At 60.8% G+C, this 40,427-nt stretch carries 38 protein-coding genes and 3 pseudogenes; 18 read left to right on the plus strand and 23 right to left on the minus strand.

What is annotated here, in order from left to right; genetic code table 11:
* From VNX23_RS00400 to VNX23_RS30935, 10 genes and pseudogenes are all read right to left on the minus strand, one after another.
* Positions 1–1,013: 2-oxoacid:acceptor oxidoreductase family protein (locus tag VNX23_RS00400; RefSeq protein WP_325626849.1), on the minus strand; the 1,013-nt coding region annotated here is incomplete at its 3' end.
* A 3-nt stretch (positions 1,014–1,016) separates the two neighbouring features.
* Positions 1,017–1,541 carry a flavodoxin domain-containing protein gene (locus tag VNX23_RS00405; protein WP_325626851.1) on the minus strand — a complete coding sequence of 175 codons (525 nt, stop codon included), beginning with the start codon at positions 1,539–1,541 and terminating at the stop codon, positions 1,017–1,019.
* A 70-nt stretch (positions 1,542–1,611) separates the two neighbouring features.
* Positions 1,612–2,409: an enoyl-CoA hydratase gene (locus VNX23_RS00410; RefSeq protein WP_325626853.1), complete on the minus strand. Its 798-nt coding sequence runs from the start codon at positions 2,407–2,409 to the stop codon at positions 1,612–1,614.
* Between the two features lie 70 nt (positions 2,410–2,479).
* Positions 2,480–3,706 (minus strand): CoA transferase, encoded by a 1,227-nt coding sequence (locus tag VNX23_RS00415; protein WP_325626855.1) that lies wholly within the window; start codon positions 3,704–3,706, stop codon positions 2,480–2,482.
* Positions 3,707–3,743: 37 nt separating this feature from the next.
* Positions 3,744–4,523, minus strand: a complete 780-nt coding sequence (locus VNX23_RS00420; protein WP_325626857.1) for an enoyl-CoA hydratase-related protein — start codon at positions 4,521–4,523, stop codon at positions 3,744–3,746.
* Positions 4,524–4,651: 128 nt separating this feature from the next.
* Positions 4,652–5,869 carry an acyl-CoA dehydrogenase family protein gene (locus VNX23_RS00425; protein WP_325626859.1) on the minus strand — a complete coding sequence of 406 codons (1,218 nt, stop codon included), beginning with the start codon at positions 5,867–5,869 and terminating at the stop codon, positions 4,652–4,654.
* 54 nt (positions 5,870–5,923) lie between these two features.
* Positions 5,924–6,901, minus strand: coding sequence for a 3-hydroxyacyl-CoA dehydrogenase NAD-binding domain-containing protein (locus VNX23_RS00430; RefSeq protein WP_325626861.1), 978 nt, complete (start codon positions 6,899–6,901; stop codon positions 5,924–5,926).
* 1 nt (position 6,902) lies between these two features.
* Entirely contained in the window at positions 6,903–7,832 is a 930-nt protein-coding gene (locus VNX23_RS00435) for a 3-hydroxyacyl-CoA dehydrogenase (protein WP_325626863.1), read from the minus strand.
* 237 nt (positions 7,833–8,069) lie between these two features.
* Positions 8,070–10,127 carry a PAS domain S-box protein gene (locus tag VNX23_RS30930; RefSeq protein ID WP_414642923.1) on the minus strand — a complete coding sequence of 686 codons (2,058 nt, stop codon included), beginning with the start codon at positions 10,125–10,127 and terminating at the stop codon, positions 8,070–8,072.
* Between the two features lie 12 nt (positions 10,128–10,139).
* Positions 10,140–10,265 (minus strand): annotated as a pseudogene (locus VNX23_RS30935) (hypothetical protein); the annotation flags it as partial.
* Positions 10,266–10,746: 481 nt separating this feature from the next.
* On the opposite strand from VNX23_RS30935, the gene VNX23_RS00450 reads away from it, so the two are divergent.
* Positions 10,747–11,181, plus strand: coding sequence for a transcriptional regulator (locus VNX23_RS00450; RefSeq protein ID WP_325626911.1), 435 nt, complete (start codon positions 10,747–10,749; stop codon positions 11,179–11,181).
* Between the two features lie 140 nt (positions 11,182–11,321).
* On the opposite strand, the gene VNX23_RS00455 is transcribed toward VNX23_RS00450, so the two are convergent.
* Both VNX23_RS00455 and VNX23_RS00460 read right to left on the minus strand, forming a co-directional pair.
* Positions 11,322–11,882 carry a hypothetical protein gene (locus VNX23_RS00455; RefSeq protein WP_325626865.1) on the minus strand — a complete coding sequence of 187 codons (561 nt, stop codon included), beginning with the start codon at positions 11,880–11,882 and terminating at the stop codon, positions 11,322–11,324.
* 10 nt (positions 11,883–11,892) lie between these two features.
* Entirely contained in the window at positions 11,893–12,309 is a 417-nt protein-coding gene (locus VNX23_RS00460) for a hypothetical protein (RefSeq protein WP_325626867.1), read from the minus strand.
* A 266-nt stretch (positions 12,310–12,575) separates the two neighbouring features.
* On the opposite strand from VNX23_RS00460, the gene VNX23_RS00465 reads away from it, so the two are divergent.
* The 3 genes from VNX23_RS00465 to VNX23_RS00475 all read left to right on the plus strand — a co-directional run bounded on the left by VNX23_RS00465 (position 12,576) and on the right by VNX23_RS00475 (position 15,474).
* Positions 12,576–12,968: a PRC-barrel domain-containing protein gene (locus VNX23_RS00465; protein ID WP_325626869.1), complete on the plus strand. Its 393-nt coding sequence runs from the start codon at positions 12,576–12,578 to the stop codon at positions 12,966–12,968.
* 71 nt (positions 12,969–13,039) lie between these two features.
* On the plus strand, positions 13,040–13,633 hold the full coding sequence (locus tag VNX23_RS00470) for an HdeD family acid-resistance protein (protein ID WP_325626871.1): 594 nt from the start codon (positions 13,040–13,042) through the stop codon (positions 13,631–13,633).
* Positions 13,634–14,613: 980 nt separating this feature from the next.
* Entirely contained in the window at positions 14,614–15,474 is an 861-nt protein-coding gene (locus tag VNX23_RS00475) for a hypothetical protein (protein ID WP_325626913.1), read from the plus strand.
* Between the two features lie 665 nt (positions 15,475–16,139).
* Here the strand turns inward: VNX23_RS00475 and VNX23_RS30940 are convergent.
* The 3 genes and pseudogenes from VNX23_RS30940 to bioB all read right to left on the minus strand — a co-directional run bounded on the left by VNX23_RS30940 (position 16,140) and on the right by bioB (position 18,987).
* The gene (locus VNX23_RS30940; protein ID WP_414642925.1) at positions 16,140–16,763 is read right to left on the minus strand and encodes a methyl-accepting chemotaxis protein; all 624 of its coding nucleotides are present in this window, start codon (positions 16,761–16,763) and stop codon (positions 16,140–16,142) included.
* Between the two features lie 256 nt (positions 16,764–17,019).
* A pseudogene (locus VNX23_RS30945) lies at positions 17,020–17,775 on the minus strand (cache domain-containing protein); the annotation flags it as partial.
* A gap of 189 nt (positions 17,776–17,964) precedes the next feature.
* Positions 17,965–18,987, minus strand: coding sequence for a biotin synthase BioB (gene bioB / locus VNX23_RS00485; protein WP_325626875.1), 1,023 nt, complete (start codon positions 18,985–18,987; stop codon positions 17,965–17,967).
* Between the two features lie 114 nt (positions 18,988–19,101).
* On the opposite strand from bioB, the pseudogene VNX23_RS00490 reads away from it, so the two are divergent.
* From VNX23_RS00490 to VNX23_RS00530, 9 genes and pseudogenes are all read left to right on the plus strand, one after another.
* Positions 19,102–19,206: pseudogene (locus VNX23_RS00490) on the plus strand (GntR family transcriptional regulator); the annotation flags it as partial.
* Between the two features lie 399 nt (positions 19,207–19,605).
* Positions 19,606–20,580 (plus strand): GTP-binding protein, encoded by a 975-nt coding sequence (locus VNX23_RS00495; protein ID WP_325626876.1) that lies wholly within the window; start codon positions 19,606–19,608, stop codon positions 20,578–20,580.
* 31 nt (positions 20,581–20,611) lie between these two features.
* On the plus strand, positions 20,612–21,112 hold the full coding sequence (locus VNX23_RS00500; protein WP_325626878.1) for a DUF1097 domain-containing protein: 501 nt from the start codon (positions 20,612–20,614) through the stop codon (positions 21,110–21,112).
* Between the two features lie 29 nt (positions 21,113–21,141).
* A complete protein-coding gene (nthB, locus tag VNX23_RS00505) occupies positions 21,142–21,882 on the plus strand; it encodes a nitrile hydratase subunit beta (protein ID WP_325626880.1) in 741 nt (246 codons plus the stop codon).
* Between the two features lie 24 nt (positions 21,883–21,906).
* Positions 21,907–22,524 carry a nitrile hydratase subunit alpha gene (gene nthA / locus VNX23_RS00510; RefSeq protein ID WP_325626882.1) on the plus strand — a complete coding sequence of 206 codons (618 nt, stop codon included), beginning with the start codon at positions 21,907–21,909 and terminating at the stop codon, positions 22,522–22,524.
* A 13-nt stretch (positions 22,525–22,537) separates the two neighbouring features.
* On the plus strand, positions 22,538–22,915 hold the full coding sequence (locus VNX23_RS00515) for a nitrile hydratase accessory protein (protein ID WP_325626884.1): 378 nt from the start codon (positions 22,538–22,540) through the stop codon (positions 22,913–22,915).
* A gap of 20 nt (positions 22,916–22,935) precedes the next feature.
* The gene (locus VNX23_RS00520) at positions 22,936–23,613 is read left to right on the plus strand and encodes an energy-coupling factor ABC transporter permease (protein WP_325626886.1); all 678 of its coding nucleotides are present in this window, start codon (positions 22,936–22,938) and stop codon (positions 23,611–23,613) included.
* An 89-nt stretch (positions 23,614–23,702) separates the two neighbouring features.
* Complete coding sequence (locus tag VNX23_RS00525) at positions 23,703–24,755, plus strand: GlxA family transcriptional regulator (protein WP_325626915.1); 1,053 nt, start codon at positions 23,703–23,705, stop codon at positions 24,753–24,755.
* Positions 24,756–24,908: 153 nt separating this feature from the next.
* Positions 24,909–25,544, plus strand: coding sequence for a GntR family transcriptional regulator (locus VNX23_RS00530; protein ID WP_325626917.1), 636 nt, complete (start codon positions 24,909–24,911; stop codon positions 25,542–25,544).
* 10 nt (positions 25,545–25,554) lie between these two features.
* Here the strand turns inward: VNX23_RS00530 and VNX23_RS00535 are convergent, their stop codons facing one another.
* The gene (locus VNX23_RS00535) at positions 25,555–25,767 is read right to left on the minus strand and encodes a hypothetical protein (RefSeq protein ID WP_325626887.1); all 213 of its coding nucleotides are present in this window, start codon (positions 25,765–25,767) and stop codon (positions 25,555–25,557) included.
* Positions 25,768–26,465: 698 nt separating this feature from the next.
* Between VNX23_RS00535 and VNX23_RS00540 the strand changes: the two genes are divergently transcribed.
* Entirely contained in the window at positions 26,466–27,509 is a 1,044-nt protein-coding gene (locus VNX23_RS00540; RefSeq protein ID WP_325626888.1) for a DUF2778 domain-containing protein, read from the plus strand.
* Between the two features lie 139 nt (positions 27,510–27,648).
* On the opposite strand, the gene VNX23_RS00545 is transcribed toward VNX23_RS00540, so the two are convergent.
* The 4 genes from VNX23_RS00545 to VNX23_RS00560 all read right to left on the minus strand — a co-directional run bounded on the left by VNX23_RS00545 (position 27,649) and on the right by VNX23_RS00560 (position 31,827).
* Positions 27,649–28,689: a hypothetical protein gene (locus tag VNX23_RS00545; RefSeq protein WP_325626890.1), complete on the minus strand. Its 1,041-nt coding sequence runs from the start codon at positions 28,687–28,689 to the stop codon at positions 27,649–27,651.
* Positions 28,690–28,692: 3 nt separating this feature from the next.
* Positions 28,693–29,085 carry a cytochrome C gene (locus VNX23_RS00550; protein ID WP_414642924.1) on the minus strand — a complete coding sequence of 131 codons (393 nt, stop codon included), beginning with the start codon at positions 29,083–29,085 and terminating at the stop codon, positions 28,693–28,695.
* A 469-nt stretch (positions 29,086–29,554) separates the two neighbouring features.
* Positions 29,555–30,604 carry a hydroxyacid dehydrogenase gene (locus VNX23_RS00555; protein ID WP_325626919.1) on the minus strand — a complete coding sequence of 350 codons (1,050 nt, stop codon included), beginning with the start codon at positions 30,602–30,604 and terminating at the stop codon, positions 29,555–29,557.
* Between the two features lie 227 nt (positions 30,605–30,831).
* Entirely contained in the window at positions 30,832–31,827 is a 996-nt protein-coding gene (locus VNX23_RS00560; RefSeq protein WP_325626893.1) for a tripartite tricarboxylate transporter substrate binding protein, read from the minus strand.
* A gap of 214 nt (positions 31,828–32,041) precedes the next feature.
* Between VNX23_RS00560 and VNX23_RS00565 the strand changes: the two genes are divergently transcribed.
* Both VNX23_RS00565 and VNX23_RS00570 read left to right on the plus strand, forming a co-directional pair.
* Positions 32,042–32,599 (plus strand): decarboxylase, encoded by a 558-nt coding sequence (locus tag VNX23_RS00565; RefSeq protein WP_325626895.1) that lies wholly within the window; start codon positions 32,042–32,044, stop codon positions 32,597–32,599.
* A gap of 8 nt (positions 32,600–32,607) precedes the next feature.
* Complete coding sequence (locus VNX23_RS00570; protein WP_325626897.1) at positions 32,608–33,216, plus strand: thiamine pyrophosphate-dependent enzyme; 609 nt, start codon at positions 32,608–32,610, stop codon at positions 33,214–33,216.
* A 242-nt stretch (positions 33,217–33,458) separates the two neighbouring features.
* Here VNX23_RS00570 and gcl read toward each other — a convergent pair whose 3' ends face one another.
* A complete protein-coding gene (gene gcl, locus VNX23_RS00575) occupies positions 33,459–35,255 on the minus strand; it encodes a glyoxylate carboligase (protein ID WP_325626899.1) in 1,797 nt (598 codons plus the stop codon).
* A 63-nt stretch (positions 35,256–35,318) separates the two neighbouring features.
* Here gcl and VNX23_RS00580 point away from each other — a divergent pair, with 63 nt between their 5' ends.
* Positions 35,319–35,819, plus strand: a complete 501-nt coding sequence (locus VNX23_RS00580; protein ID WP_325626901.1) for a DUF3291 domain-containing protein — start codon at positions 35,319–35,321, stop codon at positions 35,817–35,819.
* A 30-nt stretch (positions 35,820–35,849) separates the two neighbouring features.
* On the opposite strand, the gene VNX23_RS00585 is transcribed toward VNX23_RS00580, so the two are convergent.
* Positions 35,850–37,652 carry an adenine deaminase gene (locus VNX23_RS00585; RefSeq protein WP_325626903.1) on the minus strand — a complete coding sequence of 601 codons (1,803 nt, stop codon included), beginning with the start codon at positions 37,650–37,652 and terminating at the stop codon, positions 35,850–35,852.
* Positions 37,649–37,915, minus strand: coding sequence for a hypothetical protein (locus VNX23_RS00590; protein ID WP_325626905.1), 267 nt, complete (start codon positions 37,913–37,915; stop codon positions 37,649–37,651). The genes VNX23_RS00585 and VNX23_RS00590 overlap by 4 nt, the downstream gene beginning before the upstream one ends.
* Before the next feature lie 161 nt (positions 37,916–38,076).
* Here VNX23_RS00590 and VNX23_RS00595 point away from each other — a divergent pair.
* Positions 38,077–40,427, plus strand: a 2,351-nt coding sequence (locus VNX23_RS00595; protein WP_325626907.1) for an autotransporter outer membrane beta-barrel domain-containing protein, incomplete at its 3' end; no start/stop codon positions are given.

Consider the following 40,427-nt stretch of genomic DNA (forward strand, 5'->3'; position numbering starts at 1 on the left):
GCGATTACGCAGCGCGCGAATTCGCCGGCAGAGCAACTCGCGGCCTGTAAGAGACCGCCTTGGGCCGTCCAGGTCGGCAGGCCCGTCGCCGGACCGGGGCGTTGCGCCAGCACAAACACCGTCGGGTTCTCGATCATGGCATTCAGAGACAGTGTCTCGCTCATAAGATCAAATCCGACACCGGAGGTGGCGGTGAGCGCGCGGGTTCCCATGTACATTGCCCCGCTCACGATCTGCGCGGCGGTGATTTCGTCTTCCGCCTGCTTGACCACCATGTGAGTCTTGTTTTCGAGCTCGGCAATGAATGACAAAAGCGGGCTGGAAGGCGTCATCGGGTATCCGGCGTAGAGCCGCACCCCCGCGTGAACCGCGCCGAGTCCCATCGCTTGACTGCCGGTAATTAAAAGATGGCTGGCGAAGCCCTTGTCAGGCGGCGGCAACGCGACGGAGATCGTCCCTTGCTCTGGATTGAAGGAATATCCCTCATCGATGCATCGCATGTTGAGTTCAAGCAGAGCTTTCTTCTTCGCAAACTTCTCGCCGACGAGGGATTTGATGACATCGATATCCTGGTCCAGCATGGACCAGACAAAGGCGGTCAGCAGCACGTTCGACAGAATTGCCTTTGCGCCGAGGCGATTAAGAATGTCATCAACCGGGAAATAGATGACGCGAAGGCTTCGCTCCGCGATCAGCTTCCGATGGTGCTCCGGAAACTGCCATGCGGGCGTGACGTGCAGCACAATCCCTCCCTGCTTCAATTCATCCATGTTCAGCTCGAGACCGTGATGGTTGAGCGCAACAAGCACGTTCACCTTCGTTTCGGTGCTGCAAATGCGTTCATTCGAGGCGTCCAGTTGATAGCTCGCGTGCCCGCCTTTTATGAGGGAGGGATACTCGCGGTAGCCGAACACGCAATATCCGGATCGCTTGAGACCTTTGGCGATAATCGCGCCAATGGAGTTTATTCCCTGTCCGGAAGCGCCAACGATTTTGAGAGAGATGCGGAACATCGCCTAACCCTCATCTGCCGGCTTCGAAGCATCCACCAACTGCTTGCCCCAAACCCTTACTGCCTCCTCCTGGCCGTAGGGCTCGTCTATGATTTTTAGCGTTGGAACAATCAGACGACCGTGATGGGCCTTGACGTAGCGCTGCAAATGATCCGCCGCTCGCGCCGTGTAGAAATACCGATGGTCCCCGAGCCCGATGCACGCACACGGTTTGCCGGCCAGGTCCAGAGTCTTCGCCTTGTCATGAAGCAGCACCGACATGTGTGGATTCAATTGTCCCTCGGTGCCTCCTGTATTCCAGGTCGCGGAGGCGAGCAGGAGGACATCTCCGCTCAGCAAATCCTGTGGCTGGGCCTTCTCGGCCATCGTTTCCTCGATCTCCCAGCCTGGGGTAATGCTCTTCAAAGAATCGACCAGTGCATCCACCACGTACTCCGTGTGACCGCTAGTCGAGGCAAAGACGATATGGAGGGCTCGACGTTGATTGAAGTGCGGGCCAGCCCCGGCGGCATTGGCGATGTTGTTCACGAGTCACCTCCACCAGTGAAGGTTCCCGGCCGGCCTACCTTGACGTGTCGGCGGAAACGTATGTTCGTCCCTATGCCGTCGCCCGGGACTTGACGGTCCTTGTGAAATCAGGCTTGCGCTTTTCCAAGAACGCCGTCAGCGCCTCTTTGGCATCTTCGGAGCGGACTTGCACACTGAACTCTTCGTTCTCGGCCTTCATCGCAGCCTTGATCTGCTCGCGAAATGACTGCTTCACGAGCTTCTTGCTGGCTTGCAGGGCGCCTGCCGGCTTGGCTGCCAACTTCCTGGCCGTTTCGGTTGCTTTCGCCAGAACGTCCTTGTCGGATATGACTTGAGTGACCAGCCCCAATTCGGCAGCGCGCCTGGCGTCGAAAGGAATTCCCAGCAAAATCAGCTCTGCCGCACGGAGGTAACCAATCCGCGCAGGTATGGAGCAACTCGATCCGAATTCCGGCACGACGGCAAGATTGACGAAGGGCATCTGAAATTGCGCACTCTCGCCCGCGTAGACAAAGTCACAGTGCGTCAGCATGGTGGTGCCACCGCCGATCGCAGCACCATGGACCGCCGCGACCAATGGCTTATCAAAATTGACAAATGCATTCATCAGGCGCGACTGCGGCGATTCGCCCGGCCCCGGCGGATTTTTCAGAAAATCCTCGATATCATTGCCGGCGCAGAACGAATCCCCCGCGCCGTGCCAGATGACGACCCGTGTGTTCTCGTCTTTCGCCGCCTCGTTGAAAATGTCCGCGAGCGCCACGTACATCGCTGACGTCATCGCGTTCCGCTTTGCAGGACGGTTCAATTGGACGCGCAGCATACTTCCAGTTCGTTCGGTAACAATGTCATCCGTCATCGATGTCATGTCCTTTGCTGGATTTCGGCACAAATCGAGGTTCGGGATGGCTCCCGGAGCCCGCGGCAGTATCGTTATGCTAGGCTACTTTTTCCAATGCTTTGGGAATGGCACCGCTTTCACGCAAACCGTCGATTTCGGCGGCGCTAAATCCGAGCTGCTGGAGAACCTCCTCGTTGTGTTCTCCAAGCTTTGGGGCGCGCTTCGCGGATACCTTGGCGACGCCATGCACCTGCATCGGACTGCTGATCGTCGATGTCAGCTTGCCGCCGGCGCCTTCGAGCGGAACGATAATGTCATTCGCTCGCAGTTGGGGATCATTGATCACTTCCTGCGGCCCGCGCACTGCTCCAAACGTCACATGAATGCCGTTGAACACTTTGTACCAATGCGCCATCGGCTCGGAGCAGAAGACCTCGTCCAAGATTGCCGTGAGCTGCGGCATATTCGCCGCCAGCTTAGCTGGATCCGAGAAGCGCGGGTCGGTCAGAATATCCGGGCGGCCGATTGCTTTGGCGACGGCCACCAGCTTATCGGGCGTCACGATGAGAACAAACCAGGTGTTGTCTTTGGCGCGATACACATTCATTGCCGCGTTTGCGGGGTGCGTTCGATCGTGCAGGCCGAAGAATTTCGCCTCACACAGCGCGGCCTGGACGGAAACGCTGGCGGACCATACGCCTTCTGCAAGAAGCGAAGTCGTGACGTGCGCGCCCTCACCGGTACGCTCGCGGCGATAAAGCGCCGTGACAATCGCCGAATAGAGGCCGACGGCGGTGGCATTGTCGCCGCTACCGGCAACTGGCCAGGTGGGCGGCGCGCCGGCATCGCGTGTCATTGACAGCAATCCGCTCCGTGCCCAGTACGACGTGATGTCAAAGCCGGGGAGATTCGCATCGGGTCCCTTGTCGCCGAAACCCGTGATGTCCGCATAGATGAGCCGCGGATTCCATCCCACCACATCGTCGTACTCGAGCTTCAATTTCTTGCGCGCAGGGTGCGGCGTGTTGACGACCAGGACGTCGGCCCATTTTACCAGCTTTTCGAGAACTTGCTGGGCGCCCGGAGTTTTCAGATCAAGAGCCATACCGCGTTTGTTGCGATTGGCGAGGTGCCAGGGATAAGCATCCTCCGAGGCCGGCTGCGGCGGAATTTGGTGTCCGTGCCGCCATAATTCGCCGGTCGGCGGTTCCACCTTGATGACGTCAGCGCCGAAGTCGGACAAGATCACAGCGGCGCTGGGGCCTGCGATGAAGCTCGCCAAATCCACCACTTTCAGTCCGGAGAAAACGTTGTTGCTTGCCATGGCTGTCCTTTCTGAATCCCTGTGTACCGCGATCAATTCAGCGACCTCGGAATTGCGGTGTACGTTTCTCGAGAAAGGCCATGGTGCCTTCCTTTTTGTCTTCGGTGGCGGCGCAAATGCCGAAGAATGAAGCCTCCAGGGCGAGGCCCTGGCTTTGGCTGGTCTCCAGCCCCTTGTTCGCGGCCTCCAGCGAGAACTTCACAGCGATCGGTGCGTTGGCCGCGATCTGCTTCAGGATGGCTTCGGCACGGTCGATCAGGCTGGCTGCAGGGACGACTTCGTTGACCAGGCCAATGCGACAGGCTTCCTGCGCGGAGATCGTCTCGCCCGTGAGGATCAACTGCAGCGCGCGCCCTTTTCCCACCAGACGTGGCAAACGCTGCGTTCCACCACCTCCGGGTAATAAGCCGAGCTTCACTTCGGGTTGGCCGAATTTGGCATGCTCCGTCGCAATCCTCATTGTGCAAGCCATGGCGGTCTCACAACCTCCGCCCAGAGCAAAGCCGTTCACCGCCGCGATCACGGGCTTGCCGAGGTTTTCGATGAGATCCAGTACCCCCTGTCCGAACCGGCTGGACTCCTCCGCCCCGTAGGCATCGACATGGGCGAGCTCGCTGATGTCCGCACCGGCGATGAAGGCCTTTTCGCCCGCGCCGGTAAGAATCACGCCCAGCACGGATGCATCGGCCTTGGCATCCTGGAATGCTGTCTCCAGGTCGGCCCACGTCGGTGTATTGAGCGCGTTAAGCACCTTGGGCCGATTGACCGTTACGTAGGCTATCGAATTTTTCTTCTCGTACAGGACGTTCGCAAGCACTAACGCCGCCTTGGGTAAAGAGCTGGGCGCAGTTGCAGGCGAAGAGATGGATGGTGCAACTCCGGAAGCCATAATCGTATCTCCTGCATGGGGGGGCGCCGGCGTCGGAGCGCCGGCGCGATCGGATGTCACACGAAGGCGCCGTGACCGGTAATGGCTTTCCCGACGATGAGATTTTGCATCTGATAAGTACCTTCGTAGGAGTAGAGAGCTTCCGCGTCGGCGAAGAAGCGCCCGACGTTGTAGTCAGCAATGATTCCGTTGCCGCCCAGAAGCTCACGTCCCCACGCGACCGTCTCGCGCGACTTGGCCGTGCAAAACGCCTTCGCCAGCGCTGCGTGGTGATCCCCGAGCTTCCCTTCGTCATCGAGCTGGGCCAGCCGGAGCATCAAACACTGGCAGGCAGTCACGTTGGCGAGCATCTTGGCAAGAAGGTCCTGCACCATCTGGAATGAAGCGATCGGCCTGCCGAACTGCTGCCGCTCCTGGGTGTATTTGAGCGTCGCCTCGAACGCGCCCATCTGGATGCCGGTGGAGGCCCAACCCACCATGTACCGCGTCATCCTCAGCACCCGCGCAGTATCGCGGAACGAGTTGCCGCCCTGCAGACGATTTGCCTCCGGAACGCGCACGTCCTTCAGCGTGATCTGGCCGTTCTGGACGACTTTCAGCGCGATCTTGTGCTCCATCTTCTCGACGCTGAAACCGGGGGTCGATTTGTTCTCGACGATGAATCCCTTGACTTGATTGTCAGCCAGATCCCGCGCCCAGATGATCGAAAGGTCGCACCATGGCGAGTTGCCGATCCACCGCTTCTGGCCATTGAGGATCCAGCTATCCCCTTCGCGCTTGGCGGTCGTGGTCAGGCCACCGCTCGTTCCCGAACCGACCAGCGGCTCGGTCAACCCGAAACACCCGATCTTTTCCCAACGGGCCATCTGCGGCAGCCACTTCTGTCGCTGCTCTTCGGAGCCGTCGAGATAAATCGAGCCCATAGCCAGGCCGCTGTGCACGCCGAAGAATGTACAAACCGATGCATCGACGCGCGCCAGCTCCATCGCAACGAATCCGAATAGCTTCTGGCTGCCTCCCGCGCAGCCATAGCCCTCAAAACCAAGCCCGCCGATGCCCAACTCCTTGAACGAAGGCAGCAGTTCGAACGGAAACGCGTCATCGGCCCAATACTTGTTGATGATCGGCTGGACCTTGGTCTCCATGTAGGTCCGCACCTTCTTGACGACCGCTCTCTCGTCAGGCGAAAGAAGGTCGATCAGTTGATAGAAGTCGCCGTTCGGTACTGGCACCGGCTTCGGCGTGATCTTGCTTACTGTGGCTGCAGTGGGCATTTGGGACTCCTGCTGGCGTGAATTGGGGTCATAGGATGATGGTGGCGCTTCGTCTCACGCCACGGCTGCCTTCGATTTCGGTTGGCTCGGCTTGGCAACCTTATTGCGTATCTCAAGCAGCCCGAGCAGGACCTGGTCTCGCTCTGCCTCCAGTTCCTCCACCGTGCGCGAGCCGACTTCGGCATGGACGCTGTCGATCAGCTTCTTTTGCACATCCGCCGTCAGCACGGGCGAGCCGAGGGTCTTCCACCAGGCCGTCATCGGGCCGGAGAACTGCTGGAAGAAGTGCTCGATGCCGCCCTTACCGCCGCCGAGATGGTTGAGCATCATATTTCCCATGATGCCCCAGCGCAGGCCTGGACCCCAGCAGAGGGCAGTGTCGACGTCGGCAGCACTCACCACGCCCTCTGCGACAAGGTAGTAAACTTCGCGTGCCAGCGCCGCCTGCAGACGATTGGCGACATGGCCCGGCATTTCCTTGTTGACGCGTACCGTCCGCTGCCCAATCGACGTGTAAAATTCCGCAGCGCGCTGAATCGTCGCTTCCGAGGTCTTTGCCCCGCCGACGATTTCGACCAACGGCACCAGATGCGGCGGATTGAACGGATGGCCGATCACGCAGCGTTCGGGATGCATTTTGCACGCCGACTGGATTTCGCTCATGGTCAAACCCGACGAGCTCGAGGCGATGATGACGTTGGGATGCAGCAGCTCGTCCAGCTGACGATAGAGTGTCTTCTTGAACTCGATCTTCTCCGGTCCGTTCTCCTGAACCAGATCGGCATCCTTGACTGCGTCCGTAAGAACCGGAGTAAATGACAACCGGTCTTGGGAAGCACCGGGTGCGAGGCCGAGTCGTTGCAGCGCAGGCCACGCCGTCGCGACAAAGCGCTTCAACGCCGCGTCCGCGCCTGGCGCAACGTCGGTTGCCACCACATCGAGGCCGTGGGCAAGGAACAACGAGGTCCAGCTTGCGCCGATGACGCCCGTGCCGATAATGGCTACCCGGCGGATGGGCTTGCTTTGCGACATATCATTTCTCCTTCGGGATTTCGGCGTATGCGATGCCGGTGAGATTGCCCTGTGCGTAAAGGAAATTTCGTTCGCCGGAACCATCAAGCCGTGCAGAGTAAATTGAGCCGGCGAAATCGGTCACGAACATGCGATCGTTTGGAACGTCGAGCGCGATACCGATCCCCTCCATGAGATGGGTCACCACGATCTCTGGCTCATCAGGCTTGTTGTCGATCGAGGCGCGGTTCACCGTGTTGCCTCGCGGAGGATCACCGCGGTCGGTCCAGTAGAGAACGCGGTTCTTGTGGTCGAGCTCAAGATCGATCGGCTCCGGCAGAGCGCCAAAGAAAATCTCGATGTCGTTTCTGGCCGCGGCGGTTTGACCCTTGGGAATTTCAATATTGGCGCGGAAGATGCGGCCGAGCCCGGCGTTATCTGGGCCCTTTTGCGACCAGTAGATCTTTTTTGATTTCGGATCGATCGCAAGTCCAACGCACCATAGCGTCTGATCTCGGCTATCGGCTTCGCCGTGGCCGGCTTCGATGAGTGTCTCCAGATGCGAGCCGTCGAGATTGCAGCGCATGACTCGCATGCCCTCGCGGTCGCACCAATAGAGTTTATCGCCCTCCTTATCGAGAATGATCTGCTTTGGAGTGTGAGTTTGTCCCTGTGCTACGATTGTCTTGCGGTTCTTGCCGTCGAGATCGGCACGCTCGATCGATCCGTCGTTCAGGTTCGGGATACCCATATTGGTCCAATAGATATGACTGGCATCCACATCGACGACGATGCCGTCAGGCAAGTGGCACTCCGTTACGATGGTCTTGCGATCGGAGCCGTCCGTATTCATGGAGTGAATAAGACCGGCGTTCAACTCAAGCACAAAAAGGCGAGAAACGAAGGCGCTGGCACCAGCGTTTCGTTTCTTGGTCAAGACGGCTTCAGACATGCGGCACCTGTGTTGCAATTGGTCAGCCCGTGACCGCAACAATGCCGCACATACCTGCCGCAATATTGGATGAGAGTGTCGTCGCTGGGATGATTATGCTTCTTGACGATGTGCCTGGTGATCACATGTCATGTCTGCAAGGCGTTGAGATTTTTCCTCTCGCCGTGCCTAAAAGCAGACCTGGGCTCTCGTCTTTGCTCCCTGTACCGCTTTCTCATGCCGCCAGCACTGGCCGGCCTAATCAGCGGAACCGGTCTCGCTGCGCTCTGGAGGTATGCTGAATTGAAAGACCGCGCCCCGAGGCTCATTCGCGCCCGCCCATATTCGCCCCCCATGCGCTTCGATGATCGAACGACAAATTGATAGTCCCATGCCCATGCCGCCGGATTTGACGGCGTAGAATGAGTGAAAAAGCTGTTCAAGAGTTGCTGGATCCAGTCCCGGACCCGAATCCCGCAGACTGACGAGCACGCCGTTCAGGCTATCCCTGCCAGTGCTGATCAGCAACTCACGCGACCCCTCGCCGTCGCCGCTCATCGCTTCGACGGCGTTGATGATCAGATTGAGCACAACTTGTCGCAATTGGACTCGATCCGCTTGAATGAGGGGCAAGCCTTCCGCGAGCTGCGTCCGCACCGAGACGCCGTTCTTCGCCACTTCGCCATGGGTCAAAGCTATGACCTCAAGGACCGCTTCGTTGATCTCCATTGCTTCCCGCCGCGGAGGCTCCTTCTTGATAAGGGCCCGGATCCAGTTGATGACATCGCCGGCTCGCTTGCCGTCATTGACGATCTCGCCGAGCGTCTGCCGGACCTCCTCCAGGTCCGGCGGTCGGGTGCCAAGCCAGTTCAACGCGGCTCGTGCATTGTTGACAATCGCGGCAATCGGCTGGGCGATTTCATGGGCAATAGAGGCCGTCAGTTGCCCCATCGACGCGACGCGGCTCGCGTGCGCCAGCTGCCCCTGCACTTCCCGATAGCGCGCCTCGCTGTCTCGTGCCTCGGCTTCCGTCCGCTTGCGCTCGGTGATGTCGTTGAAAAGGATTCCGACACGTCTGCGCCTGGGGTCTTCTACCCGGAAGGCGTAAACGTCATACCGGCGTCCGAGTTGTTTGGCTTCATTTTCAAAGCGCATCGGCTCGCCCGTCAGCGCGATTCTGCCGTAAATCTCGAACCAATGTTCTTCATGCTGTGGCGCGATTTCGCGCATCCGTCTGCCAACGGCATCCTTGATTCCCGTCTGCCGCTCAAACGACGGGCTGACTTGCAAAAAACGGTAATCAAGCGGCTTTTCGTTCTGGTCAAACAACACTTCAATCGTGCAAAACCCCTCGTCAATCGATTCAAATAACGTGCGGTAATTCTGTTCCGAATCGCGCAATTCCGCCTCGGCGCGCTTGCGTTCGATGAACTGACCGATCTGACTGCCGATGGTAGCCAGCATGTTGAGCAGCTCCTGATCGGGTCGCCTGATCTCACGGCTGAAGAACTCGATAACGCCCAAGGCTTCGCTCCCGAGCAGGATGGGAAAGCCGAAGGCCGTGTGCAATCCTTCGCGTTCGGCGGTGGGTCCGCGCGGGAAGTTTCCATCAGAAACGACATCGGCAATGTATTCGGCCTCAAGACTGGACCACACCCGGCCCGGCAGTCCCAAGCCTGTAACGAAGGTGGACTCCCGGCTGACTCGTTCAAATTCAGGGACCTCAATAGAGGCTTTATGCCAAAGCTCGACACAGCGCAGCGCCTCGGCCTGCCGGTCCACGCGCCAGAGCGCGCCCGCGTCCCATTCCAGGCACTCGCCAATAGCCCGCAGTATTCTCGGAGTGACCTCTTCGATCGTGGCCGCTTCCGCCAGGATCTGCGCGACCGTGTGCTGCACGCGCAGCCGTTCCTCTGCGCGCTTGCGCTCGGTTATGTCCGTGGCTGAGCCGATGTAGCCCAGGAAAGTGCCGTCGGAAGCGAAGCGGGGAGCGCCCTTGTCGAGCAGCCAGCGATACTCACCGTCGTGCCGTCGCACGCGATACTCGACTGTAAAGGGGCTGCGTCGGTCGAAACGATCCGCGTAAGCCTCAAGTCGCACGCCGCGGTCACTCGGGTGAATGTCGTCGACCCAGCCGCAACCCAACTCCTCTTCGAACATTCTCCCCGTCAAATCGAGCCAAGTCTGACTCACATAGGTGCAAAGCTTATCGGCGTCCGTAGTCCAGATCAGCACCGGCGCGGTGTCCGCCATCGTACGGAAGCGCTCTTCGCTTTCCCGCACCGATTCCTGTTTCTTGCGGTGCTCCTCGGTCATGGCGACGAAAAATCAACTGCCCGGGCTTGTCAGTAACGTGAACTGAAAAATCGTATCCCGATCCGCTCTTGCGGTCGCCCACAAGCGGCAGCCATGCGACTGAAGAATGCGGCGACTAATGGACAACCCCATGCCCGTGCCTTGCGCTTTCGTTCATCCGCAGCCCGATCACTGACTGAGCGTGCGGCCTCCGGCAAGTGACTATAGCAGGTTTTACGGTGAGTGGAGGCCCCAGTGGCGGTTCTTGAGGCGGTTGATCGTTCATCGGGCAATCCGCTGAGAACGAACGCTATGCGCTTGAGTTCGTCGCGTCTCGCTTGAAGCGGCCACCGAAACAACCGCAAAGGCGTTCTAATTCAGACAGGATTGAACAATCCTTCTTGTCGGGTCTTTGCTAGTTTCAAGTGTGAACTCCCCATTTTCCAAGTAGTGCAATCAGCGGAAGAGAGACAGGTGTTGCCGCGCATCTAAAGGTCGTTTCATCATGAATCCCGACCGAATCAATAGCGCGTTGGTGCGGACCTTCTCATTTGGCCCGTTCCACTTGATTCCCGTCCAACGGTTGCTGCTTGAAGCCGAACGGCCCGTCCGCCTTGGCAGTCGTGCCCTTGAGATCCTCATCGCGCTTGTCGAACGTCATGGTGAGCTCGTAACCAAAGAGGAGCTCATGGCTCGCGTATGGCCCAGCGTGTTCGTTGAACCGAGCAATCTGACTGTACACATTACTGCGCTACGCAGAGTCCTTGGCGATGGACTTAAGGGCAATCGTTATTTGATCAATATTCCGGGGCGCGGCTACAGGTTCGTCGCCCCGGTCTCCACGGCGGACAATGAGATGCCCTGGTCCGGACAGCGATCCGGGCCCGCGATCAACAAGGACACTTGCGGCGTCCACGGGCTTTCGGCGCGCGCTAGCCGCAGCTTGCAATTGCTTGCGGTTCATCAGGAAGCCGAGGATCCGAGGAAGGTCGCGCACACCCGCGGCTTCGATCGCAACCGATGCGCTCGTTGCTCGCTTGCGACGATGTGCGAACCGCGCTTTTTTTACAATTGACGGCGTGTCGCCGCGATCAACCGGCTGCTTGCGGCCCTGCTTGTCCCGAACGCCGCCGCATACGCCTTCGCGTCGCCGCAGCACTCTCTCCCGAACGCCGTTAAGCTGCGTTCGGGAGAGGATAACGGATTCAGAAATCGTCAAAAAGCATAGGCGGGAGGAACGTACTCATACGGATAGAGATAGTAGCCGTATGGATATGCCGGTGAGTACCAGGCGTCGTCCCGGATATCGCTCCTGGGCCGTCGGTAGACCTTTCCGCCGAGCTTCCGGATGCAGGTGTCGATCGGCGTCGTCCAATCCTCGCTCACATCGGCAATGACCGCTGATTGTTTGAAACCCAAAACGAAGCCAGTTTCGTCAGCCGCTTCCTGGCGAGTATCTGCGCGATCCAGGTCCGCGATCATTCCGACCGCACCGCCGGTCGCCGCACCGATCCCGGCTCCTCCGGCCGCACCGACTGCGGCGCCAGCAGGTCCAGCCAGAGCACCCAACAACGCGCCGACGCCGACGCCGATTGCCGTCCCCAGGGCGGGATGAGTTTCCTTGGTGTCGACCTGGATGAAACCGAGCTCGTCACGGTGGACCACTCCCGTTCCGTGAACGGCGATGTCCCCTCTTCCATCAAGGTCCCATAGTTGGCGCAGGGCCTCGTAGGCCTTGCGAGAGTCGTCAAACACAGCTGCAATATAGTTACGCATGATGGTCTCCTTAGCTTTTTTTGGCTGAGTTGGCCGCTCGCTTTTCGGCAACAGCTTCGCTTAGCTTTTGTACAGAAGCGCGCGCCTCCACGAGAACCTTCTTGACCGACGCATCAAGGTCGGCGCCGGTCGCTTTCAGACTGTCGGACAAATTGGCTTGTGTGGCCTCAAGATGCGTTATCGCATCGGTCAAATGCTTGGCCACGTTGCCTTGCTGTGTGTCGATAGAAGCTTTTACGGACTTCGCAAGGCTCTTGGCTTTTTCAGTCAGAGCCGCGAGGTCGGCCTTTGTGGCGCCGCTCTTCCTGGCGGCGGCGTCGGTAATCTGCCTATGCAGATCCTGTGCAGCCGATCGCAGATTGTCGATTGCGTCTTTCACTTTTGCTTCCGCGCCAGATTTGGCCGAAGCGGTGGCTAGTTGTGCCATAACAGTCTCTCCTTTTCTGGATTGAACGATGAGAGCCTAACGCCGCTTCTCAATTGCTGGCGAATGAAGCTTTACGAATCCTGCCTAATTGCGCGTAACCGCACATTCGCACGTAGTTCGTGACCCAGGTCAGGACAGCTCATGCGATCAAAGACCGACCTTCTGCGCCGCGCCGATTCGCCACGATTCGCAGCTTTTAATTGGGAGCGAGTGCTCCGTGAGCTTAGGACTTCACAGTTCACCCAACCTTGCAAATGGAGGTTCTCATGAAGTCGCTATCCACAATCGCAATTACCGTACTCTTGATCGGTACGTCTGCTTGCCTTGCCCAGCAGGTAGTCGGCTCAACCCAACTTGGGGTGGCCTATGCCGAACTGCGCGACGTCACAACAGGCTGGAGCACCAAGAAACAGGTTCTCGGAAAAAAAGTCTTCAACGATGGTGGCGAGACTGTCGGAAAGATCGACGACATCATCGTGTCACCTGACAAGTCAGTCTCCTACGCCATTATCGGCGCAGGTGGCTTCTTGGGCGTCGGCCGTCACGACGTGGCAATTCCGGTGAACCAGTTAAAGGAGAATGATGGAAAATTCGTTCTTGCGGGCGCTACGAAGGCCGCGATCAAGGCCATGCCTGAATTCGAATACGCAACCCACTGATCCCCAACCCCAGGCGCCCAGGTAGCGAAGGCCAATCCTATCGGGTCGCCCTCACCAATTGGAGAACTTCAATGAACTCGGAGCTAAGTGACTTTCAGAATGCTCTCAGAGCCGCCATCCGCGAAAACTGGAAGTGGTTTGTATTTCAGGGCGTCGTCATGCTTGTCTTGGGATGCCTGGCTGTAGCGGAGCCGGTCATCGCTTCCGTCGCCGTGGACATATATATCGGGTGGCTTTTTATGTTCAGTGGCCTCTTCGGCCTCGTGGCCATGTTCTCGGCGCGCGACGCATCGGCGTTCTTCTGGATGCTGCTCACTGCGGCTCTGTCGCTGGCCGTGGGCATCATGCTGGTCTGGAAACCGGCAGAAGGGACCGTTTCTCTCACGATGGTACTGACGGCGTTCTTCATCGCAGAAGGCGCTTTCCAGATCGCAGCGTCATTTTCCTATCGCGATGTCATGCCTGGTTCCTGGGGCTGGCTGCTCGTGAGCGGAATCTCGGATCTCCTTCTTGCGGGGATTATCATCTACTCTTGGCCGGCGAGTGCGGGCTGGACGCTCGGTCTTATCGTGGGCATCAACCTGATCACGACAGGACTGGCAATCGTCATGACAGCGATGGAAGTCCGCAATGTCGCGAAATCCTTTAGACAGTCCACCGCATAAACTGACTTGTCCAGGGAGGGGTCGGGACACAAGCATTCCGACTCCCCCCTGCAATCAAAAATCAAGAATCGCTGGGAGAGCGGATTATGATGATGTCCGAGGCTATCCTGCCTCACTGACTGGCTTCGCCTCGACCGCGAGGCTGACGGAACAGATTCATCGCTCATTTGAAGAGGCAGTAATGGATTGGGTCTCATGACCGCTCTGGATCATTTGGACCCGGTCAGCCCGCGTTGCCAGCCATTGGATGTTCGCTTTGCACCAAGAGCGACCCAATGCTGCGCGGCAGCGAAATGACGCGACCGGCCGCAAGCGTCATTCGCGACAAATCAGATTTTGTCAAAGGCTGATCGACCGATGTCGCTCGGCGACCTTGCCGTCAGTCGCAAGGCTCAAGTGGGCAGATCCTAAACCTAGGTATGCTCCTCTCAGCCAAATGTAAGTACGGATCAGCCTGTTGTGCAATGGTTTGGTCCATTTCTCTGTGACTACGCTTGGACGTAACCCACCGATATCGAGTGGCAAGACAACAGGAGGAGTTCAGCGATGAGATTATTGGATGCAACCGCATTGTCAGGTTTTGCTCGCAAGGCGGCTGAGTCAGTGTCCGGCTTCGCTAGCGTCGTTCACAATCTGATCCTGGACGTGTGCGACGGCTACCGGCCTGAGCTGCACTACATGCGTGGCCCCGGCCCGAAATGGCACGCCAAGCATCAGCCATGGCTAAGATTCGATTCTGAGGGTGTACCACAGGCCGGGTGCCAGCAGCTGTCGCCTGTGTATGTGCGCAGTCGCTGACGCGGCTGACCCGCCCGATAGCCGGCAGAGGTTACGGAATCATGGTGGTGATAGGGGTGTTCCTGTTTGCCGTGTTGTTCTCGATCTATCTTGCGACAATCTCGCGGGCCGGATCCTCGCCGTGCACCGGAAGCTCCGATCTCGCCTCTGCTCGCGCGCGTCGGGCGGAAATCCGGGGTTGGATGCTGCTCAAGGGCGCCGCCCTTTGCATGGTGTTGGCGGCCATGTTGAACGCTTCGGCACATGCCGGCGCTGCCCTTGAAGAACGCAAATTGCCGATGAAGTTCAGCTGGGTCGGGTGCGAGCCGAATTGCCACGGCTGGGTCAGCGCGGTCGGCATAGTGACCAACGATAGTCCAAGGGATTTCGATGAATTTGCGCGCGGCCGCCAGCTCGGCGGTGCAACCATCGTGCTGGACTCCAGCGGCGGTTCGGTCAACGACTCGATCGCGCTCGGACGGCGGTTCCGCGAGCTCGGGATGCTGACGACTGTCGGAGCAAGCGTGCTCACCCAACGCGGCGAGCGCGCCAAGGTCTCGCCGGAGGCTTACTGCGAATCCATGTGCGTCTTTCTGCTGCTGTCGGGCAAGTCGCGCTACGTGCCGGAGCAGGCGCATGTCCGTGTGCACCAGATCTGGATGGGCGACCGCACCGACCAACCGCGGGCCGCAACCTACAGCGCAGATGATCTGATGATAGTGGAGCGCGATATCGGGCGTCTCGCCAAATACACCTTCGACATGGGCGGCGCAGGCGATCTATTGTCGCTGTCGCTGAACGTACCGCCGTGGGAAGATCTGCATGAACTGTCTCGGGAAGAATTGCGACTGACCAATCTCGTCACCGCCGACATGATTGCTCAGTCGGGCAGCCCCAATGCGGCGGTGGTCGAGCTGACGCCCAAACCGGTGCAGGATCGCCTTGTAAGCAGTGCGGTTGCGACTGAGACAAATCCAGAGCCGGCGAGGTCAACCAAGAAGGTTGAGGTTATGGGGCGGACGGGCGGCTTGAGGGCAGCGGCGGCCCCGCCTGGGGAAGAGTAGCAGGAGCCCTCCCCGAGGAATTGTTGAGGCCTTTCTACCAAGAATAATGGAGAAACGGCTCACCGCAATTTACTGTCTGCGTGCGCATTCTCTTAGTCAAACGAAAGCACCCCGACCACAGCTGCGCCCAGTATCAGCAATGCAGGATTGATCTTGGTTTGCAGCAGGATCAACAGGACGCCAACGGCGAGGCAGCGTGCGCTCGTATCTGCCTATATCGTTGATATGCGAGCGGCTTTGAAAGAGGTCTCGCGTGTATTGGCGCCGGGCGGACGTGCCATATACGTCGTTGGTGAGAATGTGGTGCGCGGCATATAGGTTCGAAATTCCAAGTTACTGCGTCTGCTTGCCGAAAGCCTCGGATTGCGTTTCGAGAAATCGGTCCGTCGTGCGCTACCGCCGAATAGACGGTACATGCCACCTCCTACCAATGGGCGACAAAGTCTAGACTCTCGTATGCGCTCTGAAATAGTGCTTCAATTCAGGAAGACCCGCTAAGGTTTTCCATTTTGCGGATGCGTGAGCTTTCTTGCGGGCAGCGCATATGGCGCTTCCTCGATCGCCGCTCGTCGCGATCATCTTCCCTGACGCAGTAAGGCGGCATCACATAGATCGTGTTGCCGAGCGGGCCGCAGTAGGCAGCTGCAGCGATCAGCCGTTTTTCGTCACGCCGCACGAATATTGGCGAGGAAGCGATCGACGTCGGTGCGCAAGTTTGCGGCCTGGCCGCTCAGTTGTTCGGCCGACGACACCACCTGGGCCGCCGCCGATCCGGTCTTGACGGCCGCCTGGTTGACGGAAGCGATATTGCTCGACACCCGGCCGGTTCCTTGCGCGGCTTCCTGCACGTTGCGGGCGATCTCTGCCGTCGCCGACCCCTGCTGTTCGATGGCCCCCGAAATCGCCGCCGCGGTTTCGTTGATGGCCCCGATCGTGCGGGTGATGCCTTCGATGGCCTGCACCGCTTCCGCGGTCGCGCCCTGCATCGCCCCGACCTGCGCCGAAATCTCGTCGGTCGCCTTCGCGGTCTGGTTCGCCAGCGATTTCACCTCGTTGGCGACCACCGCAAAGCCCCTGCCGGCCTCGCCGGCGCGTGCAGCCTCGATCGTGGCGTTGAGCGCCAGCAGATTGGTTTGGCTTGCGATGTCGCTGATGAGCTTGACGACGGTTGGTGCGGTTGGCCTCGGCGACTGCCTGGCCTGCGATCTCCGTGGATTGGGTGACTTGGCGTGCGATTTCCGAAACCGAGGACGACAATTCTTCGGTGGCGGCAGCGACCGTCTGCACATTGGTCGACGCCTGCTCGGCAACCGCGGCCACGCCGCTCGCCTGATGGCTCGCCTCGCCGGCGGTGCCGGACATGCTCTTCGAGGTTGCCTGCATATCCGACGCAGCGCCGGCCAATGTGTCGAGGGACGAGCGGACGCCGCGTTCGAACTCGTCGGCCATTCTGCTCAGAAGCAGTTTTCGGTCGGCGTCGGCTTGCGCCTTGAGCACGTCCTGCTCGCCACGAAGCCGCGTCGTCTCGATCATGTTGTCCTTGAATATCTTTACCGATTGCGCCATGGCGCCGACTTCATCGCCGCGCCCGAGTGCCGCGATAGAAGTTGACATGTCGCCCTCGGCGATCCTGCGCATCGCCGCCGTCATTGCGTTGATCGGATTGGCGATGCTGCGGCACAAGAGCCAGAACAAGCCGCCGACCAGCACCAGCGCCAGTCCCGCCATCATCCCCATCTGGCGCACTTGCGCCCAAAAGATCGTGGAGATGTCGTCGAGATAAACCCCGCCGCCGATTACCCAGCCGTAAGTCTTGAATTCAGCGGCATAGGACAATTTGGGAATTGGCTCTCCGCCTGTCGCGCGGGGAAAACGATAGTAGACAAAGCCTCCGCCGCTGGTGCCGGCTTCAATCTGCTTGCGCGCAAAAAACACGCCATCGGAGTCCGGCGCATCGTATAAATTCTTGCCGTCTACATTTGGGTTGGGGTGAGCCACGACCAACCCTTGCGGGTTAAACGCATAGAAGTAATCGTCCTTGCCGAAGCGGAGTTTGCGCAGCAGTGCTTTGCCGCGTTCCAAAGCCTCCACTTCGGAAAGTCCTGCCTGGCGGGAAGCCAGATAGTTGAGGTCGAGCGCCTGTCGCGTCAGCAGAACGACATCCTGAAGCTTGGCCTTGCGGTCCTCCAGCAGATTGCTCCACAGCTCCGACAGACCGACCGCGGCCACGGCGGCGATGCCAAAAATCGAAACGCCGATCATCATCAACAGCTTGTAGGATATCCGTAGATTGCCGAGCATAGCGTGCCTTGTTCCTGAGAAGACGTTGCGAGGACGGACGGGGCGGCCCGAGAATCAGGCTAGTTCCAATTGATGAAATAGCCCCTAATGCGCAACCATAGGTCGATCCGCGAAAGCGGTGGAGGTCAGCGGCCATCTGCAACTTATGCGAGCAGCGCGTCCACAGCTTGGTCCGCTTTCAACCCTGCATCAGGGAAGTTGCGGCGCGGGCGACTTGCGGCTTTCGCCGAGGCGGGATCTGATGCCGAGCCGATCCAGCAAATCTGCGTCGCGCGCGGTTTGCGGGTTCTTCGTGGTCAGCAGCACGTCGCCGATGAAGATCGAATTCGCGCCGGCCAGAAAGCAAAGCGCCTGCAGCTCGTCGGTCATGTATTGCCGGCCGGCCGAGAGCCGCACCACGCTCTTCGGCATCATGATGCGGGCGAGCGCGACCAGCCGCACCAACGCGATGGGATCGGGACGCTCCGCCGTATCGTTGACGGGCACGCCCCTCACCTCGTTCCACAGATTGATCGGCACGCTTTCCGGATGCTCTTGCATGTTGGCGAGCAACACCAGCATGCCGAGCCGGTCCTCGACCTGTTCTCCCATGCCGATGATCCCGCCGCAGCAGACCTTGATGCCGGCCTGGCGCACATGCGCCAGCGTATCGATACGGTCGGCCAACGTGCGCGTGGTGATGATCTTGTCGTAGAACTCGGGCGAGGTATCGACATTATGATTGTAGAAGTCGAGCCCGGCCTCGCGCAGCCGCGCCGCCTGTGCCGCGGTCAGCATGCCGAGCGTCGCGCAGGTTTCCATGCCGAGTTCCTTGACCGCGCGCACCATGCCGCAGACCACATCGAGGTCGCGGTCTTTGGGGTTGCGCCAGGCCGCGGCCATGCAGAAACGGCTCGCGCCGGCATCCTTCGCGCGCTGCGCGGTGTCGACCACGTCCGCCTGCGCCATCAGCCTCGTCGCCTTCACCCCGGTGTCGTAATGCGCGCTCTGCGAGCAATAGCCGCAATCCTCGGGACAGCCGCCGGTCTTGATGCTGAGCAGGCTCGCCGTCTCAACATGGTTCGCATCTAAGTTGGCGCGGTGAATGCTCTGCGCCCGAAACATCAAATCCGCGAAAGGGAGTTCATAGAGAGCCTCGGCTTCCTCACGGTCCCAGTCGTGCCGCAGCAGCCCGATGTCCTGGTTGGTCTTCACCTTGGCCACATCGTCCATATGAAATCTCCGACTTTTCATAGATAATCTGTTTGATTATCTATGAGTTGTACCTTCATGGCCATGCTATCCGAGGACATGAAGGCGCGCACCCGATTTTGTGATAGATAATCTATGAGGGACACGGACGGAAACGTCACGGCTGCGGTGCGGATCGCCTCCGCCATCGGAGAGCGAATTATCAGCGGTGCGCTACCGCCCGATGCGCCGTTGCGACAGGGCCGGCGAAACGGGAACGGTCATCCGGAATTTTCTGCGATGTGCGTCAGTCGCGTTGCGAACCGGTTTGTCAAACAGATCAGACTGGCCGTCCGGGTCCGTCAGCATTCAATCACGCGCAATACGAACGACCAATACTTGGGCTGACTCAGACTAAATTTTCATCTTATCGTACAATTATTGGGCGACTCAATAACGGTCGAAGATGTTGTCCGTTTTTGATACGTGTTTGGCAGGATCTGTAACGCCCGCTCCATTGCAGGTCTGAACTCGTTCAAATTTAATCTAGCCATATCGGCCACCGCACACGGCACGGCTGAACAGCACATAAACCAACGTTGGCGTCGATCGCCGGCCTGAAAGGGCTGGGCCGAGCACGCTTGCCTGGTCGGAGGAAGAATGCGAAAGCTCAAGGCGACGATCCTGACCGGCTTCCTCGGCGCGGGGAAGACGACGCTCCTCAATCATCTTCTCTCGCAGTCGGACGCGGAACGCGTTGCCGTGATCGTGAACGAGTATGGAGAAGTCGGAATCGACGGCAAGCTCGTTCTCGAAACCAACGACGAGATCGTCGAGCTCAACAATGGGTGCGTCTGCTGCACTGTCAGAAGCGATCTCATCACCGCGATTCATCGCCTGCTCAACTCCACTCGCCAAATCGACCGCATCCTCGTCGAGACGTCGGGCCTCGCCGATCCCGCCCCGGTGATCCAGTCGTTCATGCTCGACGAGATCCTGTCGAACCGTCTCGCGCTCGATGCCATCATCACGGTCGTCGATGCCAGGCATGTGTCCGGACAACTCGACATGAACGAGGCGCGGGAACAGATCAGCTTCGCGGACGTGCTCCTGCTCAACAAGGTCGACCTTGAATCAGAGGGTGCGCTGCGACAAACGGAGAGCCGTCTGCGCGAGCTGAACCCTCTGGCCGCGATCGTCCGGGCTCGCTCATGCGCTGTCGACCGCGGCAAGGTGCTAGACATCGGCGCGTTCGATCTCGCCAACATCCTGTCGATCGATCCCGACATTCTTGCCGATCATGAACACGAGCACGACCAGAGCATCGGTTGTGTTGCCATCCGTCAGCCGGGCGAACTCGATCCGGTCGCGTTCAACACTTGGCTCAATCGGCTTGTGCAGGCGACGGGCAAGGACCTGTTCCGGACAAAAGGCGTGCTGAACTTCCGCGACGAGGCCCGCCGATACGTCTTCCACGGCGTCCACATGACGCTCGAGGGCCGTCCGGGGAAGCCATGGAAACCGTCGGAGCCGCGGCTGAACGAGATCGTATTCATCGGCCGAAACCTCGACGAGCGCGCTCTCCGGACAGGCTTTGCATCATGCCTGCTGGAGGAATCTGCGCTCGTCTCCTGAATCACCGTGCAAACAACGTTGGGGAACTGACATGCCATCCATCGTCGCCGCCATGATCTCCCTGGGTGTCCTGGGCGCCATCGATACCTATATCACCGCAACAATCATTCCGATCCCGGTATGGGTGACATTCATCGCCTGGGCCTCGTTCTTTGCCTGCGGCGGTGGTCAGAAGGGCCTGCTCAAGTCGCTCGTCTCGAACTGGACAGGCATTGTCATCGCCTCGCTCACCCTGCTGATCATCCAGTATGGCCCGGCACAGCCCGCGTTCGCGGCCCTGCTGGTCGGCCTTGGCACCTCCGCCATGATCTTCGTTTCGGCGCTGCCGCTGCTGAATTTCCCGCCGGCCATCGTGTTCGGCTTTGCGTCTCTTGTCGGCACCACGGCAGCGACGAATACGACCGTCACGACAGCCGGCATCAACCACCCGACGCTCGTCGCCATGGCCGCGATGCTCCTCGGTGGGCTGTTTGGCCTCATGTCCGAATTCGGCACCCAATTGTTGTCGGCCAGACAGTCGGCGGCCGCGTAATCGATCTGCAAACTGGAAGGATTCCTTCGATGAAACTGCAGCACTATCTCGGCGGGCTTGAGGGTCTGGGCCCGGTCAGTACCGAAACCCGCGTCTTCGTGGAATCGTGGGAGACGCGCATCTTCGGCATCCACGCCGCGATGATGGCATTGTCCTCCCAGCTCCCGCTGCCGCGGACATCCTCCACCTTCCACACGGTCTGGACCTGGGCAGACCTACGCAAGGGCGCGGAGTCGCTCAATCCTTTCGACTACTTCAAATACCGCTACTACGAAAAGTGGCTCGGCGGCATCTCGGGGTACTTCATTGACAAAGGCTACATCAGCGCCGACGAGCTCGATAGGCTGACCGAGGACTACTACAAGGATCCGGGCAAGCCGCTGCCCGCCGGCGGTGAGGCCGCGATCGACGACCGGGTCGTGCAGTATCTCGTCGAGGGCGACAGTCCGAAGCGCGACGTTCCCGTCGCCTACCGCTTCGCCGTCGGCGACACCGTCGTGGTGAAAAACATCCCGACGGTGGAGCACACCCGCCTGCCCGGCTTCCTGCGCAACAAGACCGGCACGGTCGAGACCGTCTATGACGGCGCCTACACCTATCTGTGCGACACCGGCAGCGACGGCATCGGCGCGGCCATGCCGGTCTACTGCGTCCGGTTCGACCCGGCCGAGCTCTGGCCGGACAATGCCGAGCCTAACTTCTCGATCTATGCCGACCTCTATGCCCACTATGTCGAAGCGCCGGCGAGCGCCGCCGCGAAGGCGGCCTAACTTTTAAAGCGGGGAGCATGATCCATGGACGACCGTTTCGAATACCGCAACGACCGCGAGGCCTACAGCGCCGCGCGCGTCCGCGCCCTCGAGGCCCTTCTGATCAAAAAAGGCATCATCACCGACAAGACCGTCGATACCGTCCTCGAATTCTTCCAGACCAAGATGGGCCCGTTCAACGGCGCCAAGATCGTCGCGAGGGCCTGGCTCGACCCCACCTTCAAGGCGCGCCTGGTCGCCGACACGCCGAAGGCGATCGCCGAACTCGCGCTTCCGGCGGGCATGGCGGGCGCCGAAGGCGAGCACATGCGCGCCGCCGCCAACGAACCGGGCGTGCACAACCTGATCATCTGCACCCTGTGCTCCTGCTATCCCTGGCCGGTGCTCGGCCTGCCGCCCTACTGGTACAAGGACCCGACCTTCCGCAGCCGGGCCGCGCGCGAGCCGCGTGCGGTGTTGAAGGAGTTCGGCCTCGACATCCCGCAATCGATCGAGGTGAAGGTGTGGGATTCGAGCGCACAGATCCGATGGTTCGTGGTCCCTGAACGTCCAGCCGGCACCGAGGGTCTCTCGGAAGCACAACTCGAAGCGCTGGTGACGCCGGAGTCGATGATGGGCGTCGCCATCGCCAAGGCGGCGTGAGGCATGGTGTCCGATGCTGACGCGGTTCGAACACTTTGCCATCACTGAAATGATGGGCGCTCCCGACACGCCGCCGCGCGCAAACGGCTCGCTGTGTTTCGGCCATGACTGGGAACGGACGGCCTTTGGGGTCGCCCTCGCTCTTGCCAGACAAGGCCATTTCGAATGGGACGACTTCCGGGACGAGTTGATTTCCGAGATCAAGGCCTGGGAGGACGCCCATCCTGTCGATCGGTCATCATGGAATTACTACGAGTGCTGGCTCGCCGCGCTGGAGAAGGCCGTGACGAAGACCGGCATCATCAATCTTCGAGACCTCGCGGACGTCATCTCGAGCATCAGACCGGACGGACGATCAGAGCCGCCAGCGCAATCTCCTGCAACCACATGATCCTATTTCGGAGGTGATCCATGCATATCGAACCCGGCCTTGTGGCCGACAACAAGATCTGGCTCAGCTATGTGACGGCCGCGGGCGCCTGTGGCTACACACTCAAAAGCGCCTATCAGGCGGCGCGCCAGCGCGGCCTCGACTCCACCCTCACCCGCAGCGCGGTCGTGACTGGACTGGTTCTGTCCTTCTTCGAAGTGCTGCCGCACTATCCGGTCGGCGTGTCCGAAGTGCACCTGATCTTCGGCTCCACGCTGTTTCTGGTCTTCGGAGCCGCGCCGGCCGGCATCGGCCTCGCCCTGGGCCTGATGATCCAGGGGCTGTTCTTCGCTCCGTTCGACCTGCCTCAGTATGGCATGAATGTCACGACCCTGCTGGTGCCTTTGTTCGCATTGGAAGCGATCGCCCGCCACATCATCGCGCCGGACACGCCCTATGTGGAGCTGAAATATCGGCAGGCCGTTGCCCTTTCGACCGCGTATCAGGCCGGCATCATCTCATGGGTGGCGTTCTGGGCCTTCTATGGCCAGGGCTTCACGGCCGCGAATGCGGGATCTATTGTCCTGTTCGGCGGTGCCTACGCGCTTGTGATTTTCGTCGAGCCGTTGATCGACCTTGCAGTCCTGTTTGCGGCGAAGTCGTTCCGCGCCCTGAACGACAGTGGCCTCGTCGAGACGCGGCTCTATCAAGCGACCTGATAGCCCTTTCGCAATCGCATGCATTGCCGTCGAAACGTTCGAGGGTGTGTCTGAGCAGCGCCGACGAGGAGAGGTTGGGAGAGGACGTCATGCGCATAGCGATACTTGCTCCGCCGGGCGTTCAATCTCTCGACATCGTCGGCCCGGCGGAAGTCTTCTGGGAGGCCGCCCGGCGTCTGGGGAAGATGGACGCGTATGACATCCAGATCATATCCAGCGGCGCCGCATCGATCGGCGGAACGGGCCAGCTGAAATTCGTTGCCGATCGAACCATCTTCGATCCGGACGAGCCGATCGATACACTTCTTGTTGCAGGGGATCCTTCGTTTCAGGACATCGATCCCGCCATCATCGACTGGTTGCGACGCCGGGCGCCCACAGCGCGGCGCTACGGCTCCATCTGCACCGGGGTCTTCCTCCTTGCCGCGGCCGGGCTGCTCGACGGCAAGCGCGTGACCACCCATTGGGAGTGCGCGCAGAAGTTCAGCACGAATTTTCCGCTTATCGATCTGGACGCCGACGCGATCTATGTCCGCGACGGCGCGTTGATAACCGCTGCCGGCGTCACAGCCGGGATCGATCTCGCTCTTGCTCTCGTGGAGGAGGATCACGGGCGCGACATCGCGATGATCGTCGCGCGCTATATGGTAGTTTTCCTCCGGCGGCCGGGTGGACAGTCGCAGTTCAGCGCACACCTCGTCGGGCAGATGTCGGACATCACGATGGTTCAGAAAGCGCAGGCCTATGTTCTCGCGAACCTGGCCGCTTCCCTGTCAATCGAGCACATCGCGCGCGAGATCGGGATGAGCCCGCGCAACTTCGCGCGCGTCTTCCGCCGTGAACTCGCCATGACTCCGGCCGATTTCATCGCCGCCGCGCGCGTGGACGCCGCCCGCCGGCTCCTGGAGGATACGTCTCAACCGCTGCAGCGAATCGCCAGCACCTGCGGGTTCGGCGATGTGAACACGATGCGCCGGACTTTCGCCAAGAGCATCGGCGTTTCGCCGAATGAATATCGAAAGCGGTTTCAGCACCCAAGCCCAGTTCGGCGACTGACGATCGGATCGGCGTACCAGAATCCGTCACCACTTCAAGCGAGCGCGAGCGTTTCGCGGCACACGGCTTTGAACAAGGCCCCATAGTGTCACCGCGACGCGCATCCCATCGCATCGACCATATGAATCTTCCAATTTTTTATAGATAATCTTCCCCATTATCCATAAGTTGCGCGGTGAGGGCTACACTACCCAAACGGCCTCACGGAGCGCATCCGAATTTTTGATAGATAATCTATGATGGACACGGACGGAAACGTCACGACTGCGGCGCGGATCGCCTCCTCGATCGGAGAGCGAATTATCAGCGGTGCGCTACCGCCCGATGCGCCGTTGCGACAGGACCACCTCGCGCGGGAGTTCAAGTCGAGCCACGTCCCGGTTCGGGAGGCATTTCGACAGCTCGAGGCCCAGTATCTCGTGGTCAGCGTACCGCGCCGTGGCGTGCGGGTTGCGCCGCTCGATGCCAATTCGGTGCGAGAAATCGCCGAGATGCGCGCAGCGCTTGAGGTGGTCGCATTGCGCAATGCCGCGCCGAGGTTGACGCCGACCCAATTTGCCAGAATCGAACTGGCGTTGATCGAAGCCGACAATGCGGAGACGCTTTCCGAATTCGAGACCGCCAACCGCGCTTTTCACGGCGCGCTGGTGGCGTCCTGCGGCATGCCGCGGCTGCTTGCCAGTCTCGACGGATTGCAGCTTGCCAATTCCCGGCTCGTATTCGCGATGGCGCGCAGTGCGGGCTGGCGGCCGCGGTCCAACCCGGACCACCGCCTGATCCTTCAGGCATTACGCGCGCGCAATATCGATCAAGCCTGCAGCCTGCTCGCCCGCCACATCCAGACTATCGAACGACTTGCTGTGCCTGCCGCCTGACTTGGGTCCCTCAGGACGGAAAATCAGCCGGCCTGATCCGGATCCGATCAGCGTGGAGCGACCAGTCGCACAGCGACTGCGTCTCGCAGAACTTTTTCTTGGCGAGCTCCCTGGCATCACCTTCGCTTGCGGCGTCGATTTCAATCGTACTCTGACAAACTTCGGCCTCCCGGCCGTTGCCGCCAAGCACATCCTTCATGAAGAGCACGACAAACCGCGACATGGGACCTCCTGCTGGCTGCGATGGTCTCATGTGGTTTCATATCATCAAACCGGTTTTGACCGATATCAAAACCTGCGCGATGGCCGCGATCGCGCCAGCTGGGTCAATGCGTCACAGCAAACCATCGCATCCAACCGAACGCCGAGAAGATGGGTCACTAATCCATACCCGAAACCTTTCGATTGGAATCGCCATCGAATGGCGGAGGCCACTTCCCGTCCTCGATAACCCGAACGCAGCCCACCTGACTGGAAGACCTGTTGCCGGGCCGCCCTCAGCGTCAAAGGCCTTATCGCGGACTTGCGTATGTTTCCTCCCGGCGGGGCGTACAGGCGATGCCCTACCATGATACGCCGCGCCGAAGCAGATGTCCCCAAAGCCGCAGCCCGCGGGATCGGGCCCTGTCACCAAAGCCGCGGCGAACCGTTGGATTGCGTGGAAAAGTCCGCCGCCGCCACAGCGGCATCACGAAGCCTTGTTTCCTTGCGGGCGCGGGTCGTAGGCCATTCTTTCCAGCGCGGTGAGTGGTCGGGCGGCGCACTTGCTGCGAAAGTGCGCGCCCGGCCGCTTGGCCGGAAGCCGGGCCCGCCCGCACAGAGGCGGCAATTTTGGTCTCGATTATGCCTCAGTTTTAGCTTCCAATGGCTTGGACGAATCCATGGGGGATTGGTCGTCGTGGGGTTGGAAGCGGGGGGTTGATGGCTTTCGACGCAGCTCATGCTGCCGGGCTGTCGCCGCGTCGGTGGTCCGAGACCATCGCGATTGTGTTTGGCTCGGTCATCCTGTCGCTGGGCGCTGCGGCCTGGATTTCCAGTCCGGATCAGACGGCGTTCGCCCTGGCAGCCCTGCCGGGAGCGGCCGACCCTATCTCCTTCGAGGACCGCTACTTTTCGGTACCGCCAGCGGCTAAATCCGCCTTGGCGTGGGATCATTCTGCCCTCACCATCTTGGAGACGAAGCTCCGCACGGCCAGGAGCCTGCTTGCCCGGCGCCTGGTATCAGAGGACTGGCGCGCCGTCTTTGAAGAGCGCAGCAGCGAAGAGCCCAAGATTGATGAGGCCAAGAGCGACGAGGCCAGGGTTGACGAGGCCAAACCATCGCGGACAGCGCTGATCCCGCTGCCGAGGTCCCGTCCCGCTACGGCCGACCTCGAATCACGGCCAGGTTCAGCCTTGGCTCAGGTCAGCAATACTATCCGGCCCGACGACCGCACGCTGCTGCAAAAACTTTCCGACCTGCTGCCGGCGGGGCGGATCACACTGGCTTCGCTCGCGCCAAACGGCGGGTTGTTCCGCCAGGGGCCGGACCTCGCCGCGCTAGGCTTCGACAATCTCACGGCCGTTTACGACATCTCGGCGCACGCCGTTTATTTGCCGAGCGGATTGAGCCTCGAGGCGCACTCGGGAATGGGCAATCTGAGGGACGATCCGGAACATGTCTCCGTGCATATGGCCGGCGCGACGCCGCCGGCCGTCTATGACTTGAAGCCGCGCGAAAAGCCGTTTCACGGTGTCGATGCGCTGCGCATGACCCCGGTCGAGGGCAGCGATATATCGGGACGCTCGGGGCTATTGGTGCATCCGTTCATGCTCGGCCCCAACGGCGATTCAAACGGCTGCGTCTCGATCAGGAACTATGATCGCTTCCTCAAGGCCTTCAACGACGGAGAGGTCAATCGCCTCGTCGTCGTGCCAAGCTTGCGCAGCCTGAGCACCACGGCAATGGCCATGCAGCGCTCATGATCTGGACCCCAAGGGCCGACCCGCTTTAGCGAAAATCGGGAAGTTTTCCCTGGTGCTAAACGCAAGCGCGTTGCACGGCAAGAATATGCTCAAGCAATGATCCAAAGCAGCGACCTGAAGCAGTCGCGCTCTGGCGCCATCATGCAACGACTGCCTCGACACTCTCGTTCTGCGCCGCCAGTGCATCGAGATCGACGAGTTGCGGATCGTCGGGGCTCGGCTCGCTGTTGGCGCCTTCGCTGCCGTGGACGTGAATCAGCGTCTGCACGCGCCGCGCATTCAGATAATCGACATGCTGGTGCCGCAGCGCGAGCGGCAACAGGCATTTTGGCAGCTCGACCAGCGCGAACGCCGGTGCTCTTCGCACCACGCCGTCCTCGCGCCACAGCACGCGATTGAGAGTGTAGATCAGTTGCCGATCGATCTCCGCCGGCGGCGGTGGCTGCGGCTCGGCTGCCGCACCGAGCGTGACGTTCGCGTTGCCCGCGCGCGTTCGCACGGCAGCCGATCTGAGCTCCCAGCAGATCAGATCTGCGGCGGAGAGAACTTCCCGCCGCACCGCCTCCACACTGGCCGAGAACCTGTTCGCTTCCGGAATTGACGCGATGCTTTGGGTAACGGCGTGCACGAGGGCCGTGGCACCGGCACCAAATCCCGGCGCGGCCCGCTCGATCGCCGCAGCCATCGCCTCGATCTGGTCCGCCGTCATATCGCGGTCGCGTTGCGCCCTCGCATCCGACAAGGCGCGCTCGGTCGAAGCGATCTGCTCGTCGAACTCCGCCAGTTCGGCGCGCAGCGCCTTGGCGCGTTCCTCCATGGCGCGCAGGTTCGCCTCCGCCCGGCCGAGCTTGACATCGTCGGCGCCCGTCACCGCCAGGCGTTCGGCCGCCGTACGTTTTTCGCGAACCACCGTTTCGGCGAGGCTTAACCGATCGGCCAGCTTCTGGCGCGCCGCCCGCTTCTCCCTGAGCACAGTCTCGAACCGCTCGACGGGACTAATCTCTCGCTTGAAAAATGCCATGGCAATATCCTCGGCAATATCCTCGACGCCCACTCGCCGAATCAGTAGGGGGCGAAAGTAGCCCGGAACTTGGCTGACATTGCGGCTCAATTCCGCGCGGGTTTGCTGGCCGTCCTGCGCCATGCGCCGAACCGCACGGCCGCGCGCATAGGCTTCCACGTGCTACTGCAATGGCACCGGCAGCGGCGGACGAATCGCGGGTCCTGCCGTCGGGCTTGCGGGGGACGGCCGAACCGCCGCGGCCGAACGCGCCCGGCCTCGCTGGGGAATATCTGCGGACTCCAGATAGGAAGCGAGCTCCCAGGCCGTACCCGAGCTCGTCGCGTAGTGGTCTTTCAGATACATAAACAGCGTGAAACGGAAGCGTCCCTTGGCAAGGCCGCGGGCGCTGCGATGACACGTGGCGCAGCTATCGGCAAACAAACGCGGACCCGACTTGCCCTGATCGAGATTCTGGGCGTGTGCCGCACTTCCGATGAAAAGACAAAGGGCGCCTGTGACCACAAGCCAGCGCAACGGCCTGGGTTGGGGGATGAGGTTTGATGATGTTTGCACGCCGCAATCGTCCTTCGCCGAAGCCACTCTCGACACGTCGGGCACATGCCGACGTTCGCAAAGGCTGGTAGTTTCGAAGAACGTCAAAAACGCGGCGACGCGATTTCGATCCGGAAATGGCCTACGCGCCGGCGGCCGGCAGGCTCGCGGCCGCAATGGCGACGATCTGGGCCAGACGGCGTCCGATCCGGGATCGCCTGGAACGCAGCAATGAATTCAGGTGGCGCATGTCGATGATTCCTGCCGCCTCGGCTAAGGCATCCGGTCAAGGTCGAACCTGGAACCGGGGTATGGGCGTCCACCGCGCCCGTGTCGAGCCCACGGCGAAAATAGCAATGCGGCGAGCGTCTATGCCGTACATGGCAGCTGATTCATTGTTGCCATGACGGTGGCGACGAAGAAAATCTTCTTCGACCGACATCACGCAAAGCTCGCCGCTGAAACGAAAAGCGAGCATTCAACTGACGTCCTAGCCCGGCTTGAATCCAAAGGTGCGCTCGAAGCGCCGGACGTAAGCCGGCCAGACTTGCGGATTAACAAGGCGCGGCGGCCGCCTGCCGTCGAGCGCATCCAGCAGTTGCTCCGCCGCAATCCTTGCCATGTTCTCCCGCGCTTCCCGGGTCACGCCCGCCGTATGCGGGCTTGCCAGCACATTGTCGAACTGCAGCAGCGGGTGATCGGGCGGCGGCGGCTCCTTGGCCCACACGTCAAGGCCCGCGCCCGCGATGCTCTTGTTGCGCAAGGCCTGCTCCAGCGCCGCTTCGTCGTGGATGAAGCCACGCGCGGTGGTGATGAAATAGGCATGCGGCTGCATCAGCGCGAATTCCCGCGCACCGATCATGCCGCGGCTTTCCTTCGTCAGCGGGCAGGAAATCGAGACGTAATCCGAGCGGCGCAGCAACTCCTCCAGCGTGACCTTCTCGCCGCCGCGCTCGGCCATCTCGGTCGCCGAGAGGTAGGGATCGTAGGCGATCACGTTCATGGAAAGCAGGCCCTTGCAAAGCGCGGCGGTGCGGCGGCCGACATTGCCCAAACCCACAATGCCGATCGTCTTGCCCTGCACTTCCGTTCCAATCAGCGCGTTGCGGTTGACATTCGCCTCACGCCTGATCGCGCGGTCGGCCTGGATGATGCGCTTGGAGAGCGTGATCAGCATCGCGAGTGCGTGTTCGGCGACCGAATGGGCGTTGCCGCCGGACTGGTTCACCACGGCCACGCCGGCGGCCGTGCAGGCCTCGACGTCGACAGGATCGTAGCCGGCGCCGTTACTGGAAACGATCAGCAGGTTCGGTGCGCGTTTGAGCAAGTCCTGATCGACGTGGAAATGCCTCGCCAGTTCATCGCGCGCAGCTCCAACCTGGTAGGCATGCGCTGCGGCCACGATCGGCGCAGAAACTTCATCGGGACTTTCGTTCTCGAGCCGGTCGAGCCGAACATCGGGCCGCGCCCGCAAGATGTCGGCATAGATCTCGTTGGCGAGATATCTGACGTAGAACACACGCTTGTTGTTGACGGACATCATCGAGGTACTTTCAGTTCTTCAAAACCGTGGAGGTTGGCGGGATCTGTCACGAGTGCGGTAAATTTGAAGTTCCCATCAGGGTTGCTGCAATCTCATTATAGGAACTTCAAATTCAAAAACCGTAGCTTGCTGGTGCTCTTTTGACTCCAAGGTTCGCATCAGAGGTCGCCGCGAATATTTGCGAGCTTCGGAATCGGAGCACTAGAATGCGGCGCGCGTCGAAATCATTCGGCCTTGATGCCGGCGGCCTTGATGATCGGGGCCCATTTTTCGTACTCGGCATGGATTCTCGCGTCGAATGCTTCCGGCGAGCTACCGATCGGCGAGGCGCCGAGCTTGGCCAGCCGCTCATTGACTTCCGCGGTGTTCAACGCCGTTACGAAATCGCGGGAAAGTTTTGCAGCGAGCTCGGAAGACATGCCGGCAGGCCCCAACAATCCCCACCAGACCTCCGTATCGTAGCCGGGCACGGTTTCGGCCATCGCAGGCACATCGGGAAGGAACGGGCTCCGCGAGGCGGTCGTGACCGCAAGCGCGCGCAGCGTACCGGCTTCCAGTTGTCCCAGCGCTTCAGGGGCGTTGTTGAACGACATCTGGATTTGTCCGCCGAGGAGATCGTTGATCGCAGGCGCGCCACCCTTGTACGAAATGGCCTCGATGTCGATTCTGGCGAGGCTCTTGAGAAGCTCTCCTGCCAGATGCGTCGATGTACCATTGCCGGCATGACCGAAGGACAGGCTTCCGGGTTTGGCGCGCGCCTGCGCGATCACGTCGCCGAGCGTCCGAAACGGAGAATCGGCGCGGACCGGAAGAATGTTGGGCGATGAGGCGAGCAGCGAAATCGGCGTGAAAGCCTTGAAGGTGTCGTAGGGAATTTTTGCATACAGAAGCGGATTGGTGGCGTGACCGCTTGCCACCACGATCAGGGTATAGCCGTCGGGAGCCGACGCCGCCAGCGCCTGCGAGGCAACGACACCGCCCGCCCCCGGCCGGTTCTCGACCACGACCGATTGGCCCCATTTCCGCGAGACCGCATCGCCCAGCGTGCGTGCCAGGATGTCGACCCCGCCGCCGGGCGAATACGGCACGAAAACATGCACGGGCCGGGCGGGAAACGGTGCCTGCGCCGAGACCGCGCCGCTCGCGAACATCGCCACCGTCGCGGCGATTGCAGGAAGCCGCCGGCCCAGCAAGCTGCGGCGCAAGAACCTCAGTCTCAAGGCGTCCTCCCGATATGATCGTTTCGTCTTACGGCTCGCGCCCGCCGCCAGATAGCTCGCATGCGCAGATCGCGCCTGCCGAGGAGGGATGCGAATGTTAGAACCGGACCACTAGCCACGATCGGCACATGTTGACAATCCCACCGATCGCGTCAAGTTTTCCGGCGGTCGCGATCATGTTGCGTAAGGTGCTGGCGAGCTGAAGGAGGATTGAATGGCGGCAACCGATGGACAAGCGTCGCCGATCGTTTCGGGTGAGAGGCCCTGGCACGAAATCGTGCTGCAAACGCTCAAGCGCAACGACGTCAGGCTCGTGACTTACGTTCCCGATCGCGTGCTGACGCGATTGATCCGGGAAATTCACGCCGATCCGTTCTTCACCGCTTTTCCGGCTGCGCGCGAGGAAGAAGCAGTCGGCATCATTTCCGGCGCGTGGATGGGCGGCATGCGCGGCGCGGTGCTGATGCAGACGTCCGGCTTTGCGACACTCGCCAATGTGCTGGCCTCGCTCGCGATCCCCTATCAGATTCCGCTGATCATGTTCGTGTCCGAGCGCGGCACGCTTGGCGAGTTCAACTACGGGCAGTCGCTGGTCTGCCGCACCATGCGCCCGGTGCTCGACTCGCTTGCCATGGAGCACCATACCGTGACCAGGCTCGACGAATTCGAGTTCATCGCCGACCGATCGATCAAGCAGGCGGTCACCACACAGGCGCCGGTGGCGCTGATCCTTTCGCCGCTGTTGACCGGCGGCAAGGTCTTCGACAAGTGAGCGAGCGCATGAAAGAAAACCACCCTGCCCGCAACACCAAGGTGATGAACCGTTTCGATGTCACCTCACGGCTGATCGCCAGGCTGAAGAACGAAGAGGCCGTGATCGGCGGGATCGGCAACACCAATTTCGATCTCTGGGCGGCCGGCCATCGCCCGCAAAACTTCTACATGCTGGGCAGCATGGGCCTCGCCTTCCCGATCGCGCTTGGCGTTGCGCTGGCGCAGCCGAACCGGCGTGTTTTCGCGCTTGAAGGCGACGGTTCGCTGTTGATGCAATTAGGTTGTCTGTCGACCATTGCGACGCTCAAGCCTGAGAATCTCACCATGGTGGTGATGGACAATGGCATTTACCAGATCACCGGCGCCCAACCGACGCCGGCGGCGCGGGTTGCCGATCTCGTTGCGATCGCCGTCAGTTCGGGATTAGTCAACAGCGCGTGGGCTGCCGACGAAGAGGATTTCGAGCGGCTGATCGATCAATCCCTCTCCGCGTCCGGGCCGATGCTGATCGGCGTTCGCATCGATGACAGGCCGGGGACCGCGACGACCCGCCGCGATCCCGTGCAGATCCGGGAGCGCTTCATGCTCGGGCTCGGCGTACGCGAGCCGTTGTGATGCCCTGCATACGCTCGGCCTGGTCCTGTTTCGCGAGGACCTAAAGCATGATGAGATTGGGTTGAACCGTCACCGCGACGAAGGCGTGCTCCCTCTCCCAAGGGGAGAGGGTTGGCATGAGGGGGTGCGCTCGTTCGTAAAAGCATGGCCCTTCACCCGATTTGCTGCGCAAATCGACCTCTCCCCAGCGGGGAGAGGTGAACTGAATTAGTCGAAGCGATTCAACCAAGCTTCATTCGGCTTTAGGCCGGCTCCAGCTCTTCTTGCTTTTCCTCGGCAACGTCAGATGCGCCGTCAAGCGGCAGATCGAGAATCTCTTCGAATTCGACGAAGTTGTCGATCTCGGTGCCCATCGCGATGTTGGTCACGCGTTCGAGGATGAATTCCACCACGACCGGCACGCGATGTTTTTTCATGAGCTCGCGCGCGCTCGCAAACGCGGCCTGCGCATGCCTGGGGTCGGTGACCCGGATCGCCTTGCAGCCGAGCCCCGTGGCGACCGCAACATGGTCGACGCCATAGACCCCGATTTCGGGCGCGTTGATGTTCTCGAACGACAATTGCACCTGATAATCCATGTCGAAACCGCGCTGCGCCTGGCGGATCAGTCCGAGGTACGAGTTGTTCACGACGACATGGATGTAGGGCAATTTGAACTGGGCGCCGACCGCCAGCTCCTCGATCAGGAACTGAAAGTCGTAGTCGCCCGAGAGCGCCACGATTTCGCGCTCGGGGTCGGCGGCCCGCACGCCGAGCGCCGCCGGCAGCGTCCAGCCCAGGGGGCCGGCCTGTCCGGCATTGATCCAGTTGCGCGGCCGATAGACGTTGAGGAATTGGGCGCCGGCGATCTGCGACAGTCCGATGACGCTGACGTAGCAGGTATCCCGCCCGAACGCCTTGCTCATCTCCTCGTAGACGCGCTGCGGCTTGATCGGCACGTTGTCGAAACTGCTCTTGCGCAGCATCGTGGCCTTGCGATCCCTGCACGCGGCAAGCCACGACTGACGCTGCTTGAGCCTGCCGGCTTTGCGCCACTCACCGGCAACCGCGACGAACAGTTCGAGCGCTGCCTTGGCGTCGGACACGATGCCGAGATCGGGATTGAAGACCCGCCCGATCTGGGTCGGCTCGATATCGACATGCACGAAGGTGCGTCCCCTGGTGTAGGTCTCGATCGAACCGGTGTGCCGGTTGGCCCAGCGATTGCCTATTCCGAGCACGAAATCGGATTGCAGCATGGTGGCATTGCCGTAGCGATGGCTGGTCTGCAGACCCACCATTCCCGCCATCAGCTCGTGATCGTCGGGGATGGCGCCCCATCCCATCAACGTGGGCACAACAGGGACGTTGACGGTCTCGGCAAACTGCACCAGCAGATCGCAGGCATCGGCATTGATGATGCCGCCGCCCGCCACGATCAGCGGACGATCCGACGCATTCAGCATCTCGAGAGCCTTCTCGATCTGCTTGCGCGTGGCGGCAGGCTTGTAGAGGGCCAGCGGCTCGTAGGTGTCGGGATCGAATTCGATTTCCGCAAGCTGAACGTCGAGCGGCAGGTCGATCAGCACCGGACCCGGACGGCCCGATCGCATGATGTGGAAGGCCTGGCTGAAGACACGTGGCACCAGCGCAGGCTCGCGCACGGTCACCGCCCACTTGGTCACCGGCCTTGCGATCGACTCGATGTCTACGGCCTGAAAATCCTCCTTGTACAGGCGTGCGCGCGGCGCCTGCCCGGTGATGCAAAGGATCGGAATCGAATCCGCAATCGCCGAATAGAGACCCGTGATCATGTCGGTTCCGGCCGGACCCGAGGTGCCGATGCAGACGCCGATATTGCCGGCCTTCGCACGGGTGTAGCCCTCGGCCATGTGGGACGCGCCCTCGACGTGACGGGCGAGAATGTGGGCGATCGATCCGCGCTTGTTCAGCGCCGAATAAAGCGGATTGATCGCAGCGCCCGGCACGCCGAACGCGCAAACGATACCTTCCTTTTCCAGAATCCTGACCGCCGCATCGATCGCCCGCATTTTCGCCATGTCGCGCCTCCTTGGCCTGCCGATGTGCGAGCTTCGCTCAACTGTGTGCGCGATCTCAATCGAATGCTGTCAGCTTTCCCACGATGTGGCAGGGCTGCAAAAAAGCGCGGCGCTCTCAACCGCTTAGATCGAAATTTGGGTGAAAGGACTTGTAATCACTCCCCCGTAATCCTTGCCACCTCTGGTCGCGTTCTGGCTTGTTACGCTGCGATATCTTGTTTAGACGCCAGCGGCAACGCCACCAACACGCGAACTTATGCCGAGGGGCGAATCATCGTCAATTTTTCAGTTTGGGAGAGCGTCGACGCGCTTGAGCGCTTTGTCTGGCAGACCATCTACAAGCGTTTCTATGGTCGCCGTGCCGATTGGTTTGAGCATTTCGACGGGCCGTCAGTTGTGTTGTGGTGGGTGCCGGCCGGTCACCGGCCGAGCGTCGAGGAAGCTGTCGCGCGCATCGAGCATCTGAAGCAACATGGTCCAGGCAATCACGCGTTTGATTGGCACACTGCATCCGCACAACTTTGGAAGACGGCGCGTTGTGCGCCCCCAGCACAGGTGGCGTAGAAATCAGGGCTCATATAGCCACGTTGCGTCCTACTCGAACAGCGGCGCGAGCTCCATCTGCGGCACCAGCACCAGACCCTTGTCGGTGATGCGGATTTCCGGGATCACCGAGAGCGGGATCAGATTGAAGCCCATATAGGGGATGGTGCAGCCGGCCTCGGCCCATTCTTTTTTGAGCTGCCTGACTTCCTCGGCGACTTCTGTGATCCTCTTGTTCGAGAGCAGGCCTGCGATCGGCAGCGGCACCAGGGCCCTCACCTTGCCTGCCGCGACGACGCAAACGCCGCCCTGTCTCTCCTTGATCGCGGCGAGCGCGACCTGCATGTCGGCCTCGTTGGTTCCGGCGATGACGATGTTGTGGCTGTCGTGTCCCACACTTGAGGCGACCGCGCCGCGGCTTAATCCGAAATTGCTGAGCAGCCCATAGGCGACATTGCCGTTCGACTTGCCGTGACGTTCGACGACGGTCACGAAGCAGAGGCCATGGCGCTCAAACAGGGTCGGCCAATCCCTGGCGGGCTCGATTGTGATTTTCTCGTGGATCAAGGTGATGCCGGGAAGCGCGGTCCTGATCGCATTGACGGTGCAGGCCTTTGCCGGCATCGCAGGCGTCAGCTTGAGCTCTGCCGGCAGCTTCACCGTGTTGTAGGCGGCCTTCGGATATTGATAGCGCTGCGACAGCGCGGCATCCAGCCGCGGCGTGATCTTGCCGTGCTCGACCACGAGTTCGCCGCCATACCAGGTGCATTGCGGCTTCAGATTGTCGTCCATCAGGACAAGGTCGGCACGGCGACCGCCTCCCAGCCCGCCGATGTCGTTCTCCATGCCAAAGCGCGTCGCTCCGTGAAGCGATCCCATCGACCACGCCTGCTCCGGTGACAACCCGGCTTTCACCGCCTCGCGTACCACCCAGTCGAGACCGAACAGGAAGAGATCGTCGGCGTCGCGATCATCGGTGCACACGGCCGTGCGTTTGTGCGAGGCGCCGAGCTCGGTGATGGTGCGGATCGCTTGCGGCAGGCTGTGCCAGGGCGTGGTCGGCGGTCCGCCACGCAAAAACACCCAGACGCCGGCATCGAGCAGGTCGTCGGCGATATCGCGGTCGATCGCCTCATGGGTGTCGGTGACGCCGCTGGCGGCATAGGCCGCGACGAACTCACGGCCATAGACATGACCCGACACCGGGTGGCCGCGCTTGAGTGCAGCGGCAAGAATGGCGTGGCTGCGCTCATCGCCCATGGTGACGGGCACGAAATCCATTTTTTCGCCGAGCGCTACCGCCTCCGGCCAGCGGTCGAAAAGCCCCGCAATCTTGTCCGGCGTCAGGTCGCCGCCCGCGGTTTCGAGCGCGGCGGAGGTCGCAGGAACCGTCGAGGGCACGGTCAGAAAGATCGAGAGCGGCGCCTCGCGCGCATCTTCAAGCATCGCCTCGACGCCGGCGACATCCATGACGTTGCCGATCTCGTGGCTATCACAAAAGATCGTAGTGGTGCCGTTGAGCAGCGCGGCCTCGGCATAGGCGCAGGCCGTCACCATCGAGGATTCGATGTGGATGTGGGGATCGACGAGCCCCGGCGCGACGATGCCGCCAGCCGCATCATAGAGCGCAACGTCGCCAAAAATCTTGCGCGCGGCGCCCGCGCCCTTCACCGCCGCGATGCGGCCGCCCGTGATCCAGACCTCTCTCCCTTTGAGGATGCGCTCGGAATAGGTCGAGAGCACCCGCGCGCCGGTGACGACAAGATCGGGCGAGAGGCGGCCCGATGCAACGTCGGCGAGGCGGCGGGTCATGGTGTGGAGCGGTGCAACCGCAAAACGGGTCAGTCTGGTCATGGGACTTTCTCGCGAAGGCTGGAACTTTTGGTGCGATCGTCGCGCTCCGGATGAGCGCAAGCAAGCTCAAATAAGGCGGCAAGTCTGCTCAGCCGTTGGGCGAGAAGTTTGCACGAATCCGTCGTTGCCGGGCTTGACCCGCCTGCGAGGTCGAAGCCCGCTTGGGCGTGATCGTAGCCGACGCGCAACAGCAGGCATTTTTCAAAAGCGCCGTAAATCATGTTGATGATCATATCGTGGCGCGCTGGCGGATATTCGGCCATAAAAGTTCAGCGAATCCGGCCATCGCCAGGGGGCGATCCGGAAGGGCCAAGTTTTGGCTCTAGCTGAGAATAGGGGCGTTGCGGCAAGTGGCCGGGCAAGCAAGCATGTAAGGCCCGCCGCGTCGCTGGTGGCGGCGGCTATCGCAGGCTTGATCGGAGCCTTGGCCCTAGGGTCGCCGGTTTTCGCGCAAAGTGCGACCTGGCTCACCACTCCGACCGTCGCGGGTCCGGTCGGCGGCACGCTCGATTTCAATGCGAACGCGAACTGGAATCCGGCCACGGCGCCCGGGAGCGTGACACAGACCGGCACCGCCACCTTCGGCGCGTCAACCGGCACCAACATCAGTTTTTCGGCGACCGACAGCATCCTCGACGGATTTACCTTCAATGCCGGGGCGTCGAACTATTCCTTCACGCTCAGCGGCGGTACCAACCGAAACACCCTGGTTTTCAATAGCGTTGGAATCGTCGTTAACGGGGGCAGCGCCAGCTTCACAAATAACGGCGGCGGCGCCTCGCAACAAGCCATCATCACCTTCAATTTGGGAAGCTCCGCCGGCAACGCCACCTTTACAAATAACAGCAACGGCATCACCGAGTTCGGCGATACCAGCACCGCGGGCAGCGCCACCATCACGAATAACAATGGCATCACCCGGTTCGGCTCCTCGCCCGGAGGTCCCGACACCGCTACCGCCGCCAACGCGACCATCACGAACATCAACGGCGGCGCCACCACCTTCTCCGCCAGCACCACGGCCGGCAGAGCCACCATCACCAACACCGGGGGCTTCACTCTATTTATTAGCAAAAGCACGGCGGGCAACGCCAATATTACGAACAATAACGGCGGCATCACCGAGTTCACATCAGGCACCAGCACCGCCGGCAACACCATCATCACCAACAACGCTGGCGGAAGCACTCTATTTCTTAGCAATAGCACGGCGGGCAACGCCAATATTACGAACAATAACGGCGGCATCACCCACTTCGAATCAGGCGCCAGCACCGCCGGCAACGCCATCATCACGAATAACGCCGGCAGCACCGTCATATTCGACACCGGTACCAATGCCGGTAGCGCCACCATCACCAACAACAACGGCGGCGGTCTTTCATTCAACAACAGCACGGCTGCGAGCGCCAACATCATCAACAAGGCTGGCGGCCTTATGCAGTTTTCCGGCACCAGCACCGCCGGCAGCGCCACGATCACCAATAGCGGCTCTGTCAATTTTGGCGACAACAGCACCGGCGGCAATGCGCGCCTGATTAACAGTGATCCTCACGCGACATTCAATTTTTCCGCCAGCACCGGACCCAATGGCGACGGCAATATCAGCGCCGGCTCGATCGAGGGCGGAGGAACCGTCAATCTTGGGAACAATCAGGTAACCGTCGGCGGCAACAATCTCTCGACCACCTTCTCCGGCGTGATCACCGGCGTTGCTGCCATAGGTAACGTCCCGATCATCAAGGTTGGTACCGGCACGCTCGCGCTCACGGGCAACAACACCTATACGGGCCCAACCTTCGTGCTCGGCGGCACGCTGGAGGTGGATGGTTCGATCGTAAGTCCGGCGTTCGCGGGTCCTGGCGCCACGCTGTCGGGCACCGGCACGTTCGGCTCCGGGGCTGGAATCGGCACTGGCGGCACACTGGCGCCCGGCAATGCGGCGAACCCAACCGGCACACTGACGATTGTCGGCGATCTCAGTTTTCAGCCGAACGCATTTTATCTGGTGCAGGTGGGTGCCAGCGCCAGCCAGACCAGGGTCACGATGGCTACGGAGCTTGGAGGGACGGTGCAGGTCGCGGTCACGGGCGGCGCCCAGGGCATGAAGAGCTATGACATCCTGCATTCGAACCTGGGTTTCCTCGGCGGCACGACATTCGCTGGCGTTCAAAGCCTCACCCCGGGATTTACGGCAAGCCTGAGCGAGACCTCGACCGACGTTTTCCTGACGCTGAACGCAAGTCTGGGCTCGGGCGGCGGGTTGAACGGCAACCAGCAAAATATCGCAAACGCCGTCAATAATGCCTTCAATGGGGGCGCCCTGCCGCAAGGCTTTTTCAATCTGTTCTCGCTTTCAGGCGCTTCGCTCACAAACGCGCTGACGCAAGTTTCCGGCGAGACCGCGACCGGTTCACAGCAGACGACGTTCAACGCCATGAGCCAGTTCATGGGCGTGATGACCGATCCGTTCATGGGCCGTGGCGGCAGCCTCACCGGTTCGTCGGCGGCGCTGGGATATGCCGAGGAAGATGGCCGCTTGAGCGCCTATGCGGCAAGCGGCAAGAGTACCGACGCGTTTGCGATGTTCACAAAGGCTGCCCCCTCCACGAAAACTTACGAGCCGCGCTGGAGCGTGTGGGCTTCCGGCTTCGGCGGTTCGCAATCCACCGACGGCAACGTGGCGCTCGGCTCCAACAACACGACGAGCAGCATCGCCGGCACCGCGGTTGGAGCCGACTATCTGCTCTCGCCCAATACGCTTGTCGGCTTTGC

The organism is Bradyrhizobium sp. (genome assembly GCF_035570375.1).
Taxonomy (GTDB): domain Bacteria; phylum Pseudomonadota; class Alphaproteobacteria; order Rhizobiales; family Xanthobacteraceae; genus Bradyrhizobium.

What these genes read in the sequence shown, in the direction of transcription:
- VNX23_RS00410 (WP_325626853.1), bottom strand. Translation starts at nt 2,409, where the DNA reads ATGACATCGATGACGGATGACATTGTTACCGAACGAACTGGAAGTATG.
- VNX23_RS00415 (WP_325626855.1), bottom strand. Translation starts at nt 3,706, where the DNA reads ATGGCAAGCAACAACGTTTTCTCCGGACTGAAAGTGGTGGATTTGGCG.
- VNX23_RS00425 (WP_325626859.1), bottom strand. Translation starts at nt 5,869, where the DNA reads ATGCCCACTGCAGCCACAGTAAGCAAGATCACGCCGAAGCCGGTGCCA.
- VNX23_RS00430 (WP_325626861.1), bottom strand. Translation starts at nt 6,901, where the DNA reads ATGTCGCAAAGCAAGCCCATCCGCCGGGTAGCCATTATCGGCACGGGC.
- VNX23_RS00435 (WP_325626863.1), bottom strand. Translation starts at nt 7,832, where the DNA reads ATGTCTGAAGCCGTCTTGACCAAGAAACGAAACGCTGGTGCCAGCGCC.
- VNX23_RS30930 (WP_414642923.1), bottom strand. Translation starts at nt 10,127, where the DNA reads ATGACCGAGGAGCACCGCAAGAAACAGGAATCGGTGCGGGAAAGCGAA.
- VNX23_RS00455 (WP_325626865.1), bottom strand. Translation starts at nt 11,882, where the DNA reads ATGCGTAACTATATTGCAGCTGTGTTTGACGACTCTCGCAAGGCCTAC.
- VNX23_RS00460 (WP_325626867.1), bottom strand. Translation starts at nt 12,309, where the DNA reads ATGGCACAACTAGCCACCGCTTCGGCCAAATCTGGCGCGGAAGCAAAA.
- VNX23_RS00465 (WP_325626869.1), top strand. Translation starts at nt 12,576, where the DNA reads ATGAAGTCGCTATCCACAATCGCAATTACCGTACTCTTGATCGGTACG.
- VNX23_RS00470 (WP_325626871.1), top strand. Translation starts at nt 13,040, where the DNA reads ATGAACTCGGAGCTAAGTGACTTTCAGAATGCTCTCAGAGCCGCCATC.
- VNX23_RS00475 (WP_325626913.1), top strand. Translation starts at nt 14,614, where the DNA reads ATGCTGCTCAAGGGCGCCGCCCTTTGCATGGTGTTGGCGGCCATGTTG.
- VNX23_RS30940 (WP_414642925.1), bottom strand. Translation starts at nt 16,763, where the DNA reads ATGTGCAGACGGTCGCTGCCGCCACCGAAGAATTGTCGTCCTCGGTTT.
- bioB (WP_325626875.1), bottom strand. Translation starts at nt 18,987, where the DNA reads ATGGACGATGTGGCCAAGGTGAAGACCAACCAGGACATCGGGCTGCTG.
- VNX23_RS00495 (WP_325626876.1), top strand. Translation starts at nt 19,606, where the DNA reads ATGCGAAAGCTCAAGGCGACGATCCTGACCGGCTTCCTCGGCGCGGGG.
- VNX23_RS00500 (WP_325626878.1), top strand. Translation starts at nt 20,612, where the DNA reads ATGCCATCCATCGTCGCCGCCATGATCTCCCTGGGTGTCCTGGGCGCC.
- nthB (WP_325626880.1), top strand. Translation starts at nt 21,142, where the DNA reads ATGAAACTGCAGCACTATCTCGGCGGGCTTGAGGGTCTGGGCCCGGTC.
- nthA (WP_325626882.1), top strand. Translation starts at nt 21,907, where the DNA reads ATGGACGACCGTTTCGAATACCGCAACGACCGCGAGGCCTACAGCGCC.
- VNX23_RS00515 (WP_325626884.1), top strand. Translation starts at nt 22,538, where the DNA reads ATGCTGACGCGGTTCGAACACTTTGCCATCACTGAAATGATGGGCGCT.
- VNX23_RS00520 (WP_325626886.1), top strand. Translation starts at nt 22,936, where the DNA reads ATGCATATCGAACCCGGCCTTGTGGCCGACAACAAGATCTGGCTCAGC.
- VNX23_RS00525 (WP_325626915.1), top strand. Translation starts at nt 23,703, where the DNA reads ATGCGCATAGCGATACTTGCTCCGCCGGGCGTTCAATCTCTCGACATC.
- VNX23_RS00530 (WP_325626917.1), top strand. Translation starts at nt 24,909, where the DNA reads ATGGACACGGACGGAAACGTCACGACTGCGGCGCGGATCGCCTCCTCG.
- VNX23_RS00535 (WP_325626887.1), bottom strand. Translation starts at nt 25,767, where the DNA reads ATGTCGCGGTTTGTCGTGCTCTTCATGAAGGATGTGCTTGGCGGCAAC.
- VNX23_RS00540 (WP_325626888.1), top strand. Translation starts at nt 26,466, where the DNA reads ATGGCTTTCGACGCAGCTCATGCTGCCGGGCTGTCGCCGCGTCGGTGG.
- VNX23_RS00555 (WP_325626919.1), bottom strand. Translation starts at nt 30,604, where the DNA reads ATGTCCGTCAACAACAAGCGTGTGTTCTACGTCAGATATCTCGCCAAC.
- VNX23_RS00565 (WP_325626895.1), top strand. Translation starts at nt 32,042, where the DNA reads ATGGCGGCAACCGATGGACAAGCGTCGCCGATCGTTTCGGGTGAGAGG.
- VNX23_RS00570 (WP_325626897.1), top strand. Translation starts at nt 32,608, where the DNA reads ATGAAAGAAAACCACCCTGCCCGCAACACCAAGGTGATGAACCGTTTC.
- gcl (WP_325626899.1), bottom strand. Translation starts at nt 35,255, where the DNA reads ATGGCGAAAATGCGGGCGATCGATGCGGCGGTCAGGATTCTGGAAAAG.
- VNX23_RS00580 (WP_325626901.1), top strand. Translation starts at nt 35,319, where the DNA reads ATGCTGTCAGCTTTCCCACGATGTGGCAGGGCTGCAAAAAAGCGCGGC.
- VNX23_RS00585 (WP_325626903.1), bottom strand. Translation starts at nt 37,652, where the DNA reads ATGACCAGACTGACCCGTTTTGCGGTTGCACCGCTCCACACCATGACC.
- VNX23_RS00590 (WP_325626905.1), bottom strand. Translation starts at nt 37,915, where the DNA reads ATGGCCGAATATCCGCCAGCGCGCCACGATATGATCATCAACATGATT.